General features: G+C 29.4%; 52 protein-coding genes and 7 tRNA genes (1 of these 59 running past the window's edge). 20 read left to right on the forward strand and 39 right to left on the reverse strand.

Annotation, left to right across the window (positions count from 1 at the left end):
• Window positions 1-135: 135 nt before the first annotated feature.
• Both AWN65_RS05865 and AWN65_RS05870 read right to left on the reverse strand, forming a co-directional pair.
• Entirely contained in the window at window positions 136-1,299 is a 1,164-nt protein-coding gene (locus AWN65_RS05865; RefSeq protein WP_060382317.1) for a hypothetical protein, read from the reverse strand.
• Window positions 1,292-1,528, reverse strand: a complete 237-nt coding sequence (locus tag AWN65_RS05870) for a DUF5320 domain-containing protein (RefSeq protein WP_060382318.1) — start codon at window positions 1,526-1,528, stop codon at window positions 1,292-1,294. The genes AWN65_RS05865 and AWN65_RS05870 overlap by 8 nt, the downstream gene beginning before the upstream one ends.
• 78 nt (window positions 1,529-1,606) lie before the next feature.
• Here AWN65_RS05870 and AWN65_RS05875 point away from each other — a divergent pair, with 78 nt between their 5' ends.
• The gene (locus tag AWN65_RS05875; protein WP_060382253.1) at window positions 1,607-2,704 is read left to right on the forward strand and encodes an IS481 family transposase; all 1,098 of its coding nucleotides are present in this window, start codon (window positions 1,607-1,609) and stop codon (window positions 2,702-2,704) included.
• Window positions 2,705-2,728: 24 nt separating this feature from the next.
• Here AWN65_RS05875 and AWN65_RS05880 read toward each other — a convergent pair whose 3' ends face one another.
• A complete protein-coding gene (locus AWN65_RS05880) occupies window positions 2,729-4,576 on the reverse strand; it encodes an AAA family ATPase (protein WP_060382319.1) in 1,848 nt (615 codons plus the stop codon).
• A gap of 287 nt (window positions 4,577-4,863) precedes the next feature.
• On the opposite strand from AWN65_RS05880, the gene AWN65_RS05885 reads away from it, so the two are divergent.
• Window positions 4,864-5,727, forward strand: coding sequence for a hypothetical protein (locus AWN65_RS05885; protein WP_145902546.1), 864 nt, complete (start codon window positions 4,864-4,866; stop codon window positions 5,725-5,727).
• A gap of 257 nt (window positions 5,728-5,984) precedes the next feature.
• Here the strand turns inward: AWN65_RS05885 and AWN65_RS05890 are convergent, their stop codons facing one another.
• Together AWN65_RS05890 and AWN65_RS05895 are read right to left on the reverse strand one after the other, a co-directional pair.
• Window positions 5,985-7,370: a radical SAM protein gene (locus AWN65_RS05890; protein WP_060382321.1), complete on the reverse strand. Its 1,386-nt coding sequence runs from the start codon at window positions 7,368-7,370 to the stop codon at window positions 5,985-5,987.
• The gene (locus AWN65_RS05895; protein ID WP_060382322.1) at window positions 7,360-8,088 is read right to left on the reverse strand and encodes a prolipoprotein diacylglyceryl transferase family protein; all 729 of its coding nucleotides are present in this window, start codon (window positions 8,086-8,088) and stop codon (window positions 7,360-7,362) included. The genes AWN65_RS05890 and AWN65_RS05895 overlap by 11 nt, the downstream gene beginning before the upstream one ends.
• 102 nt (window positions 8,089-8,190) lie before the next feature.
• On the opposite strand from AWN65_RS05895, the gene AWN65_RS05900 reads away from it, so the two are divergent.
• From AWN65_RS05900 to recG, 3 genes are all read left to right on the forward strand, one after another.
• Window positions 8,191-9,810 carry an ABC-F family ATP-binding cassette domain-containing protein gene (locus tag AWN65_RS05900; RefSeq protein WP_060382323.1) on the forward strand — a complete coding sequence of 540 codons (1,620 nt, stop codon included), beginning with the start codon at window positions 8,191-8,193 and terminating at the stop codon, window positions 9,808-9,810.
• 518 nt (window positions 9,811-10,328) lie between these two features.
• Window positions 10,329-11,069 carry a Dph6-related ATP pyrophosphatase gene (locus AWN65_RS05905; protein ID WP_060383841.1) on the forward strand — a complete coding sequence of 247 codons (741 nt, stop codon included), beginning with the start codon at window positions 10,329-10,331 and terminating at the stop codon, window positions 11,067-11,069.
• Window positions 11,070-11,097: 28 nt separating this feature from the next.
• Window positions 11,098-13,200, forward strand: coding sequence for an ATP-dependent DNA helicase RecG (gene recG, locus AWN65_RS05910; protein WP_060382324.1), 2,103 nt, complete (start codon window positions 11,098-11,100; stop codon window positions 13,198-13,200).
• Between the two features lie 7 nt (window positions 13,201-13,207).
• On the opposite strand, the gene AWN65_RS05915 is transcribed toward recG, so the two are convergent.
• Window positions 13,208-13,549: a helix-turn-helix domain-containing protein gene (locus AWN65_RS05915; protein WP_235588356.1), complete on the reverse strand. Its 342-nt coding sequence runs from the start codon at window positions 13,547-13,549 to the stop codon at window positions 13,208-13,210.
• A gap of 101 nt (window positions 13,550-13,650) precedes the next feature.
• Between AWN65_RS05915 and AWN65_RS05920 the strand changes: the two genes are divergently transcribed.
• Window positions 13,651-14,025, forward strand: a complete 375-nt coding sequence (locus tag AWN65_RS05920; RefSeq protein WP_060382326.1) for a hypothetical protein — start codon at window positions 13,651-13,653, stop codon at window positions 14,023-14,025.
• A 378-nt stretch (window positions 14,026-14,403) separates the two neighbouring features.
• Window positions 14,404-14,484 (forward strand) — tRNA-Tyr (locus AWN65_RS05925).
• Window positions 14,485-14,744: 260 nt separating this feature from the next.
• On the opposite strand, the gene AWN65_RS05930 is transcribed toward AWN65_RS05925, so the two are convergent.
• The 16 genes from AWN65_RS05930 to AWN65_RS06005 all read right to left on the reverse strand — a co-directional run bounded on the left by AWN65_RS05930 (window position 14,745) and on the right by AWN65_RS06005 (window position 31,075).
• Entirely contained in the window at window positions 14,745-16,502 is a 1,758-nt protein-coding gene (locus AWN65_RS05930) for a leucine-rich repeat protein (RefSeq protein WP_081078399.1), read from the reverse strand.
• A gap of 519 nt (window positions 16,503-17,021) precedes the next feature.
• Complete coding sequence (locus AWN65_RS05935; RefSeq protein WP_060382328.1) at window positions 17,022-17,282, reverse strand: DUF6755 family protein; 261 nt, start codon at window positions 17,280-17,282, stop codon at window positions 17,022-17,024.
• Window positions 17,283-17,293: 11 nt separating this feature from the next.
• Entirely contained in the window at window positions 17,294-17,803 is a 510-nt protein-coding gene (locus tag AWN65_RS05940) for a Rieske (2Fe-2S) protein (RefSeq protein ID WP_060382329.1), read from the reverse strand.
• 10 nt (window positions 17,804-17,813) lie between these two features.
• Entirely contained in the window at window positions 17,814-18,386 is a 573-nt protein-coding gene (locus tag AWN65_RS05945; protein ID WP_060382330.1) for a 4Fe-4S dicluster domain-containing protein, read from the reverse strand.
• A 13-nt stretch (window positions 18,387-18,399) separates the two neighbouring features.
• Window positions 18,400-20,616, reverse strand: coding sequence for a molybdopterin oxidoreductase family protein (locus tag AWN65_RS05950; RefSeq protein ID WP_060382331.1), 2,217 nt, complete (start codon window positions 20,614-20,616; stop codon window positions 18,400-18,402).
• Window positions 20,617-20,628: 12 nt separating this feature from the next.
• Window positions 20,629-21,681: a hypothetical protein gene (locus tag AWN65_RS05955; protein WP_060382332.1), complete on the reverse strand. Its 1,053-nt coding sequence runs from the start codon at window positions 21,679-21,681 to the stop codon at window positions 20,629-20,631.
• A gap of 18 nt (window positions 21,682-21,699) precedes the next feature.
• Entirely contained in the window at window positions 21,700-23,292 is a 1,593-nt protein-coding gene (locus tag AWN65_RS05960; RefSeq protein WP_060382333.1) for a magnesium transporter MgtE N-terminal domain-containing protein, read from the reverse strand.
• Between the two features lie 14 nt (window positions 23,293-23,306).
• On the reverse strand, window positions 23,307-24,779 hold the full coding sequence (locus tag AWN65_RS05965) for an MFS transporter (protein ID WP_060382334.1): 1,473 nt from the start codon (window positions 24,777-24,779) through the stop codon (window positions 23,307-23,309).
• An 85-nt stretch (window positions 24,780-24,864) separates the two neighbouring features.
• Window positions 24,865-25,854 (reverse strand): GTP 3',8-cyclase MoaA, encoded by a 990-nt coding sequence (gene moaA / locus AWN65_RS05970; RefSeq protein ID WP_060382335.1) that lies wholly within the window; start codon window positions 25,852-25,854, stop codon window positions 24,865-24,867.
• A gap of 3 nt (window positions 25,855-25,857) precedes the next feature.
• A complete protein-coding gene (gene moaCB / locus AWN65_RS05975) occupies window positions 25,858-26,769 on the reverse strand; it encodes a bifunctional molybdenum cofactor biosynthesis protein MoaC/MoaB (RefSeq protein WP_060382336.1) in 912 nt (303 codons plus the stop codon).
• 1 nt (window position 26,770) lies between these two features.
• The gene (locus AWN65_RS05980) at window positions 26,771-27,211 is read right to left on the reverse strand and encodes a molybdenum cofactor biosynthesis protein MoaE (protein WP_060382337.1); all 441 of its coding nucleotides are present in this window, start codon (window positions 27,209-27,211) and stop codon (window positions 26,771-26,773) included.
• Complete coding sequence (locus AWN65_RS05985) at window positions 27,192-28,277, reverse strand: ThiF family adenylyltransferase (protein WP_060382338.1); 1,086 nt, start codon at window positions 28,275-28,277, stop codon at window positions 27,192-27,194. Before AWN65_RS05985 ends, AWN65_RS05980 begins: the two co-directional genes overlap by 20 nt.
• 10 nt (window positions 28,278-28,287) lie before the next feature.
• Window positions 28,288-28,530 carry a MoaD/ThiS family protein gene (locus AWN65_RS05990; protein WP_060382339.1) on the reverse strand — a complete coding sequence of 81 codons (243 nt, stop codon included), beginning with the start codon at window positions 28,528-28,530 and terminating at the stop codon, window positions 28,288-28,290.
• The gene (locus tag AWN65_RS05995; RefSeq protein WP_060382340.1) at window positions 28,520-29,104 is read right to left on the reverse strand and encodes a molybdenum cofactor guanylyltransferase; all 585 of its coding nucleotides are present in this window, start codon (window positions 29,102-29,104) and stop codon (window positions 28,520-28,522) included. Before AWN65_RS05995 ends, AWN65_RS05990 begins: the two co-directional genes overlap by 11 nt.
• Window positions 29,105-29,842 carry a sulfite exporter TauE/SafE family protein gene (locus tag AWN65_RS06000; RefSeq protein WP_060382341.1) on the reverse strand — a complete coding sequence of 246 codons (738 nt, stop codon included), beginning with the start codon at window positions 29,840-29,842 and terminating at the stop codon, window positions 29,105-29,107.
• A gap of 69 nt (window positions 29,843-29,911) precedes the next feature.
• Complete coding sequence (locus tag AWN65_RS06005; protein WP_060382342.1) at window positions 29,912-31,075, reverse strand: molybdopterin molybdotransferase MoeA; 1,164 nt, start codon at window positions 31,073-31,075, stop codon at window positions 29,912-29,914.
• Window positions 31,076-31,314: 239 nt separating this feature from the next.
• On the opposite strand from AWN65_RS06005, the gene AWN65_RS06010 reads away from it, so the two are divergent.
• Window positions 31,315-34,302, forward strand: coding sequence for a M4 family metallopeptidase (locus AWN65_RS06010; RefSeq protein ID WP_060382343.1), 2,988 nt, complete (start codon window positions 31,315-31,317; stop codon window positions 34,300-34,302).
• A 345-nt stretch (window positions 34,303-34,647) separates the two neighbouring features.
• The gene (locus tag AWN65_RS06015; protein ID WP_060382344.1) at window positions 34,648-35,025 is read left to right on the forward strand and encodes a transposase; all 378 of its coding nucleotides are present in this window, start codon (window positions 34,648-34,650) and stop codon (window positions 35,023-35,025) included.
• Between the two features lie 200 nt (window positions 35,026-35,225).
• On the opposite strand, the gene AWN65_RS06020 is transcribed toward AWN65_RS06015, so the two are convergent.
• The 11 genes from AWN65_RS06020 to AWN65_RS06070 all read right to left on the reverse strand — a co-directional run bounded on the left by AWN65_RS06020 (window position 35,226) and on the right by AWN65_RS06070 (window position 39,763).
• Window positions 35,226-35,300, reverse strand: a tRNA-Val gene (locus tag AWN65_RS06020).
• A 40-nt stretch (window positions 35,301-35,340) separates the two neighbouring features.
• Window positions 35,341-35,415 (reverse strand) — tRNA-Val (locus tag AWN65_RS06025).
• 40 nt (window positions 35,416-35,455) lie between these two features.
• Window positions 35,456-35,530: transfer RNA gene (locus AWN65_RS06030), tRNA-Val, on the reverse strand.
• 39 nt (window positions 35,531-35,569) lie between these two features.
• Window positions 35,570-35,644: transfer RNA gene (locus tag AWN65_RS06035), tRNA-Val, on the reverse strand.
• A 39-nt stretch (window positions 35,645-35,683) separates the two neighbouring features.
• Window positions 35,684-35,758 (reverse strand) — tRNA-Val (locus AWN65_RS06040).
• Window positions 35,759-35,797: 39 nt separating this feature from the next.
• Window positions 35,798-35,872: transfer RNA gene (locus AWN65_RS06045), tRNA-Val, on the reverse strand.
• Window positions 35,873-35,958: 86 nt separating this feature from the next.
• Entirely contained in the window at window positions 35,959-37,176 is a 1,218-nt protein-coding gene (locus AWN65_RS06050) for a bifunctional folylpolyglutamate synthase/dihydrofolate synthase (protein ID WP_060382345.1), read from the reverse strand.
• A 14-nt stretch (window positions 37,177-37,190) separates the two neighbouring features.
• Entirely contained in the window at window positions 37,191-37,958 is a 768-nt protein-coding gene (locus tag AWN65_RS06055; protein ID WP_060382346.1) for an energy transducer TonB, read from the reverse strand.
• Window position 37,959: 1 nt separating this feature from the next.
• Window positions 37,960-38,349, reverse strand: coding sequence for an ExbD/TolR family protein (locus tag AWN65_RS06060; protein ID WP_060382347.1), 390 nt, complete (start codon window positions 38,347-38,349; stop codon window positions 37,960-37,962).
• A 2-nt stretch (window positions 38,350-38,351) separates the two neighbouring features.
• Window positions 38,352-39,056 carry a MotA/TolQ/ExbB proton channel family protein gene (locus AWN65_RS06065; RefSeq protein ID WP_060383842.1) on the reverse strand — a complete coding sequence of 235 codons (705 nt, stop codon included), beginning with the start codon at window positions 39,054-39,056 and terminating at the stop codon, window positions 38,352-38,354.
• Window positions 39,057-39,205: 149 nt separating this feature from the next.
• Complete coding sequence (locus tag AWN65_RS06070) at window positions 39,206-39,763, reverse strand: DUF6642 family protein (protein WP_060382348.1); 558 nt, start codon at window positions 39,761-39,763, stop codon at window positions 39,206-39,208.
• 369 nt (window positions 39,764-40,132) lie between these two features.
• Between AWN65_RS06070 and AWN65_RS06075 the strand changes: the two genes are divergently transcribed.
• The 4 genes from AWN65_RS06075 to yidD all read left to right on the forward strand — a co-directional run bounded on the left by AWN65_RS06075 (window position 40,133) and on the right by yidD (window position 44,022).
• Window positions 40,133-41,326, forward strand: a complete 1,194-nt coding sequence (locus AWN65_RS06075) for a pyridoxal phosphate-dependent aminotransferase (RefSeq protein WP_060382349.1) — start codon at window positions 40,133-40,135, stop codon at window positions 41,324-41,326.
• Window positions 41,327-41,401: 75 nt separating this feature from the next.
• The gene (folE, locus tag AWN65_RS06080; protein WP_060382350.1) at window positions 41,402-42,073 is read left to right on the forward strand and encodes a GTP cyclohydrolase I FolE; all 672 of its coding nucleotides are present in this window, start codon (window positions 41,402-41,404) and stop codon (window positions 42,071-42,073) included.
• A gap of 75 nt (window positions 42,074-42,148) precedes the next feature.
• Window positions 42,149-43,630, forward strand: a complete 1,482-nt coding sequence (cysS, locus tag AWN65_RS06085) for a cysteine--tRNA ligase (RefSeq protein WP_060382351.1) — start codon at window positions 42,149-42,151, stop codon at window positions 43,628-43,630.
• 164 nt (window positions 43,631-43,794) lie between these two features.
• Window positions 43,795-44,022, forward strand: coding sequence for a membrane protein insertion efficiency factor YidD (yidD, locus tag AWN65_RS06090; RefSeq protein ID WP_060382352.1), 228 nt, complete (start codon window positions 43,795-43,797; stop codon window positions 44,020-44,022).
• A gap of 105 nt (window positions 44,023-44,127) precedes the next feature.
• Here the strand turns inward: yidD and AWN65_RS06095 are convergent, their stop codons facing one another.
• Entirely contained in the window at window positions 44,128-44,844 is a 717-nt protein-coding gene (locus tag AWN65_RS06095; RefSeq protein ID WP_060382353.1) for a lysoplasmalogenase family protein, read from the reverse strand.
• 206 nt (window positions 44,845-45,050) lie between these two features.
• The gene (locus AWN65_RS06100) at window positions 45,051-45,401 is read right to left on the reverse strand and encodes a 4Fe-4S dicluster domain-containing protein (RefSeq protein WP_060383843.1); all 351 of its coding nucleotides are present in this window, start codon (window positions 45,399-45,401) and stop codon (window positions 45,051-45,053) included.
• Window positions 45,402-45,545: 144 nt separating this feature from the next.
• Here AWN65_RS06100 and AWN65_RS06105 point away from each other — a divergent pair, with 144 nt between their 5' ends.
• The 5 genes from AWN65_RS06105 to AWN65_RS06125 all read left to right on the forward strand — a co-directional run bounded on the left by AWN65_RS06105 (window position 45,546) and on the right by AWN65_RS06125 (window position 52,481).
• Window positions 45,546-46,604, forward strand: a complete 1,059-nt coding sequence (locus AWN65_RS06105; protein WP_060382354.1) for an acyl-CoA reductase — start codon at window positions 45,546-45,548, stop codon at window positions 46,602-46,604.
• 133 nt (window positions 46,605-46,737) lie between these two features.
• On the forward strand, window positions 46,738-47,808 hold the full coding sequence (gene serC / locus AWN65_RS06110) for a 3-phosphoserine/phosphohydroxythreonine transaminase (RefSeq protein WP_060383844.1): 1,071 nt from the start codon (window positions 46,738-46,740) through the stop codon (window positions 47,806-47,808).
• A gap of 15 nt (window positions 47,809-47,823) precedes the next feature.
• Window positions 47,824-48,774: an NAD(P)-dependent oxidoreductase gene (locus tag AWN65_RS06115; RefSeq protein ID WP_060382355.1), complete on the forward strand. Its 951-nt coding sequence runs from the start codon at window positions 47,824-47,826 to the stop codon at window positions 48,772-48,774.
• Between the two features lie 53 nt (window positions 48,775-48,827).
• Window positions 48,828-49,442 carry a DUF937 domain-containing protein gene (locus AWN65_RS06120; protein WP_060382356.1) on the forward strand — a complete coding sequence of 205 codons (615 nt, stop codon included), beginning with the start codon at window positions 48,828-48,830 and terminating at the stop codon, window positions 49,440-49,442.
• An 819-nt stretch (window positions 49,443-50,261) separates the two neighbouring features.
• Window positions 50,262-52,481: a RelA/SpoT family protein gene (locus AWN65_RS06125; protein ID WP_060382357.1), complete on the forward strand. Its 2,220-nt coding sequence runs from the start codon at window positions 50,262-50,264 to the stop codon at window positions 52,479-52,481.
• Window positions 52,482-53,120: 639 nt separating this feature from the next.
• On the opposite strand, the gene AWN65_RS06130 is transcribed toward AWN65_RS06125, so the two are convergent.
• On the reverse strand, window positions 53,121-53,315 hold the full coding sequence (locus tag AWN65_RS06130) for a hypothetical protein (protein ID WP_014164422.1): 195 nt from the start codon (window positions 53,313-53,315) through the stop codon (window positions 53,121-53,123).
• 110 nt (window positions 53,316-53,425) lie between these two features.
• Here AWN65_RS06130 and AWN65_RS06135 point away from each other — a divergent pair, with 110 nt between their 5' ends.
• Both AWN65_RS06135 and AWN65_RS06140 read left to right on the forward strand, forming a co-directional pair.
• Entirely contained in the window at window positions 53,426-53,782 is a 357-nt protein-coding gene (locus AWN65_RS06135) for a hypothetical protein (protein ID WP_060382358.1), read from the forward strand.
• Window positions 53,783-54,259: 477 nt separating this feature from the next.
• Window positions 54,260-54,727 (forward strand): hypothetical protein, encoded by a 468-nt coding sequence (locus AWN65_RS06140; protein WP_060382359.1) that lies wholly within the window; start codon window positions 54,260-54,262, stop codon window positions 54,725-54,727.
• Here AWN65_RS06140 and AWN65_RS06145 read toward each other — a convergent pair.
• The 3 genes from AWN65_RS06145 to AWN65_RS06160 form a co-directional block, all read right to left on the reverse strand.
• On the reverse strand, window positions 54,722-54,913 hold the full coding sequence (locus tag AWN65_RS06145; RefSeq protein WP_060382360.1) for a hypothetical protein: 192 nt from the start codon (window positions 54,911-54,913) through the stop codon (window positions 54,722-54,724). The genes AWN65_RS06140 and AWN65_RS06145 overlap by 6 nt on opposite strands.
• A gap of 3 nt (window positions 54,914-54,916) precedes the next feature.
• Window positions 54,917-55,357 (reverse strand): hypothetical protein, encoded by a 441-nt coding sequence (locus tag AWN65_RS06150; protein ID WP_060382361.1) that lies wholly within the window; start codon window positions 55,355-55,357, stop codon window positions 54,917-54,919.
• 772 nt (window positions 55,358-56,129) lie between these two features.
• A protein-coding gene (locus AWN65_RS06160; protein ID WP_060382363.1) for a peptidase domain-containing ABC transporter crosses the window boundary here: on the reverse strand, window positions 56,130-57,671 show its 3' portion. It continues 675 nt past the right edge of the window; only the last 1,542 of its 2,217 coding nucleotides appear in the window; the start codon falls outside the window, past its right edge; the stop codon is at window positions 56,130-56,132.

Here is a 57,671-nt window from a genome sequence, read left to right on the forward strand (position 1 = left end):
CGTACCGCTACGACGATCTAATATGAACTCAAAGAAGCCGTTATGCTATTTTTTTTAAATATAATTCACACAAGGAACTCCACACAGTTGGTCACTCCGAGGCACGAGAAGTCTCATAAAGTAAAGACAAAACAACTAATTCCCTTTACATTTTGAAGAATCATTTGACAGAAGAAACAATCCTATTTGCTTGGCAATATCTTGTTTATACTTCTCAAAAGGCTCATTGTTTGTTTCAAAACATTCTTTCCCGAAAATATCTTTCTTTATTTGATTGGCAGGAATACCTAACAAATTTGAGATTTTATTGATTTCGGTATCAGGATATTTTTTACTTTTTTGTATCATATCAAAAGAAATATCTTTATGAAAATTATATCTTCCTTGCAATTTTAAAATTTTTAAATATTCAGTATAAGTAGAATTAATTTTTATTTTAAAATTCTCTTTATTATCTACATTATCTAGGGAAAATCCTTTTCTGAAATTTAATAAAGTCTCAAAAATATTTGAATCGTAATTACTAGATGAAGGTGAAATAAATTCGAGTTCTTCTACTCTAGAGTAAATCTTTTTGTCTTTTTTGAATTTTGAATTGCAAGAATAACAAACCGGAATTAAATTATATAAACATAATGAAAGATGAATATAATCTTTTTGGGGCATTAAATGATCTAATGTAAAATGATTATGAGATTTGATCTTATCTAACTTTATCTTTCCATTTTCAAAAAGATTATCTAAAATTTTTCTCGTATTTTTGTCTAATCTGCTATTATATTCATTTTCAGAATTGATTTGACCTTTCAAATTAAAAATTTTATTAGCCGTTTTATAGCCAATATTATTAATAAGTTCTAATTCTATAGTATCTTCTACATTATTTATCAAGTCATACTTATCAAAGTACTCATTATTAAAAGCTACAAACGTATTTATATAATCAATGTTGCAATAATAACAACTTTTTAAATTTAAAGCAGATAATTTATTCATCAAAAAATTTGATAGATATTTTTGAAGTCTTGAATAATTAAAATATGATTTTATATGACTAATGTGTTTTTTAGTCATTTTTTCATCATAATTATACTTAGTTCTTATATCTGAAAAATTTACACTTTTAATGTTTTTTAATTCTTCAACTGGCAATAGAATCAAGTCTTCAAAACAAATATTAATATCAAAATCTACAAGAAATGTCTTTATTTCTTCACGTTTTATTTTTCCTGAATTACAAAAATCAAGAATTAATTTTTTGTAATCATTAGTTATATTTGAATAATCTATTTTATTCATTTAGCTCTTTATTTATATTATTTAATTGATTTTCCAATTCTATCTTTTTTCTCTGTAAAAAATCTTTGACATTAAATCGTGCTTCAACTTGTAGGATATGTGTTTTTAAAACTTCTCTAATATAAGTTTCTCCAATTAATTCAACTTTTTTATAAAGCCCGTGTTGCATAGAAAGATATTCTTCTTTACTTTTTTTCCCTTGTTCAAAATCAATCAAATCAGAAACCAATTCTTCAATTATTTGTAATAGTTAATATTTAATCTGACAGTTACCAATTAAAGTATTAATTTTAAACAAAGATTAAATATGACAACAAATCAAAAAATAATAGGTAATAAAATTGGACTATTAAACTTAGCAAACAAATTAAAAAATGTATCAGAAGCTTGTAGGATTATGGGCTACAGTCGTGATAGTTTTTATCGTTTTCAAGAATTATATGAAACAGGAGGCGAATTAGCACTTCAAGAAATAAGTCGAAGCAAACCCATTATTAAAAATCGTGTTGAACCCTACATTGAGCAAAAAGTAGTAAGCATTGCTACAGATAATCCAGCTCTAGGTCAGCAAAGAGTGAGTAATGAATTGCGTAAAGAAGGCATTGTACTTTCTCCTGGAGGAGTTCGTTCGATTTGGCTTCGTAATGATTTAGAGACCTTTAAAAAGCGATTAAAAGCCTTAGAGACAAAAGTAGCAAAAGAAGGTTTGATTCTTACTGAATCACAAGTCGTAGCCATTGAAAAAGCTAAAGAAGAAAAAGAAGCTCACGGAGAAATAGAAACCGCTCATCCAGGTTATTTGGGAGCACAAGACACCTATTATGTTGGCACAATTAAAGGAGTAGGAAGAATTTACCAACAAACTTTCATAGACACTTATTCTAAAGTTGCTTTTGCAAAACTATACGACCAAAAAAATTCACTCGTAGCAGCAGATATGCTCAATGATAAAGTGCTCCCATTTTATCAAGAACAAGATGTTTCTTTACTTAGAATACTTACCGATAGAGGAACAGAGTATTGTGGTTCACAAGATCACGATTTTCAACTTTATCTAGCTATTGAAGACATAGATCATACTAAAACCAAAGCTAGAAGTCCTCAGACTAATGGTATTTGCGAACGTTTTCATAGAACTATACAAAATGAATTTTATGCCATAGCTTTTAGAAAAAAAGTTTATAACTCAATTGAACAACTTCAAATAGACCTTGACCTTTGGCTTATAGAATACAATCAAAACAGACCCCATTCTGGTAAGTTTTGTTATGGACAAACTCCTTTAAAAACTTTTTTAGATACCAAATATTTGGCAGATGAAAAAAACTTGAATAAATTGCATCAGAATCATTTTTTTCTTTCATCTGAAAAAGCCCCGCAGGAATTGAAAAAACAAACAATCTGACAAACTTAATTTAACTTACAACTGTCAGGTAAAGTAGTGGCTATTACAAATTATTTTTTTAGCAAAAGCTCCTTTGGTTGATTCCATAAAAAAACCACCTGCGAACATTTCGTGAATGTTTTCACCAAAAGTATTGTCGCCTTTGTAATCACTAGGTTGTGATTTACCCTCTTTTACTTCTAAAAACAACACATTTTGTTTTGGAATATCAGATAAAATAAAAGAGGAATGGGTGATGAACAAAATATTTATCGCTTTCAAACCTGATAAATAAGTAGAATTAATTTTATATAATAAATCATTTAAAAAATCCTTTTGCATTTCTGGATGAAAATATAATTCAATTTCGTCGAAAATAATGTTTATGAATTCATACTTAATATCAACACTTTTACCTTCTGAATTAGTATATAAATTACTATTGTGTTTTGAATTTAGATTGATTAAATGGTACAAAATCGTATTTATTGAGAAGATTTTTTGAGTTTCTCCTGAGCTAAGCGATGAAAATTCACCACCTGTATCAAATTCAAAATCAATTTCATAAATAGATGGTGGAACAAATGCTATATTACTAACTAACCAAAAAGGATATGTAAAAAGATCAACATTTTTATTTCCCATTTCTGTGTTATAATCGAGTAACATTTTTCTTCTAACATCATCTATTCTGGTTGCTAACTCTTTAATTTCAATTCCTTCAAAAGTCAATTTTTCCTTTTTTTCATAAATATCATATTTCAAATAGTTTATAACTTTTCTAAGCTTAAAAGTTATATCTGAACCATGGTCTCTCAATTCTAAATTCTTCAAAAAAGAATCCACTGAAGAATTGTCTTCATAATTTATTTCTTTAAAAATAGTTTCTGATTTAGAATATATAGTAGATATTTTTCTTAATTTAAAAAGTATATAATCTGTACAATAATTGACTATTTTCTCTTTTGAAAAGATGATTTCATTTATTTTTTCATCCGTAATATCTTCTTCAATATGACTATTTTTTAAAGAATTAAAAATTAACTTCAAGTACTGTTTTAAATATTTTGTTTTATTATTCCTCTCCTCTTCGGTTAATTCAATTTCTTTTTGTTTTGGTTCTAAAATAATACTCTTAACTCGTTTATTTTTTAATATTTCTGTAGCATTTTTATTAACCGACTGACTTTCTAACACGTTAGAAATCAATCTATCCTTAGCCAATTCATATTCTCTATTTATATCAATTATACCTTCTTTTCTCATTGGATTTAACACAAGAGGAGTTTGATAACCGTCATTTTTATGAAATAAGTGGTCTATCCAAGATTTAAGTATTTTTGAATTTAATCCATATAAAGAATAATTAGAAACAATGTTATAAAACAAATATTCGTTAACGTTATTCATTTTCTGTGAAAAAAAATGAACTTCAATCTTATCTTTATTTATTTTTAAAGCATAATAATAATCTTTTTTAATAATTTTCTCATCTTCTTCAAAAGAATGATGTTCACAAAAAAAGATTTCGCAAGCTACATCTAGATATTTGTCAACCTTAGAAAATTCAGGAATATTCTTTTTCGAATAATTATAAATACTTGCAAATAACAACTCTGTCAAAGCACTCTTCCCACTTCCATTTTTCCCAACAATAGCAGAAACGTTAATTTTTAGTTGTCCTTGATTATATAAATCTGCTGGGACAGTTTCTTTATATTCAATTTTTTTAACCTCTTTATAATTGTCTTTTCCAAACTCTTTTATAACTCCGTTTTCATCATAAAATGTATAATCATTATAAAACTGGTAAATCCTATTTTCTTCTAAATTCTTTAAAAATTTTTCATTGCATCCGTCAAGGGGTCGTATGGCAAGTAATTTGAAACTCATTGGTTTGTTGTTTAATGGTTTGTTATAAAGTTAAACTTCTATATTTTCATAAACTTACGGTTTTCCGTAAAACAATATCCAAAGGCTAAAAAAGGAACACTAAACAATAGCGCAGGGTTTAGTAGAGGAAAATGTTTTGTTTATTTGCTATTCAAAAATAGCATTTTATACAAAAGAGCGTTCAAAAAAGTTATTCTGTTGGGTACTTTTTTTTTATCCCACAAAATTTTCCATAAATACCTGCGTTTTAGTATCTTTAAGAACTACTAACCCAAAATAGGCTACGCATGTTACTACGTCCACTTCTTTTTGCATTGTTAACTATACAAGGCATTGGTGCACAAATCAAAAAACAGGAACACAAAGATTTTAGAACCCCTCAGGAAATTGAGTTGGAGCGAGTGGTATTGAAAATGCGTGCGCAGTTCAAACAGCATTACCGCTCAAATACCACCGATTTTTACACGGTGGAAGCTGTAGCACAAATCAACCAAACGCCTTTTTATAGTTTTAAAGGCACGTGCCTCTTGAAGTCCGTTTCGCCTATTGGTTGCGAAAGTACTTATCAATTGGACAAAGCTAAATTTGATACGTATCAGCAAGCCGAAAATGCTATTTTTAAAAAAGAACGGAATCCAAGGGAACTAATTCCATTTTATTTGACTTCGGTTTTTGGGCAGTTGGAACACTTCTATGAAAGCTATGCTTTTTTGAATCGCAAAGATTTGCAATTCAAATTGGAAGAAACCAGTGATAAAGCTAACTATATCCTGCATTTTCGCTCGCAAAATCCTAAATTACCGCTACTGGGCTCCTTGACGCTTACCAAAAAAGAATGTCGCCCGACAACCGTGGAATATCATATCCTTTCGGACTATACTTTTGAGATGAGCAGTGATAATTTCAACTATAAACAAAGTACGGGATATACCGTAAGGGTATTGAATGAAGTAGTAAAAATGACCTTTCAGGAAACAAACGGTGTTTTCGTTGTGAGTCAATACGAATCGGATTATAGGTTTAAAAACGAAACCAAAGACACTTCGGTTACCATCCAAGGGGAGGTGGGACATTCGGTAATCAAAATGAGCAAAACGACTAACGAAGTTAAAATCTGCAAAAAAGATTTTGATATGGATATTTTGGAGTAAATTTTATAGTTAGACTAAGGTTGAAGTTACAAACGAGAGGTATTTTATACCATTTAAACTTAAAATATACTGGATTAAAAAGTAAAATTCTCGCTCTTTTTTTTCATTTTAAAACAACTCGAACGGACGGTTGAGTTATAATTGAAATCATGGTTCGTTCGAGCGCGAAGCGTATCAAGAATGAATGCTAATTTTTGTTGCTTTTGTAGATGTACTATTTTTAAAAAGAAAATTTAAAGTTTAAATGGTATTATATTTTAATTAAGTTGTTTTCTAATTTCTTTTATAGATTCATCTCTATAAAACAGATTCATGGTTTCAAAAGGAATTAATTTTCCTTTTTTGTCAACGATATGTACACATGATTTTTTTACGGCTCTTACATCAAAATCATGAGCATCCATAAAATTCATAATGATAATTCTAAATAAATTGTCATATTGTAAATGGTCTGATTTGACTCTAGGTAAACAACACATTAACTCTCCTAGTTCTTCTTCTGCGCAATCTACTGAAATACCTGTACTGAATAAGGTAAGTAAATGATTTTTGAGTTTTTCATCACTTTCAAAAACAATTGTATTTTTAGAGTTATTTAAAAGGTCTTCGGGATTAATAAGATTGGTCATAGGAAAAACTTCTCCATTCATTTTTAGGGCATAAGCCATACATAAAGCATCTGGATTACATGGTACGGGTATTAAGTCTTGTGGAGTAAAAACAGGATATTGCTCATAAATTTTTCTGCGAACTTCTGTTAATGTTATTCTTCCTTGGTTGTCATCATAATTTTCGTTTCTTCCTGCAACTTGGGTGGGTTGAAAAGTGACTCCTCTAACAGATTTTTGCTGTAAAGCATATTCTAAAATTTTACCAATTTCGTCATCATTTTCTCCTTTTTGTAAGGTAACGACTAAAGTAGTAGATAAATTGAATTGGTTTAAGTTTTCAATGGCCTTTTTTCTAATTTCGCTTAAATCTTCTCCTCTCATTTTTTCTAAAACTTCAGGTTTAAAGCTATCAAATTGAAGATAAATTTCAAAATCAGGCATATAAGATGCTAGTTTTTCCACAAATGAAATATCTTTGGCTATCCTTATTCCATTAGTATTAACCATTAAATGTTTAATGGGTTTTGACTTGGCTAAATCTAAGATTTCAAAAAATTGAGGATGTACAGTAGGTTCTCCTCCTGAAATTTGGACTACATCGGGTTCTCCTTCATTGGCAACAATGGCATCTAACATTTTTTCAATTTCGTCTAACTGTCTATGATTGCCATAATTAGGAGCTGAACTGGCATAGCAAGTAGGACAAGCTAGGTTACACCTGTCTGTAACCTCTACTATAGATAAACAAGAATGTTGTTCATGATCAGGACATAATCCGCAATCATAAGGACAACCATAATGTAGCTTTGTATTAAATTTTAATGGGACTTCGGATTGTTTGTTATAATTTCTTATCTGACGATAGTACTCTATATCATCCGCAATCATAACTCTTGAATCACCATGGGTTTTACAATGTTTTAACATCCATACTTTTTCATCTTTAAATACAATTTTGGCATTACAAAGATGTAAACATTCTGGGCAAATACTTTGCGTGGCATCGTAATATATATAATCTCTAGTGGGCATTTAATATTTTTTTTATAATTCTAATAATAAAGTGATAATAATAAATAAATATAAAAATAGATATCCAATGGATAATACTTAATTTTAAGATCAAAGATTCATAAGGTTTTAAAAACTCAATAAAGAAACGGTATAAAAAATAAAGCAGGAAAAAAAGCTTAAAACGATCTCCATTTATTAAATCAACATTTTTAAGTTTATTGAATAAAAAAATGAGGCATACTAAAAAAGTAATTTCGTATAAAACTACTGGATGTCTTTGTTTTTCATCACCCAAGTTGATTCCTGTAAAAAAGGAAGTTTCTATTCCATAAGTAGGTTCTTTAATTCCCATACCAAAACATCCTATCCTACCTATAATGAGTGCTACTATAATAGGGTAAACATATAGATCGCCAGAAGCTTTTTTTTCGCCAATAATTTTTTTTATTATTTCTACACCAAATAAGCCTCCAAAAAAACCACCTGCTACTGTTTTACTTTGAAAAACAGTTAAAAAGGACATTTTATGAATTAAACTGGGAGTTTCTAAAACTGCAATAAATCTTGAACCAATAAAAGCTCCTATCATAGCTCCTAATAATATCCAAAGTCTATTTTCATCTGATATAATACGATTCTTTTTTTTTAGATAGAAATAAAAGCGCATACCTATAAAAAATGCAAGTATTTCTAACACGTAATGATAAAAAGGCGCATTTTCAAAAGGTATTTTCATGCTTAATTTTTAGAATTTCACGCAATTTATAAAAAACTAACAACTAATCACTAATTAGTGATTAGTTATTAGTACTTTTGCAACGTTTTAAAAAAATAAAAAATGCTAACAGTTTCAAATTTATCAGTACAATTTGGTAAACGAATTTTGTTTGACGAAGTAAACGTAACTTTTACCCAAGGTAACTGTTATGGTATTATAGGCGCAAACGGTGCGGGAAAATCTACATTTTTAAAAATTTTATCAGGTGATATAGATCCTACTTCTGGACATGTAATATTAGAGCCTGGTAAGCGTATGTCTGTTTTAAACCAGAATCACAACATGTTTGATGATCATACTGTTTTAGAAACGGTATTAATGGGAAATAAAATTTTATATGCTGTTAAAAAAGAAATGGATGAGTTATATTTAGATTATAACGATGCTAATGCTGACAGAATAGGAGAATTACAGATTCAATTTGAAGAAATGAATGGTTGGAATGCGGATTCTGATGCAGCTACTTTATTATCTAATTTAGGTATCGGTCCTGATTATCATTATACATTAATGAGTGAAATGGAAGGAAAATTAAAAGTACGTGTATTATTAGCACAAGCTTTATTTGGTAATCCAGATGTGCTTATTATGGACGAGCCTACGAATGACTTAGACTTTGAAACAATTGGTTGGTTAGAAAACTTCTTAGCTAACTATGAAAATACGGTATTAGTAGTTTCTCACGACCGTCACTTTTTAGATGCTGTTTGTACCCACGTATCTGATATTGATTTTGGTAAAATAACTCATTATTCAGGAAACTATACTTTCTGGTATGAATCATCTCAGTTAGCAGCTAAACAACGTGCTCAACAAAATAAAAAAGCAGAAGAGAAAAAAGCAGAATTAGAGGAATTTATTCGTCGTTTTTCTGCAAATGTTGCTAAATCTAAACAAGCAACATCTCGTAAAAAGATGATTGAAAAATTAAACATTTCTGATATTAAACCTTCTAGCCGTCGTTATCCTGCTATTATTTTTGATCAAGAACGTGAAGCAGGTGATCAAATTTTAAATATTCAAAATCTATCAGCTTCTGTAGATGGGGAAGTTTTGTTTAAAAATGTAGATTTAAACATGGCTAAAGGAGATAAAATTGTTGTATTCTCTAAAGATTCTCGTGCTACTAGTGCTTTTTATGAAATTATAAACAGTAATATGACAGCTGATTCTGGTACATTTGATTGGGGAGTTACTACTAATCAATCCTATCTACCTGCTGATAACCATAGCTTTTTTCAAAACGATTATACATTAGTAGATTGGTTACGTCAGTGGGCTAAAACCGAAGAAGAGCGTGATGAAGTTTATGTACGTGGTTTTTTAGGAAAAATGATCTTCTCTGGTGAAGAAGCATTAAAAACAGGGCGTGTATTATCAGGTGGAGAAAAAGTACGTTGTATGATTTCTAGAATGATGATGTTACGCGCTAATGTACTAATGTTAGATGAACCTACTAATCACTTAGATCTAGAATCTATTACAGCATTTAATAATTCATTAAAAAACTTCAAAGGTTCAGTATTATTTACAACACATGATCATGAATTTGCTCAAACAGTTGGTAATCGTATTTTAGAATTAACACCAAATGGTGTTATTGATCGTTATATGACTTTTGATGAATACCTTGAAGATGATAAAATTCAAGAAATGAGAAAAAAAATGTATACTACATAATATTAGAAATAAGTATACCCTTTATAACTTACATTAATAGCTCAATTATCTTGGGCTATTTTTTTATTATAAATGTATCTATTTTTTAGTATTTATACCATTTAAACTTAAAATATACTGGATTAAAAAGTAAAATTCTCGATCTGTTTTTTTTCATTTTAAAAACAACTCAAACAAACGATTGAGTATATAATTGAAATCATCCTTAGCTCGAGCGCGAAGCGCATCGAGAACCGACACTCATTTTTATTGTTTTTGTAGGAAAGTGTCTAAATCAACATTATGGAATTTCTCCCTTTGGTGGAAATGAAAAGATTCTGAACTTTTTGGACAGTCTCAAGGTTAAAAAAATAGTATTATGAGGAGATTTCAAAGTTTAAATGGTATTATTTACATTTTTAACTTTTCATTTATTTATTTTTTATAAAAAACTAAGAGCTATCCTTTGTAAATCAGAATTCATAATTTACTTTTTAAAAATACAATGTTTTTGTAAGTTTACCATAAAATCTCAAAAATTGAAATCAAAAGCTATTTTTAATTGGAGCAGTGGAAAAGATTCAGCATTAGCTCTTTATAAAATTTTAAAAACCAATGATTATGATGTAATTACTCTTTTAACAAGTGTTAACAAACATTATGATCGTATTTCTATGCACGGTGTTCGTACTGAACTTTTAGAAGAACAAGCTAAAAGTTTAAAAATACCATTATACAAAATGGAAATTCCAGAGGCACCAACTATGGAAATTTATGAAACCATTATGCGAAGTACTTTATCTAATTTTAAAGATAAAGGAATCTCTATTTCTATTTTTGGGGATATTTTTTTAGAAGATTTACGTAATTATCGCGAAGATAAATTAAAAGAACTAGGATTTAAAGGTGTTTTTCCTTTATGGAAAATAGATACCAAAGAATTAATTTATGATTTTTTAAATTTAGGATTTAAAACGATTGTTACTTGTGTAAATGAACGATATTTAGATAAAAGTTTTGTAGGTCGTATTATAGATCATCAATTTATAAATGATTTGCCCAAAAATGTAGATCCTTGTGGTGAAAATGGAGAATTTCATACTTTTACTTTTGATGGCCCTATTTTTTCAAAACCTATTAATTTTGAAATTGGAGAAATTGTTCATCGAAAATATGAACGACCAAAATCAGACAACTCAAATAAAACTTGTAATACCAGTTCAGATGATGTAAACCTTAATTACGGTTTTTGGTATATAGACTTATTGAAAAAAAATTAAGTTATTAAATTAATTCCTGATTGTTGCAATGTCATTATTAGAAACCCCTATAGAATATTTAAAAGGTGTTGGACCACAGCGTGGAGAGTTATTACGCAAAGAACTCAATATACATAAATATGCTGACTTAGTAAATCTTTATCCCAATAGATATATAGATAGAACTCGTTATTACAAAATTAACGAGTTAATACCTAGTAATAGTGAAGTGCAAATTGTGGGTAAAATTATTCATTTAAAAACCGTTGAATTTGGCAAAGGAAAAAAACGTTTAGTAGCAACATTTATAGATGGTACAGGCGAAATAGAATTAGTTTGGTTTCAAGGTATTAAATGGATTCGTGAAAATATAAAAATTAATACCCCTTACGTCATATTTGGAAAAACGAACGCCTTTAATGGTCTATTTTCTATGCCACATCCTGAAATGGAATTAATAGAAGAACATAAGGCTAATTTGCGTACATCAATGCAGGCCGTTTATCCTTCTACTGAAAAACTACAAAACAGAGGGATCTCTAATAAAGTAATCAATAAAATGATGCAACAACTTTTTATTGAAACTCACACTTTATTTATGGAGAACTTACCTTCTTATCTTTTAGAAGAATTACAACTTATACCTAAAAATAGTGCTTTGTTTAATATTCATTTCCCTAAGAGTCAAGAACTTTTACAAAAAGCACAATTTAGATTAAAATTCGAAGAACTTTTTTTTATTCAATTACAGTTAATTTCTAAAAATCTAGTAAGAAAGCATAAAATAAAAGGGCATCCTTTTGAAAAAGTAGGTTATTACTTTAATGAAATGTATACAAAACACCTTCCTTTTGATTTAACAAATGCTCAAAAAAAAGTATTAAAAGAAATTCGAAACGATTTAGGCAATCCAGCTCAAATGAACCGATTGCTACAAGGAGATGTGGGTTCTGGTAAAACAATTGTTGCCTTAATGAGTATGCTTTTAGCTTTAGATAACGGATTTCAAGCCTGCATTATGGCACCTACGGAAATTTTAGCTACCCAACATTTTAATGGTATTACTGAATTAGCTAAAGCATTGAATATAAACATAAAATTACTTACAGGTTCAACAAAAACTTCAGATCGGAAAATCATTCATGAAGAACTCCAAAAAGGTAGTTTACATATACTGATTGGCACCCATGCTTTATTGGAAGATAAAGTACAATTTAAAAATTTAGGATTAGCCATTATAGACGAACAACATCGTTTTGGAGTTGAACAACGCAGTAAATTATGGAAAAAAGCAGCCCTTCCACCCCATGTATTAGTAATGACTGCTACTCCTATTCCTAGGACCTTAGCCATGAGTCTATATGGTGATTTAGATGTTTCAATCATTGATGAACTACCACCAGGAAGAAAACCTATACAAACAGTACATCGTTATGACAGTAATAGATTAAAAGTTTGGAAATTTATGCGCGATGAAATTGAAAAAGGAAGACAAGTCTATGTTGTATATCCCTTAATTCAAGAATCAGAATCTATGGATTATAAAGATTTAATGGATGGTTATGAAAGTATTTCAAGAGATTTTCCTTTGCCTAGATATGCCATTTCTATAGTACATGGTAAAATGAAAGCAGCAGAAAAAGAAGAAGAAATGAATCGTTTTGCAGCAGGAAAAACAAATATAATGGTTGCAACAACCGTAATTGAAGTAGGTGTAAATGTTCCTAACGCATCAGTCATGATTATTGAAAGTGCAGAACGTTTCGGATTGTCTCAATTACATCAATTAAGAGGACGTGTAGGAAGAGGAGCAGAACAAAGTTACTGCATCCTTATGACAGGCGTTAAACTTAGTAATGAAAGTAAAATACGCATGGAAACCATGTGTAAAACTAATGATGGTTTTGAAATATCAGAAGTTGACCTAAAACTTCGTGGTCCGGGAGATATTATGGGAACTCAACAAAGCGGCGTATTAAACTTACAAATTGCTGATCTTGTAAAAGATCGTGATATTTTGCAATTAGCCAGACATCATGCTATCCGATTACTCAAAGAAGATCCTAGCATGGAAAAACTTACACATCAAAAACTTAAGCAAGCACTCATAGAACTAAATAAGAAAAAAAATATATGGAATTATATTAGTTAAAAATATTTCATTCAGTACTTTTCGCTTTTAACATTTTTTTTAATTCCGCATTTTCTTTCTTAAGATCTATAATACGTTCTTTTTGTAATTCAATAATATAATCTAATCTATTAATATCAATCTCTGGATGTTCCATAGATTCTCCACGAAATAACCAATTAGCATCTAAATCTGTAAAAGTATTCAATATTTTGAACATTTTATCAGCTCCAAAAACCTTTCCATTTTTAATATTACTAATCTGACTACCTGATAATTCCAAAATCCTAGCTATTTGATTAACACCAAGTCCCTTCGATATTAAGTATCTATTAAATCGTACTCCTAAATCTTCAAATTCATTCATCATATTGTATAAATATTCAAAATTTTGTTTATATTTGCATAGTAAAAATAATCAATGCTTAAATCCCCAAAAATAAATTAAATTTTAACTTAATAATTAATCATATGTCAGATTTTTTAAAACAATTTGGTGAAGACCTGAAAAATAATGTACCAGGTTTTATTGCTGTTGCCGTTTCTGAAATAAAAAGCGGAATTTCTTATTTTACTTTATCTACTAATCCCAGTTTTGATCCAGAACTAGCATCAGCATTTAATCTTGAAGTCGTAAAGGCTAAATTAAATGCTATTAATGCTTTAGGATTAAAAGAAACTATTGAAGACATTTTAATTAATTTAAAATCTCAAATACATATTATAGATGTTTCTGAAAACAACGAATATTTTATCTATTTAGCTGTAGATTCTACAAAGGCAAATTTAGGCATGACAAAAGCATTATTAAATAAATATAAAAAAGAAATTAAGGGAAAAATTTAACTTTTTAGAATATTCAAATTATTCCAATAAAAATTTGAGAGGCTGTCCAAAAAGTAATAGATCAACATGTAGTTTGTCACTCCAGCGTAAGAAGGAGTCTCATAATAAACATTATGTTATTTCTCCCTTTGGTTGAAATGAAAGATTGCGGACTTTTTGAACAGTCTCTTTCAAATTACTTATAACCCATTTATAAAAAACAGGTCTAAATATACTTTAATAGAGATAAAAAAGGGCAATTTTTAAAACAAATAAAATCACAAAATACTTAATAATAAGCATTTATAAAAAAAATAAAAAAAAGACTTTAAAAAAGCTTGTTTATCCAAAAAACAGTTGTATTTTTGCACCGCAATCAAGCAATCACGGTCAAGTGATGGGGAGATACTCAAGCGGCCAACGAGGACGGACTGTAAATCCGTTGGGAAACCTTCGCAGGTTCGAATCCTGCTCTCCCCACTAAATGATAAAAAAACCGATAATATTATTATCGGTTTTTTTATTTTTAAAAATTTCAACTCAAAAACGGATCAAGTCCGGGATCAAGGGTCAAGTCCAAAATATGTAGATTTGATAAAAATAGAATCTAAAATAGTATGGGATACTGAATTTAATTTAATCTCATATTTAACAAAAGGCTCAGATTATAACAATCCAAGCCTTTACTTTTTAACTTACACACTTTCTGGATAGTGTCAGTTTCTATAAATTATTTACAACTACTCTTTTACTATTTTTTTAAAAACTTTATAACCTGTTTTGTTTTCCCCAGAAAGTAGATAGATTCCTTTCGGTAGATCAGAGAGGTTCATAGTATTCATATTTTGTTCATTTTTAAGAACTAATTTGCCTTCTCCATTGTAAATTGTAATATTTTCTAAATCTTCTGAAAAATACAATACCTCTTTTACTGGATTAGGGTATAATGCAAAATTATTTTTTATATTTTCTGATATAGAAAGAGTTTGTTCTACAATATTAAAATCTTCCCAAACTGCAGCTGCTTGGTATCCAGCTACTCCCCCTTCAGGAATTTTTAGTTCTATATTATTCAAAGTAAGATTATTAAAAACATCGTTAGATATTACGAGTGGATTTGCCCAATTTACGGTAACAGTGGTTAAACCTAGGCAATTTTCAAAAGCTTTATTTCTAATGGAAGTAACAGAATTAGGAATGGTAACGTTTTTTAATCCTCTACAATCCTGAAATGCACTATTTCCAATAGAAGTAACGGAATTAGGAATAGTAAGAGTTGTCAAAGATCTACAATCCTGAAATGCACCATTTCTAATGGAAATAACGGAATCAGGAATGGTAATAGTTTTTAAACCTCTGCAGTTTTTAAAAGAATACCTTCCTATAAAAGAAAGTGAATTAGGGATAATAAGGGTGGTTAAAGCTGCACAATTTTCAAAAGCACTTTCACCTATAGAAGTAATAGAATTAGAAAGGGTAAGAGTGGTTAATCCTTCACAATTTAAAAACGCTTTATCATCAATAGAAGTAACAGAATCGGGAATTGTAAGAGATTTTAAATTAGTGCAATAATAAAAAGCTTTATTTCCTATAGAAGTAACCGAATTGGGAATAGTAACGGTAGTTAAACCAGCACAACCCGAAAAAACAGATTCCCCAATAGAAGTAATAGAACTAGGAATTGTAATAGTTGTTAAACTACGACAATTATCAAAAGCATTATTTCCGATGGAAGTAACGGAATTAGATAGGGTAACACTAGCTAAATTACGGCAACGCTCAAAAGCATTACTCCCGATAGAAGTAACGGAATTAGGAATAGTAACAGAAGTTAAACCTGTTTTATAAAAAACATTGTTTCCTATGGAAGTAACCGAATCAGGAATAGTAATAGAGGTTAAGTTAGAACAAAAATAAAAAGCTCTATCTTCAATAGAAGTAACAGAATTAGGAATGATAACAGTAGCTAAATTGGAGCAACCCGAAAAGAGACTACTTTTAATAGAGGTAACAGTATTAGGAATGGTAATAGTGGTTAAACCTAGACATCTAGCAAAAGCTAAATCTCCAATAGAGGCAACGGAATTAGGAAGATTAATAGCGGTTAATAGTTCACAACTAGAAAAAGCAGAGAATCCAATAGAAGTAACCGAATTAGGAATAGTGATAGCGGTTAAACCTTTACAATTTTTAAAAGCTTGGTCTCCGATAGAGGTAACGGTATTAGGAATGGTAACAGTAGTTAAATCTTTACAGTCTTGAAAAGCACCGTATCGAATAGAGGTGACTGTGTAGATGGCACCTGCATTATTTACAGTAGGAGAAATTGTAATGGCTCCTCTAATAGATGTATTAGATGCTCTTACACTTACATTCATATCTGATGTTACAGCATATATTAAATCTCCTACTGTAAATTCTTGCGGAAAAATACTCACTGTAAATAATAGGGCTACTATTATACTCAGTCTTTTAATTCTTTTTTTTATTTTCATCATAATATTTTTTGGCAAATTTAAAAATAACTTTTCTCTTTTCACCAATACTGTTTTATTTTATAGTATTATATAACTGATTTTTAATATCTTACCCTTTATCAAATATTTAATTTTAGGGTGTTTTTTTAAGTTTTTTTTATTTGTTATAATTATCTTTTTAAAAGAGATTTTGTATTATAAATTTATTACATATTAAATGGTATGGAATCTAAAAAGGGTTCCTTTTTTTATTTTAATATGAAAAAATTTATATTTATGCCAAACATTTATACATTTTTATGTATCTTTTATTTTTTTCATTTTATCATATACATAATTTATAATTTAGGTTAAATTAAAGTTTGTATATAATCTTTATATATTTATGTAAAAATTGTTAGAGAATGACAATAGTATTTTCTCTTTTTTTTAATAAAATTTTTAGAATTAAAGTATTAATTTATTTAAATATCTGTTCTAAAATTTTTTTTGTATATTTTCATCTTCTTTGTTCTTTTCTTATTCATCATAAAGTCTGACTCATAATTTGGGTTTAACTGTTTTTTTATTTCCTGATGGTAAAAAATATAATATGCTTAATCCTATACCAAATAAGATAGTCGAGGCAATAAAGGCAGGGATCAAAATTTCTTTATGATTATCTAGAGCGTTATTTAGTGCTGCGTATAGTAACCATATTTGAATTGTTATATTCAAAATCAAGATTAATATGATGGTAGAAAGTATGGCGTTTAACTTTCGGGTGTTGGCTATGTTTTGTCCTGTTCTAAAGGTACTCATAAACAAAAATATTAAGTTGTTTCAGATATTATGGCTTTTACATATAAACCTTCTTCTTTTTCTATTACTGTTAGTTGTGGTAAAGGTCTAGGTGGTGGCCCTGCTAGCACTTCTCCTGTTCTAGCATCAAAATATCCTTCATGACAAGGACAAATAATTTGTCCTGAACCTGGTTTATAATAAACGGCACAAGATAAATGGGTGCATTTTTGTTCATAAGCTCTAAAGGTTCCGTCTTCAAGGTGTATCAGGATATAAGGTATGTTACTTCCTTTTACTTGAAAAGCTTTTGTTCCGCCCATGGGAATATCTGTTTTTTTACATACAAATTGTTCTCCTTCTATTTCTTTTTTGGGAAATAAATAGGCTTTTGCTGTTACCAATCCGCTACCTATCATGAGTCCTCCTGAAACAAGGGTTAGAAATTTGGCAAAATCACGTCGACTAACTTGTGTAGCTTCTTGCTTATGAATAGGAAAATCTTTTTTCCAATTTTTACTAATATTCTTTTCTTTTGACATTGTTTAAGGTTTAATAGATAATTAATTCCGTACTTTCTTTTGGCATCATGATATTTACTTTCGTTAGTACTACTTCGTTTCCAAAGATAAATTTGTTTACGGGTGAGCTGTTAGGTCTTATTTTTTTAATTTCTTCTTTGGTTCCATAAAATAAGGCACCGCTAGGACATACGGTAGCACACATGGGTTTTTCTCCTATACTAGTTCGGTCATAGCACATAGTACATTTCATCATTAGATCATAAGATTCTATTTTTTTTGGAACACCAAAGGGACAGGCAATAACACAATTAGAACAGCCTATACATCGTTCTGTATTAGCAGTGTGTACGATACCAAATTCGTCTTTGGAAATTGCATCGGCTGGACATACATTTGCACAAACAGGGTCTTCGCAGTGCATACAAACTTGTACGGTGGTTTGTATGGTGGTTGCTCTTTCTACATAATTTACATGTATCATAGAGTCATGACCATTTGTTTCACATTCAGCACACGCCATTTCACAAGCTTTACAACCTATGCAGCGTTGCATATCTAAAAAGAATTCTTCATTTTTATTAAACGAGGTGTAGTTACTCATAATTTTTTATCTTTTATTTACTCGCATAAGCTTTTGTAACGGAAGGACTTGGTGCCATTTTTTTTAAAGGTTCTAGTTTGCACGCTGAAACTTTAAATTCAGGTATTTTTGATATAGGATCTAAAGCTCCTATTGTTAATAAATTAGCTGATTTTTCTCCTGGCCAATGATACGGTATAAATACGGTGTCTTTTCGTATTGTTTCTACAATATTAGCAGGAAATGTACCTTGACCACGACGGGTAGAAACTTTTACTAATTCTCCTTGTTGGATGTTATATTTTTGTGCTAATTCTGGGTGAATTTCCACTAGTGGTTCTGGGTATTGATCTACTAATTTACCAATTCTTCTGGTTTGTGTACCACTTAAATATTGTGATACTACCCTACCTGTTGTTAAGGTAACTGGGTATTCGTCATTTGTTACTTCACTTGGTAATTTGTATGGTGCTGGATTAAAATGTGCTTTACCATCGGGGGTTTTAAATTTTTTATCTTCCCAAAGTCTTGGTGTACCAGGGTGATCATTTGAAGGACAGGGCCAAAATATGCCCATATTGTCTTCAATTTTTTTATAACTAATACCATAATAATCAGCTGTTCCCCCTTTTGAGGCTATTCTTAGCTCATTAAATATAGCTTCGCTGTTTTGAAAAGAAAATTTTTCTTCAACACCTAGTCTTTTAGCTAATTCTAATAGTATTTCAGAATCTTTACGTGCATTACCTGGAGGTGTTACGGCTTGTCTAATTCTGATGACTCTTCCTTCTGCTGAAGTGGTTGTTCCGTCTTCTTCTTCTTGTAATGAACCTGCTAAAATAACATCCGCATGACGAGCTGTTTCGTTTAAAAAAAAATCTATACAGACATAAAATTCTAGTTTTTCTAGAGCTTGACGAACATAATTACTATTGGGTAAAGAAACTAATGGATTAAAACAAATAGAAAGTAATCCTTTTATTTCGCCACGATGAATAGCTTCAATAATTTCATAGGCTGATAATCCTTTACTTGGTAAATCGGCTTCATTTATTCCCCAAACTTCAGAAATATATTTTCTATGTTCAGGGTTTTCAATATCTCTATTTCCTGGTAGTTGATCGCATTTATGACCATGCTCACGTCCTCCTTGTCCATTTCCTTGTCCTGTAATGGTAGCATATCCACAATAAGGTTTACCTATTCTACCTGTAGCTAGAACGAGGTTTATACAGCCTAAAACGTTATCTACTCCTTTAGAATGGTGTTCAATCCCTCTAGCATGTAATAAGAAAGAAGTTTTAGCTTTTCCCCAAAGTTTAGCGGCTTCTTTTATTTTTTCTTTACTAATACCTGTTACCTCCTCCGCCCATTCTAACGTATAACTTTCTACTGCATCTATTGTATCTTGAAAACCAGAAGTATGATTATTAATAAAATCGTGATCGAGCATATCATGATCAACTAAATATTTTAGCATAGCACCATATAAAGCTGAATCAGTTCCTGGTAATATGTCTAGATGAATGTCGGCGGTACGAGCTAAAGGGATGATTCTAGGGTCAATTACTATTAATTTAGCTCCATTGTCTCGTGCTTTCCATATCCAATGGGTTAAGGTTGGAAAGGTTTCACTAACATTGGCTCCTGCTATGATTATGACTTCAGCCTGTTCTAAATCGGAATAATTATTAGAGGCTCTATCTAAACCAAAAGCTTTTTTGTTTCCTGCTCCTGCACTTACCATACATAAGCGACCATTATAGTCTAAGTTTTTTGTTTTAAGGGCTACACGGGCAAATTTACCGACTAAATAACTTTTTTCGTTTGTTAACGAAACACCTGATAACATAGCAAAAGCATCATTACCGTGTTTTTTTTGAATTCTTTGTATTTCAGATACGGTTTTGTTCATTGCTTCTTCCCAAGTAGTATTTGTAAAACCTTTTCCTTCTGCCCTAAGCATTGGATTGAGTAAGCGATCTGGATGGTTATTTTGTAGGTATCGTTGTACCCCTTTAGGGCAAAGTCTTCCTTCATTAAAAGGGAATTCCTTCCAAGGATCAAAGCCTACTATTTTATTATTTTTTACTAGAAGTTTTATCCCGCATTGCATACCGCAAAAGCAGCAATGTGTTTCTACTACGTCATCTGGTTCGTCTCTTCCTACATATCCTTCTTTAGGAGCATAGTTTAGATGGGGACCAAAATCTTCTATAATTTTTTCTATTGGTACGGGTAATTTTGCCATGTTTTTTGTTTTTTATCCAAATAAATTGCCTCCTTGTTGTCTTGCTTTAAGATGTGCTTGTGCTATTTTAGAGCGTTTTCCTTCAGGACTTAAATCTAAATGCGAGGTTCCATCTGGTTTAGAGAAGTCAAAACCTAACTTACGTGTTACTATTTTTAAATCGTTTATATGCAATTGGGTTGTAAATTCTTTTCCTGTGTGTGGACAAACGGCCATTCCTTGTTGTTTTTTTCCTTCAATTTTATAGATATGAGCTCCAATTTGAGCAGGTCTTTGAATGATATGGAAAAATTTTCCAAAGGGAATCCATATTAAAAATAAGATAACGGTTACTGCATGTAAAACAGCTAAAAAGTCAAAAGCAAAGCCTTTCATAAACTGGTATGAATAGGTTAATCCTAATCCTGTAGCCGAAATAGCTATTAAAAGAATAAGAGGTAATAAATCGCCTTCAAATGTTTGGGTAGCAATTAATCCAGGGTTTATTAAACGTCTTCTTAAATAGTATAGAGAACCTAATATAACGAACCAAGAGGACCAATTTAGTGCATGAAAGGTTAAAAAGGCAATAACAGAACCTAATTTGAAAGAAAATATTTTAAACCCGAAAAAATGAGCTTGGTATAAATCTATTGTGTCTGGTGCTAATGTAAAATGTATCCAACCAAAAGTTAACGGAATGGTAATCATAAATGCTGAAATACATCCTATAGCAATCATAAAATGAGCTAACCAACGATATTGTCCTCTGGGGTAAATAATTTTTTGTAGTATAATATTATTTGTAAATTCTTTAACAATAAATAATAAATGTTTGAATAGTTTTCCTGTGAATAGAAAGTACATTCCTCTTTTAAAATACATCCAAGTAGGAGGTCTTTGTAACCAAACTGAGGTGCGATACACAATTCCAAAAAAAGCAAATAGGGTTCCGAATAAATAAGTTATTAAGGCTGCATCAAAATTTTGTAAATTCCGCGAACCTAAATAAACTAATACAACCATGATTATACAAGATAGTATGGCTATAAGGAGTGCATTAAAATTTATTTTTTTTAATCTCATCTCTTTTATTTTATAGAATTAACTTGGTCTTTCGCAACCTTTTTTGTTATAGTAGTACCAGTTGATGAAGGTTGCTAATGAGGTAAATAGAATTACGCCTATGAAAAATTCATTAGCTGTTCCGTTGCTTGTAATATTATTTCCTATCAATTTTGAGAAGATAAAAGGACCAAATGCTGCAATAGCGGCTGTCCAACCGATAACACCTGCGGCTTGACGTTGATTATCTGAAAAAATAATGGGATACTGTCTAAAAGTCCCTGCATTTCCCATACCAGTAAAAAAGAACATCATTAGGATAACTCCAACAAACGTAGGAAATTGTTCTACGCTAGTGGGTGCTAAAAGACCTTGGGTTACTAACATCATACATCCTAATAAAATTCCTAGACCTGTTAGTGTTGTAAGGATTGCTCCTCCTACTTTATCTGCTACAAAACCAAATAACACACGTGTTGCTGAACCAATTAAGGGACCATAAAAGGCATAAACTAACGGATCTGGAGCATTAGGAAAATCACCATATAAAAATTTAATCATTAGCGGAAATGCAGCTGATAACCCTGCAAAGGTTCCAAAAGTCATTACATAGGTAATAGTACAAAACCAAGTATGTTTATTATTAAAAATATCCATTTGCTCCTTGATAGAGGCTTTCATAGGGATACTTTTTAAATAGAACCAACTTATAATTGATAGTAAAATCAATAATGGAATATACCAAAAGGCTGCTGACTGAATGTAAATTTCTGTATGTGTAACGGCCTTATTATTAGGTTGTAATTGATTAAGTATTTTTTCTGCCAATTTAGGATTTGCATTTGCAATAGCTTTTGCTCTTGCTTTTAATGGTAATGATTTAAATATTGTAACATTATCAGTTGATTTGACTGCTTTTTTAAGGGAATCTAATACTTTAGGTTTTACATTACTTAATAAGATTTCTTGTTTTTTAGATTCCATTTTTGCAAATATGGTTGTCTGTTGTTCAAGGGGTGTGTTTTTTACTATTTCTTTAGCTTCCTTAGTATTTATATTTGTAAATAAAGAGGGAGTACCATACAATCCTACGCTCAAAACTAAGGGGGTTACGAATTGGGCTAAGGATACACCAAAATTTCCTATACCTGCTTGAATGCCTAATGCTGTTCCTTTTAACCGTTTTGGAAAAAACATATTGGTACTTGGCATATAAGAAGAAAAATCACCTCCTCCAAAACCTGTTGTAAAAGCTAATACCATGAATACCCAAAAAGGGGTATTTGTATTCATAACGGCTAAACCAATACCTAATACAGGAATTAATTTGATAAATGTAGCGAAGGCCACTACATGTCTTGTTCCAAAAATAGGGAGTATAAAAGTATGTATAATACGTAAAATTCCTGCGGCTATACCTGGTATGGCTGCAAGCCAAAACAATTGATCTTTGTTAAAAGAAAATCCTAACCCTGGTAGCTTGACTACTATAACGCTCATCATAAACCATGAGGCAAAAGATAATATTAGTGATATTGTTGTTATGGTTAGCGTTTTCCAAGCTATTTTATTTCCTGTTTGTTCCCAAAATTTTATATCTTCGGGTTCCCATTGATTTAACCAAGTACTCATATTTTTTTATTTTATTAATGATCGTGTTCTATATCTCTTGAAAATTCGGGGGTTTTTATTCTTAATATTCTAATAATGGTATTGTGCATCCATATCAAGCAAATACTTGAAATGATAAAAATGAATATCCAAGAACTGGTCCATAATCCTGTGGTATTGAGTAGGTATCCAAAGATAATAGGTCCTAAGAATCCTCCTAATCCTCCTATGAGTCCTACCATACCTCCTACTAAGCCTACTTGATTAGGGAAGTATTCTGGAATATGTTTGTATACTGCGGCTTTTCCTATTCCCCAAGCAATACCTATTAGAATTACTAACACAAGATACATCCACATATTAGCACTGAACTTAATTTGTGTAATTCCTTTTGCTAATAATTCTTTTTTCTTTACTTGTTGGTTTTGTTGTACTATAATTTCTTGCCAAGAAGATTTTACAGGTAATAATATACTTTCTTTTAAATGGCTTTCATTTTTTAGATTTACTTTATGTTCTTTGTTGTTAACTTGTATAATATTATTATTAATTTTAACGATACCATTTGTAGTGGCTAAAACTCCTGGTCCATCGGTTAGAATTTCCATTTTAGGAAAGATGAGTAAAAAACTAATGACTACTGATGATCCTAAAACCCAATACATGATTTTCCTAGCACCAAATTTATCTGATAAATACCCTCCAAAAGCTCTGATTATGCCAGATGGTAAACTAAACATTGTAGTAAATAATCCTCCTGTTACTAGACTGGTATGATATACATTCATAAAATTGGGTAATAACCATTGTGAGTAGGCCACAAAACAACCAAAAACTAAAAAATAATAGATACCGAACCGCCAAACTCTTATATTTTTTAATGGTTGTAATTGTTCTAATAAAGTTTTAGAGTTTGTTTCAATTTTTTTGTTTTTAGCAAATATCAAAAAAGCAAAGCCTATAATTATTAATGTAATAGCATATAGAATAGGTAGCATTTTCCATCCGTTTTCTGTATCAATTTCAGAAAATTTGTTCAACAATGTTGGGGCTATAAAAGTAGTTATAGCGGCACCTGCATTACCCATTCCAAAAATGCCTAGTGCTCTTCCTTGCCATTCTTTTGGATACCAAACTGAGGTGTATCCTATTCCTACTGAAAAACTGGTACCTACTAAACCAAATAAAAAGCTTAGTAGTGCAAATGCCCAAAATGTAGTAGCAGTAGTTAAGGCAAATAATGGAAAGGCGCATACAAATAAAAGGGTTGAAAAAACAATTTTTCCTCCATATTTGTCTGTTAAAATACCAATAGGTAGTCTAAAAATTGATCCTGATAAAATAGGAATACCTAATAACCAACCTACTTGAACTATACTCCAATCAAAAATATTTTTGTCAACAAGGTAAGTAACTAATACACCATTTAGTGTCCAACAAGCAAAGCATATCATGAAGGCTAGTGTATTTAAAAACAAAATTTTGTGCGATTCTCTTAAATGGCTCATAATATCTCTAATTTAATATAAAGATAAAAATGTCCTATTTGAGTTTGTATGACTTTTATCAGTTCTATTAAAATTTGATTTTTGGTTATCCTCCAATAGTAATCATACTTCGATTTAAATTAAAATTTAATGAATCTGTAAAAGATTCGTTTGTATCAAAGCCAGCTCTTGTTTTTTCTTTTAATAATATATTGTTTTTTAATAAGGGGATTATAGAGTGTCCTGCTCTTAAGGTATCTAACAAGGAGGTTTCTAATTTTGAAAATAAACAGTTTTTTAATTTCCCATCAGCTGTTAATCGTATTCTATTACAATGATCACAAAAAGGATTAGTAACTGTACTTATTATTGCAAAACTTCCTTTAAAATTGGCTATTTTGTAATTTTTGGCGGTGTCATTGGGTTTGTCCTCTTTCTTTATAACATTAGTTGGTGTATAATAGGTATTAATTTCTTCTAAAATTTCATTATAACTTACTAATTTATCTTTATTCCATTTATTTCCGTCAAAAGGCATAAATTCAATAAAGCGAATTTCTATTTTAGTATTTTTTGTGAGATGAATAAAATCTAAAATTTCATTATCATTGAATCCTTTTATCAGGACAACATTTAGTTTAACATGAAAATCATTTTCTATTAACAAATGAATGTTTTTGAGAACTTTTTCAAACTGATCTCTACGTGTTATAAATGAAAATTTATCTTGTTTAAGACTGTCTAAACTTATATTAACAGATTGTATGCTTGCTTTTTTAAAAGTTTCAATATATTGATCTACTAAAATACCATTAGTTGTAATTGCTAATTCAATATTTAATTTTGAAAGTTGTTCTATAATTTTTTTAGCATCTTTTCTTAGTAGAGGTTCTCCTCCTGTTAATCTTATTTTTTTTATTCCTAAATCAACAAAAGTCTGAGCTATTTGAACAATTTCATCTGCTGTCATTATATGATTTTTAGGTGTGAGTTTAATTCCTTCAGCTGGCATACAATAAGTGCATCGTAGGTTACAATGTTCAGTAATTGAGATACGTAAATAATTATGAAATCGACCAAAATTGTCCGTAAGCATGTTTTATTGATTATGATTAAAACCTTTAATAATTTTAAAAAGATGTAATACTGAAGGAAACACAGCTTCTATAGACTCTGCTGCTCCGTTAGTAGATCCGGGTAGTGCCATAATAAGCATATTGCCTTTAAAACCTACGACACTTCTTGATAACATTGCATAAGGCGTACGCTGTTGTCCATAATTTCTAATGGTTTCTTCAATACCTGGAATTCGTTTGTCTAGTAATGGTATTAGGGCTTCTGGGGTAATATCACGAGGTGATAATCCTGTACCTCCTGTTATAATAACTAAATCAAATTGATTGGTAAATAAGTTCATTACTTCTGATTGAATATCTAAAATTTCGTCTGGAATTATTTTATAAAAAGAAGATTCTAAACCTAATTTTTCAATTTTTTTAATGATCGTTTTTCCTGCCGAGTCTATTTTTTTTCCAGCTGAAATACTATCAGAACAAACAATAATTCCAATTTTTAGTTGATTTTCAATGGTTTTAACATCTGATTTACCTCCTTTTTTCTCTATTAGTTTTATACTATGTATTTCTACTGATTTATCAATGGGTTTTAGCATGTCGTACATGGTTAGTGCAACGATGGAAGCTCCGTGCATGGCTTCTACTTCTACTCCTGTTTTATAAATTGTTTTGACTGTAACTGTTATTTCTATATTTAAATCTTGAATATGATGTGATACTGAGGTAAATTCTATAGGTAATGGATGACAATCAGGTATAGCATTTGATGTGTTTTTTACGGCAAATAAGCCTGCTATTTTAGAAGCTTCAAAAACATCACCTTTAGGAACATTTTTTTTTATAATAGCTTCTAGGGTATTGGGGTTGCCTACTTTTACAATAGCTTGTGCTACTGCTGTACGCAATGAATTACTTTTTTGTGTGATGTCTACCATATTATTTATTTTTTTTCCATATATAGGTGTGATCTTCTAAAATTTCTTTTCCAAAAATGGGTACTTCGTGTTTTATTGCTTCAACTATGTATTCTAAGGCTTCATAAGTTGCTTTTCTTCTAGGTGCTGAAACAAATACAAACAAACATATTTCACCTGCTTTTACTCTTCCTAGACTATGGTAGATGTGCATACATGTAATATTAAATTGCTGAAAAGTGCTTTCTCTAATTTCATTTATTTTTTGAATTGCCATTTCTTCATAAGCAGAATAATCTATTGCTATTACATGTTTATCATGCATTATATCTGCTCGTACTTGTCCTAAAAATATTTGATGAGCTCCTATATTGGTTTTAGCTTGATGTTTTGTTATGGAAGTGGTTATAAAATCGGACTGAATAGCTCCTTGAATAAAAAGTTTATTTTTTGTTATATCCATTTTCTAATAAATTAAGAATTGAATTGATCCCGTTTTTTAATTGCTCTATATTTTTAAACCCTTTTTCTTTGAGTTTATCTTTTGCCAGAGAACTTCTTATTCCACTTTGACAAATAAATATTATTTTTTCATTTTTATCCCATTTATGACATTTTTCGTATAACTGATTGAGAGAAATTGATTCTATATTTTGAAAAGGTAGTTTTGGTTGTTCTAGTAGGTCTCTTAAATCAATAATTTTGTATTGGTTTGTTTGACATTTTTCAAGAAACTCAACACCATTAATATCTGAGAATAATTCTTTATTAGCTTCTTTTAATTTTAATCCTTTTTCATAACCCAATCTTATTTGATTTTCATTTCTTGAAAATTGAATTTCAGTAGTACTTTGTAATAATAAATCATATAAAAGTATTTTTCCTGAAAGTATTTTTCCTATTTGAAGGATTATTTTAACTACTTCTGCTGCTTGTAAAGTACCTAAAATATTAGGCAAAACGCCCAAAACGCCAGCTGATGTGCAGTTCGGTATAAAATTATTTTCTTGTTCGGGAAATAAACATCTATAACTAGGACCATCATCATAATTAAATACAGTTAATTGTCCTTGAAATTTATAAATAGATGCGTATACGAAAGGCTTTTTTGTAATCAAACTTATATCATTAATTAAATAACGAGCTTTTATTTCATCTGTACAATCAACAATTACATCATATTGTTGAATTAGTTCATACGCATTTGTTTCATTTAAAAACACGGGATAGGTATGAATCTTTGTTAAAGGATTGTGCTTTTTTAGTGTTTTTTTAGCAACCTCTGATTTACTTTGTCCACAATCTTTTGAAGTATATAAAATTTGTCTATGTAAATTAGTTTCTTCAACGATATCACCATCTATGATCCCTAATGTTCCTATTCCCATTGCCGCCAAATTTTGTAATACGGAACATCCTAATCCGCCTGCTCCTACAACAAGAACTTTTGCTGATTGTAACTTTTCTTGACCTGTTATGCCTACTTGGTCTAAGATTATTTGACGATTGTAACGTTTTAAAATATTCATTTTTTAAATTTTATCCTCCTGCAAAAGGAGGAAGTAATGCAATTTCATCTTCCTTATTTATTTTATAATTTGAATCCTGAATTTTCTTATTAATTGCTATTTTAAAGGGAGTTTTTTCTAATTTTTCATATTTGAATGACAAAAGTTCAATGATTTCAGCACAAATAATTTCATTTTTATCTATTTCAATAATCTCTTCTTCTAGACCTATAAGGTCTATCAATTGACCAAAATATTTAATTTTAATTTGCATTCTTATTAAATTGGTTTACAATCATTTCGTATTCTTCTTTTGTATTAATATTTTGTACTTGATATTTAAATTTTTTAGAAATAGGAATTTTGTATGTTTTAACTTCTTTTAACACTTCCCTTAATTTTAATTTATTATTAATCGTAGCCTCTCTAAATAGTTCTTTTAAACTAGTATTATAAACACCTATAAGAGGAATTTCAGTTTGTTCATTTATAAAAACAGTAATATCTGTATTTTGAATAATATGATTTCTAATAAGTATTTTTATTAAATCTGTAGTAATTAGAGGAGCATCTACACTTATAATAATTGTATAAGATGTTTGAGAATAATGTAAGGCAGTATAAATTCCTCCTACTGGTCCTTTTTCTTTTATAATATCTTTAACTATATTACAACCTATTTTTTTATATTTTAAATTATTTGTGATAACCTTAATATTTTTGCAAATAGGATTTAAAGCATTTTTTATACATATTACAAAAGGAAGATTATTTAATAATAAAAATCCTTTATCAGTACCCATTCGACTACTTCTACCACCTGCTAATATATATCCATCTATTTCCATTTAGACTATCATTAATTTAGCGGAAGCTATAACTAATACAAAAGACAAAATGTATTTTAATGTCATACTATTAAATTTAGCACTCCCATAAAAAGCCCCTAATGTACCTCCTATAAATACAACTAAAATTACAGACGTTAGATGTGAAGGGAACGAACCTTTATTAGCTAAAAAACCTAAAAAACCTGATATAGAATTAACAAATATAAACAAAGCTGAAACCGCTGCTGTTTCTTTTATATTTCCCCAACCTAATAATAAAATCAAAGGGGTTAAAATAATACCTCCTCCTATTCCTAAAATACCAGATATAAAACCTATTACTGCACCTATAAAAAGAGCCTTTTTAAATGGAACAACTTTTATATTTTCATCCTTATTTTTCTCAAATTTTACCAATATTCTTATCGCAACAAACAGTAAAATAATACCTAAGATTACTTTATATAAATGGGTCTCTATCTTAAAAAAACCTCCCATAAAAGAAAACGGAATTGAGGTAATAGCAAAAGGGTAAAATAAATTCCAGCGAAATTGATTTAATTTATAAAAAAATAAAAAAGCAATTGAAGATACTAATATGTTTAGCACTAACGCTGAGGGTTTCATTATTTCGGGTGAAAACGAAAACAAACTCATCAATGCTAAATAACCACTTGCTCCTCCGTGTCCTACACTTGCATATAAAAATCCAATAAGTCCTATAAGGAATAAAAATAAATTTGATTCAATATCCATCTTAACTAAATTACGAGCATAGAGTATTACTCGTTACCCTAATTAAGACAAATTTATCTTTTTCATATTTTAATTTATATGATAAATATCAACTATAGAGTTTGATTTAATCTTATATTCTCCAGCTTCTATTTTTACAAGTATATTAGCTAATGCAAAAGTATTAAGCATATTAGAATTTTGATGACTAAGTATGGTTACCTTTTCACCATCATAATAAGCCTTTAAAAACTGAGTTCTTGAATTTTTAACTACATAATCATGCGCAAGAGTTGCTTTCATAAATGTATTAGGGACTTGTCCTTGCATTTTTTTTATAATAGGCAATACATATATATAATAACAACTAAGCGAAGCCGCTGGATTTCCAGGTAAAGCATATACGATCTTGGAATCCTTTAAACCTACATATAACGGTTTTCCTGGTTTTTGATTTACTTTATAAAAAAGGGTTTCTACGTTTAATTCTTGTAACGCATCGTACACAAAATCATAATCTCCTACAGATATTCCTCCTGATATAAGTATAATATCATGGTACAACATAGCTTTTTGGATACTATTTGTAGTAAATTCTTGATCATCTTGTACTTTGTAAACATTAATTTCCTCTGTATAATTAGTTAGGGCTGATTGTAACATAATACCATTACTCTCATAGATTTTTCCGAAAGTTAACTCTATACCTGGATCAATTAATTCGTTTCCTGTTATAACAATTCCTATCGAAGGTTTTTTATATACGGATACATGGGTAATTCCTAAACAAGATAAAAAACCAATAGCTGGCGGAGTAATTTGAATTCCTCTTTTTAGAGCTAAATTTCCCGATTGTATTTGTTCACCAATAGGTCTTATATTTTCATTATATTTAGGTAATTCTAATAAAATTAATTTTTGATTTTTAATCTTACATTTTTCAATAGGAATGACAGCTACTGTACCTCTTGGGATAGCTGCTCCTGTAAAAATTTTTATTGCTTGAAATTCTCTAATTTCAGACTGAATACTATCTCCTGCTTTAATTTTTCCAATTATTTGAAACTCTAAAGAATCAAGATTTGCTATAGCAAAACCATCCATTGCAGATTGTTCAAAAGGAGGCATATTTATAGGAGAAATAACATCTGAAGCAAGTACATAACCATTAGAATCCTTTAATAAAATTTCTTTTGTAAAAAGTTCTACTTCTATTTCTTGTATTTTTTTTAAAGCTTCTTCAACAGATAGCATATTTTTCAGTTTATATAAAGGTTTGTATTTAAATGACTAAAGAATAAGATTTAATCATATATGTAAAAATAATAAATGTCTTTATTTAAATGAAATTGATTAAGAGTTATTTTAATAAGTATTTCTTATCCTAAAAAAATATCAACCAAAAAAAACAATATGTTAAAAATCAAAAAAATAAACTATATTTATTTAAGAAAATAACTTAATATTGTAGCTTCATCATAAAACAAATAGATATGAAAAAAAATTATGTTTTATTGTTTTCTATATTATCTATGACTTCAAATATGAAAGCACAAGAAAATGCAAAATTTGAATCAAAAAAAGAATATCAGAAAACGTTACGTATGGACAAAGGTTCCTCTCATGAAAAAGCATTAAATGCCATAGAGAAATCATACGGACTGGATAAAAATAACCAATATAAAGTTAGCTCAGTAACTTCTGATATTAAAGGTTTTACACATCAAAAACATCAACAATATTATAAAGGATTAAAAGTAGAATTCGGTACTGTCATTACCCATGAAAAAAATGGTTTGGTTGAATTAGTAAATGCAGAACTATATAATGCAAAATCAGTAGATTTAACTCCTAAACTTTCAGCTCAAAGATGTTTTCAATATGCTTTAGATTACGCAAATGCAGAAAAATATTTATGGGAAAATTTAGAACAATCCAAAATTTTTGAATATGAAAAACCTAAAGGAGAATTAGTCCTTTTTCCTGATACCAATTCTGGAAAAGTATATCTAGCATACAAATATGACATATATTCTATAAAACCTATTTCTAGAAAAGAATATTATATTAATGCTAACACAGGAGCTCTTTTATATACAAATCCTTTGATAAAACACTTCCATAAAAATTTAGTTTCAAAAGATCAAATAAAAAAAACAGGTAAACAAATAGAAAATATTATTTTTCCTACTGCATTAGCTTCTGGAAATGCAGCTACCCGTTATAGTGGTAATAGAACTATAGAAACCACTTTTGATACGAATCTAAACAAATATATTTTATCCGATGCAACAAGAGGAAAAGGTATTGTTACCTATAATTGCGCTAATGGTAATTATACTAATTCTCATTTTATGGATAATGACAATAACTGGACAGCTGCTGAATTTCACAATGCAGCTAAAGATGATGCAGGATTAGATGCACATTGGGGAGCTCTAAAAACGTATGATTTTTGGAAAAATATTTTTAATAGAGATAGTTTTGATAATAGAGGAAGTCTCATAAAAAGTTATGTTAATCTTGATCTAACCCTGGTTGATCCTACAAATAGCTCTAGTGATAATGCCTTTTGGGATGGTCAATTTATGAGCTATGGCAAAGGAACTACTCTTGATGCTTTAACAGCTGTTGATATTTGCGGTCATGAAATAGGGCATGCTATATGTACTTATACAGCCGATTTAGCATATAAAAATCAATCAGGGGCAATGAATGAAGGATTTTCAGATATTTGGGGAGCATGTATTGAACAATATGCTAAAAATGGTAATCTGAATGCAGCCGCTGATACTGCCAGTCCTGGTACATTAAATGTTTGGAAAATAGGAGAAGATATAGGAAACTCTTTACGATCTATGAGTTACCCTAATACAAAAAGAGATCCTGATACTTTTTTAGGATTATATTATGTAGATACGCAAGATGATACTGGAGTTACTCCTGAATGTACTGCTCCAAATGATACAAATGATCAATGTGGTGTACACACTAATAGCGGTGTCTTAAATCATTGGTTTTACATACTAACGGCTGGTAAATCAGGCACTAACAATGCTAGTTTAGCAAACGGAGGACAAGACGTATATAATGTTCAAGGAATAGGTATGGCAAAAGCAGCACAAATAGCCTATTATGCTGAAAGAGATTATTTAACCCCTAACTCAACTTTTATGGATTGTAGAAATGCAACCATAGCAGTAGCAAATTCTTTATATTGCTCATCCAGTCCTGAAGTACAATCCGTTACTAATGCTTGGTATGCTGTAAATGTTGGAAACGCATATAATGCTGTTGCTAATGATATTGTCTTAAAATCTCTACAAGGAGGTAATTTAAATGTAAATTGTGGTGCACCCTATAGCCCTACAATTACTTTTGAAAATGGTGGATCTAATGTTATTAATGCTGCTACTATTACCTACAATATAGACGGTGGAGCCAATTCTACTCTAAATTGGAATGGAAACTTAGCTCAATGCGAACAAGTAACTCAAGCCTTAAATGTAAATAATTTAAGCAGAGGTTATCATATACTAAATGCTACCGTTAGTATAGTAAATGATGACTTAATGACTAATAATAACAAATCCATGGTAATATTAGTAAATGATTCTAGTAACATAGGCACATTAAATACATTCAATACACCTAATGATGTTCTAGTTTCAGTAGACCAGGGAAATAAAAATAATACTGTTTGGGAAAGAGGTTTTGTAAATAAAACAAATTTATCAGCTGCAGCTACTGGTAATTCACCAGGGTATGCTACAAAATTAGTAGGAAACTATCCTGACAAAACAACCTCTTATTTAGTTTCTCAATGTTATAATTTATCTAATTTAACTAATGCCAGAGTAAGTTTTGATATGGCATTTGATCTTGAAAGCAACTGGGATATCATTTATTTTGAATATTCAACTAATAATGGTGCAACTTGGACTCCTCTTGGTAATGTAACCAACACTTGGTATAATAGCTCTAGAATACCTAATGGTATTGATTGCTTCAATTGTATTGGAAAACAATGGACTGGTAATTATAATATTGCTCCTTCAGGAGGTAATGGTAATAATGGTAATAAGAGAAATTATACCCATAGTTTAGCAGAAGTAGGACCTGCATCAAATGCTATTTTCAGATTTACTTTTATATCAGACGATTCTTCTAATCAAGAAGGAGTATTCATTGATAATTTTGTTATACAAGGAACTTTAGGAAATGAAATAAATAATTTTGAAAAATTTGAAATTTTCCCTAATCCTTCTAACGGAAAATTTAATATTACCTTATCTACAGATCAAGAAGTAACTATTCAACTTTTTGATTTAGGAGGTAGAAATATGTTTGAAAGAAAATATGAAGCAAAAGGATCAGAATTTAATAGTGAAATAGATCTATCTAATATCTCTTCTGGTGTTTACATTTTAAATATAGAAAGTAAAAATAAAAAAGAATCAAGAAGAATTATTATAAATTAATTTTAAAAAATCTATAAAGAAGGTATCCAAAAAATAGACAATCTTATCATTTAGCTTTGTTTGATCAATTCTTTCTAATTTACCAAGAAAGTTAAAAATAAACAGATAAAATAAATCAAATAATACAATATATTATTAGGTTTCCCTATTATCTAAACAAAAACTAAGTGCTGGTTATCTACTTATGGAAACCTTCTTTTTTTATTCTATCTCAAGTATAAAATATTTTCTTACAACAATATAAAACCTTAATGAGGCTGTCCAAAAAGTAATAAACCCATAGATGACGGTATTGAGATTTGTGAGCAAAATTATAAGGCTAAGTTCTGGGAAAAATAAAGAAGAATGGTAGTTGTACGTCAAAAATTAAAAGAAAGACCCAATGCGCCAGGTAAAATATTAAGTCTTTTTCCTGAGGATCAAATTCACAAAAACTACAGATACACAGCCTATTTTACAAATCTAGAATTTGCTCCATCAGAAATCTGGAAATTCTATCATCGTAAAGACGATGCTGAAAATAGAATAAAAGAATTGAAATATGACTTTAGCTTTGACAGATTTAATTTGAAAGATTTTTTCCTAACCGAAGCAGCTCTTATTTTTACTATGATAGCTTATAATTTAATGTTTCTTTTCAGAACATTTGTTTTACAAGAAAAAACTCAGAAAACACTAACAACATTGCGATATAAAACCTTTGCCATAGCGACATATTTTTAAAAACAAATTTATCATTTTGTTTTTAAAATTGCACTTAACAAAAAAAGAAGAGCTTGGTTCAGTGGTCTTTGGAATTATAACATCACCTATCCTTTTGAAATCTCTAATGCGTAATTTGGGTTTATATACTTAATTTAATTTGATCACATTGATTTGATCCAAAAAGGCAAAAAAAAAGCACCCTATAAAGGATGCTAATGTGGGCGATAAGGGATTCGAACCCCTGACCCCCTCGGTGTAAACGAGGTGCTCTGAACCAGCTGAGCTAATCGCCCGATAAATCTTTTAAACGTATGAAACTTTAAGTTTCTTTTGTGGGCGATAAGGGATTCGAACCCCTGACCCCCTCGGTGTAAACGAGGTGCTCTGAACCAGCTGAGCTAATCGCCCGATAAATTTTTTGAACGTATGAAACTTTAAGTTTCTTCTGTGGGCGATAAGGGATTCGAACCCCTGACCCCCTCGGTGTAAACGAGGTGCTCTGAACCAGCTGAGCTAATCGCCCGATAAATTTTTGAACGTATGAAACTTTAAGTTTCTTCTGTGGGCGATAAGGGATTCGAACCCCTGACCCCCTCGGTGTAAACGAGGTGCTCTGAACCAGCTGAGCTAATCGCCCGATAAATTTTTGAACGTATGAAACTTTAAGTTTCTTCTGTGGGCGATAAGGGATTCGAACCCCTGACCCCCTCGGTGTAAACGAGGTGCTCTGAACCAGCTGAGCTAATCGCCCGATAAATTTTTGAACGTATGAAACTTTAAGTTTCTTCTGTGGGCGATAAGGGATTCGAACCCCTGACCCCCTCGGTGTAAACGAGGTGCTCTGAACCAGCTGAGCTAATCGCCCGATAACATCTAGAAGAATATTCTTCCGTTATTGTGGGTGCAAATATAAGATAGTTTTTTTGTAAAACAATAAAAAAATAAAGAAAATTATACAATTTCTGCTACCACAAATGTACTTCCTCCTATATAAATAAAATCTTGAGCACTAGCCAAGTCCTTTACTCTTTTATAAGAATCTGAAACAGAAGAAACTATCTCATTAAAAATCAAACCATGTGATTCAGCAATAATTTTTAATTTTTCCGGAGCTAAACCACGAGGCACATTAGGTTTTGTAAAAATATAATAAGCATCTTTAGGGAAAAGCGGTAAAATATCATCTAAATCTTTATCATTAACAACTCCTAAAATAAAAAATAAACGATTATAGGTTTCTTTTTTAATTTGATTTAACACAATTTTTAATCCGTGACTATTATGAGCAGTATCACAAATAACTTTGGGCATAGCATCTAATTGTTGCCAACGTCCTAGCAAACCTGTATTCCTGACCACACTTAGTAAACCTTTTTTTAATTGTTCTTCTGTAATAACAAAATAATCTTGAAGAACTTCTATTGTCTGCAAAACTGTCTTTTTATTCTGTTTTTGATAATCTCCTAGTAATTCACATTCGTATTCTTCAAATATTCGATCGGAAGCAAAATAAATAGTTGAATTCATTTTTTTTGCTTTCTCTAAAAATACGCTCTGTGTTTCGGGTAGATATTCTCCTATTACCACAGGAACATTGGATTTTATAATACCTGCCTTTTCAGAAGCTATAGCACACAGCGTGGTTCCTAAAAATTGTACATGATCCCAACCTATATTAGTTATAACGGATATTAAAGGTGTAATTATATTGGTGGAATCTAATCGTCCTCCTAAACCAACTTCTATGATTCCTATATCTACATTTTTATCTGCAAAATATTGAAAAGCCAATCCGACTGTCATCTCAAAAAAGCTTAAATGATTTTCTTCAAAGAAAGTTTTATTTTTTCGAATAAATTCTACTACATAATCTTCTGTTATAACCACCCCATTTATTCGAATACGTTCTCTATAATCTTTTAAATGAGGAGAGGTATATAGCCCTACTTTATATCCTGCTTCTTGTAAAATAGATGCTAACATAGAAGAGGTTGATCCTTTACCATTAGTCCCAGCTATATGAATTGTTTTAATTCTTTTTTCAGGATTTCCTAAATGATTAGCCAATAAAACAGTATTTGTTAAATCTTTTTTATAAGCGGTAGCTCCTTGTTGCTGATACATAGGCAGCTGTGCAAACATCCATTGAATTGTTTCTTGATATGTCATAAAAAAACAGGCAACTATTGCCCTACTTCAAAATTAAAAACGATAAAACCTATTTGCTTTTCAGGGGCATGCTCATCGGAATGCCATCTAAATGCTCTTGCAGCATCTATTGCAGGATTTACTAAACAAGGATTTGTATTTGTTGTTCCTTTTACATAGTTAGCCATTATTACCTGACCATTTCTATTTACTATAACTTGTACAACTACTCTTCCTGTTTCATTACAATCTTGTACTTTACGAGATCTAGATGCTAAACTTCTTCCTTTTAATCCCCATCCAGACCCTCCTACTCCTGAACCTGATCCGTAAAATGAATTAGCATACCGACTTCCTTTTAGTTCTCCTTTATCCCCTGATACTTCATCATTACCATGTCCTTCATTAGCTCCTGCTATTTTAGGTCCATTAATAAAACTAGATAAAGCATCATCCGTTGACTTACTAGGCTTTTGCTCCTCTTTTTTATCTTTTATCTGTTCTTTTAGTACAGTCTTTTTAATAACGGGAGCATCAGTAGATTCATTATTTAGTATATTTTCTTCTTCATTTAGATGATCGGGCTGGGCGATCTTAGGTTTTGGCGAAGAAATAACCATTTCTTCTGGCTGTACCTTACCCTGCCCTAAATCAGTTGTTCCAAAATTGATCATTATTCCATTTTCTGGCGGAGGATCAACATACGTTAATCCAAAAAACAGAAACAGGAAGAATAGGATTACAAAAATTACCGAAGTAATAACAAATGCTTTTTTTTCCTCTGGTGTTTCTAAAAATAACATATCATTTAGGTCTTACTGCTAAAACAATTTTTATTTGATTACGATTGGCTATATCCATAACGTAAACGGCTTTTTCTATCGGCACTCCCTCGGCTACACGAAGTATAACGGATTTATTTCCGTTACCAAGTACTGATAATAATTTAGCTTCTATTTCATTTTCGGTAATCGCTTGCTTATCTATATAATATTTTTTATCTTTATCTATACTTATTGATATACTTTTATTATTATCTGTTTTTCCCTTTGCTTTTGGCAAAACTAAGTCCAAAGCATTAGTTGTAACCATAGTTGATGTTAACATAAAAAATATTAACAATAAAAAAACTATATCTGTCATTGACGACATATTAAATTCAGCCGAAACTTTATTTCTTCCTCTTAGATTCATATCTATCGTTCATTTAATAAATCCAAAAACTCAACTGCATTTAACTCCATTTGATGCACTACTTTATCTGTTTTTACAACTAAATGATTATAGCCTACATAAGCTATTAAACCAACTATTAAACCAACTACTGTGGTCATCATAGCAGTATAAATACCTTCTGCTAACATACCTACTTCTATTTGCCCTCCTCCACTTGCCATTTTATGAAAAGCCATAACCATTCCTACAACTGTGCCCAAAAAACCAGTCATAGGACCAGCCCCTGAAAGTGTAGCTAACATGCTTACATTTTTTTCTAGTTTATAAACTTCTAATTTTCCTGCATTTTCTATAGCTGTATTAATATCTTCTAAACGATTTCCTATTCTTGAAATACCTTTTTCAATTAATTTAGCAACTGGTGAATCAGTTGCTACACATAATAGTTTGGCTGAATCCAACCTACCATTAGCAATATGATCTTTTATTAATAACATGAATTTATCATCTATTTTAGATGCTTTATTAATTGCCATAAGTCGTTCAAAATACAAATACAATGCAAAAAACAGCATAACAAATAAAGATAACATAATTATCTGACCTACTAATCCTCCTGAAGTCAATAATTCCCATACAGATAAGGTCTTTTCTACTGGTACATCTTTTAGATTAGCCTGATTAATAGTTGTAGTAAGTGAATCTACTTGAAGAAATAAGCTCATATTTTTTCTTATTTTAAACGATTTTATTTTGAAATAATTGTTTGGTAAATATAACGGTTTTTGATTTAAAGTTAAAAATAACACCAAATACTGTACCATTTATAACAGCATTAGAAGAATAACATATTAACTAGTTGATAACAAAAATTTTAATAATATATTCTAAACCCTAATGATTGACAAAGGCTATATTGTTTTTCAAATAAAGTCTCTGTTAAATCTATTATGTCATCAATTTCTTCCATTAATGAAAAATACAAATTATCTAAAATCGTACTCAAAATAGGGACATTATTAACGTATCCTGAAAGTGCTTTAGCTCCTGTAACATCTAAAAAGTACTGAAAAGTTTCTTCATTTAAATCCAAAGGAAGAGTATTTGCAAAATGGATTATTTTTCCTTTTAACTTTCCTTCAAAAAACTCTGCTATTTCTTCAAAAGTATAATAATAATTATCTATTTTAAGCTCATTAGCTCTTCCTTGCATTACTAAATAAATAACTGCATAATCCTTAAAATAACGATCTTGAAACAACAAAGCACTAATACTTTCTTCAAAACCTTCTATACTATCAAAAGTTTTGTATATATTGGTTATTTTATATTGATATGCTAAATTTTCTAATGAGGCTAAAACAACGCTTCTTTTTTCTTCTGTTACATCCGCAACAGATTCTAAACAATAAATATGGTGGTTTTGTGACATTATTCCTTAATTTGCTTACATTCAAATCATCTTATAAATCAAATATGTTTTTCTTTTTGAGTCTTTCATTAACAAAACAACACAAAGTTATCTAATTCATAAAATAGTTTGGTAATATACCTTTTTTTATTTTACGAAATTATCATCAAATTATATTTTGGGTTTTACAAAATTAAACCCATGCAATATCTTTAATAAACAGTTAATTCTTTTTAACAAAAGAATATTTTATTCCATAATTCATATTATTTCTTTTTTAGCAGTAAGATAATAAGATTATATTATTCAAGTATCAATTAAATCAATATCTAAAAAAAATGTTTATTTAAATATTTTATTGCAAATTTGCATTACCAAATTAATTAAATCATGCCAAAAGTTTCAAATAAAGGGCTTCAAATGCCAGAATCTCCTATCAGAAAGTTAGTACCTTATGCAGAAACTGCAAAAAGAAAAGGGCACAAAGTATATCATTTAAATATTGGTCAACCAGACATTCAGACCCCAGAAGTAGCTTTAAAAGCAATTCAAAATACCGACATTAAGGTTTTAGAATACAGCCACTCTGCTGGTTTTGAAAGCTATAGAACAAAATTATCTGAGAGTTATAATAAAATAGGATTACCTATTAAAAAAGAAGATATAATTATAACAACAGGAGGATCAGAAGCACTATTATTTGCTTTGGGTAGTACAATGGATTCAGGTGATGAAATTATTATCCCAGAACCTTTTTATGCAAACTATAATGGTTTTGCTACCGCATCTGGAGTAAAAGTAGTTCCTGTAATGTCAGGAATAGAAACAGGTTTTGCTCTACCTCCTATTGCTGATTTTGAAAAATTAATTACACCTAATACCAAAGCAATCTTAATCTGTAATCCTGGAAACCCTACTGGTTATTTATACTCACAAGATGAAATAAACCAATTGGCAGAATTAGTAAAAAAATATGATTTATTCTTGATTGCTGACGAAGTCTATCGTGAATTTGTTTATGATGAAGAAGCAAAACATTATTCTGTCATGAATATTTCTGGAATAGAAGATCATGCTATTATGATTGATTCCGTTTCTAAAAGATATAGTATGTGTGGAGCGCGCATTGGATGTATTGTTTCAAAAAACAAATTAGTCATGGAAACGGCTATGAAATTTGCTCAAGCTAGACTTTCTCCTCCAACTTATGAACAAATAGCTAGTGAAGCAGCTTTAGATACACCACAAAGTTATTTTGATGAAGTAATTAAAGAATATAAAGACAGAAGAGATACTTTAATTACTGAAATGAATAAAATCCCTGGAGTAAAAATTGCCACTCCTAAAGGTGCTTTTTATTGTATTGCACAATTACCAGTACAAAATGCTGATGATTTTGCACAATGGTTATTAGAATCCTTTGATTTTAATGGAGAAACTGTAATGGTAGCACCCGCAGCTGGATTTTACTCAACACCGGGTATAGGACTCAACGAAGTACGTATTGCTTACGTATTAAAAAAAGAAGATATTATCAAATCTGCTCAAATTTTAGCCGAAGCACTAAAAACGTATAACAAATAATACAATTATTTTAGTTTTTAGTAATTCACTATATTTGCAATTCAAAAAATTTTGAAATAAACTATATTTATATTAATGGCTCATAACGAAGAATTTCACGACGAATTAGGACACAGTCATATAGCAACTAGTGCCACTACCCCTTTGCGTAGTGACGCTTTTGATTTATCAGACGAAGAAAAAATTGCTTCAATCCGCAAAGATGTTGAAAGTATTTTAAATACTTTAGGAATGGATTTAACAGATGATAGCTTAAGCGGCACGCCTAATCGTGTGGCAAAAATGTTTGTTAAAGATATTTTTGGAGGCTTAAACCCAGGTAAAAAACCAGGATCTTCTACTTTCCAAAATCATTATAAATACAATGAAATGTTAGTAGAAAAAAACATTGTAGTTTATTCTACTTGTGAGCACCATCTTTTACCTATTATTGGTCGTGCACATGTTGCTTATATTTCTAATGGTACTGTAATAGGTCTTTCTAAAATGAATCGCATAGTAGATTACTACGCAAAACGCCCACAAGTACAAGAACGTTTAACCATGCAAATCGTACAAGAATTACAAAATGTACTAGGTACTGATGATGTAGCTTGTGTAATAGATGCTAAACACTTGTGTGTAAATTCGCGAGGCATTAAAGATATAGAAAGTAGCACTGTTACTGCTGAATTTGGTGGTAAATTCAAAAACGAAGCAACTCGTAAAGAATTTTTAGACTATATAAAATTAGAAACTAAGTTTTAAGTATTCAATTATAAGTGATTGAAAAAACAACCATTAAACACATAAATTCAATCACTTATTTTCAAATTTCAACAAATGCGTTTATATACATCCAACTCTATAAAAGTTTATAACACCTTAAGTGGCGAAAAAGAATCTTTCATCCCTTTACACGATGGTAATGTGGGTATGTACGTATGTGGTCCTACCGTATATAACTATGTACATTTAGGTAATGTTCGAACTTTCATGAGTTTTGATGTAATTTATCGTTATTTATTACATTTAGGTTACAATGTACGCTATGTACGCAATATAACTGACGCAGGACATCTAACCGATGATGGAAATGTAGAAAACGATCGTTTTGTTAAACAATCACGTTTAGAAAAATTAGAACCTATGGAAGTAGTACAAAAATATACCGTATACTTTCATAAAGTTTTAGATCTATTTAACTTTTTGCCTCCCAGTATAGAACCCACAGCAACAGGGCATATTCTTGAACAAATAGAATTAATTCAAAAATTAATTAATAAAGGGTTAGCCTATGAAAGTCAAGGTTCAGTTTATTTTGATGTAGAAGAATACAACAAACAAGGTCTTAATTATGGGGAGCTAAGTAATCGAAATATTGATGAATTATTTGCTAATACACGTGATTTAGATGGGCAAAACGAAAAAAAGAACCCTCAAGATTTTGCACTATGGAAATTTGCTTCTCCTGCACATATCATGAGATGGAATTCTCCTTGGGGAGAAGGATTTCCCGGCTGGCATCTAGAATGTACCGCCATGAGTACCAAATATTTAGGAAACAAATTTGATATTCACGGTGGTGGTATGGATTTAAAATTTCCTCATCATGAATGTGAAATTGCACAAGGAAAAGGATGCAATGGTTCTTCACCTGTAAAATACTGGATGCACGCTAACATGTTAACAATGAATGGATTACGCATGAGTAAAAGCACAGGTAACTTTATACTACCTATGGAATTAATTTCAGGTAATAACACTTTTTTCGAAAAAGCATTCAATCCTAGTATCATTCGTTTTTGTTTTTTACAAGCTCACTATCGAAGCGAGTTAGACATTTCTAATGATGCTATGATAGCAAGCGAAAAAGGGTATAATCGTTTAATGGAAGCTATTAAAAATATTGACTTGATTACGCCTAAAAATCAATCCTCTGTTGATATTCCTCAATGGGTAGAAAACTGCTATCAAGCCATGAACGATGATTTTAACACTCCTATTCTAATTGCTAATTTATTTGAGGGTGCTCGTATTATTAATATCGTAAAAGATGGCAAAGAAACAATCTCAAAAGAGGATTTAGATTTAATACGAAAAACAATGAATAATTTTGTATTTGACATTTTAGGTATTGAAAATCAATCATCAATTAATGATAATTCTAGCAAATTAAATGGTGTAATAGAAATGCTTATTACAATGCGTAAAGATGCACGTATTAATAAAAATTGGGCATTATCTGATCAAATTCGAGATCAATTACTAGAACTAGGCATCCAATTAAAAGATGGTAAAGAAGGAACTACTTATACGTATTAAAGCACATAAATATAAAAATCATAATCTCTTTTAAATTAGTATCGTTATTTTATTCTGATCAACGAACCGAAGAGTTTATAAAAACTTATACTATCTCGAAATAGCTGATTAAATATTAAATAATGCTCTTTTGAGATAGTTTTTCTTTATCTAATAAAAATAACATGAATCTAAAAAAAATACTAATTCTTTCTCTTGTCTTCCTAGTACGAATATATCAATATATTATTTCTCCTTTAATGCCTGCTGCTTGCAGGTATCAACCTACTTGCTCTCAGTATATGGTAGACGCTTTAAAAAAACATGGTCCTCTAAAAGGATTATGGTTAGGTAGTAAACGTATATTACGATGCCATCCTTGGGGAGGTAGTGGTTACGATCCTGTACCTTAAATATAAATAAATTTCTTATTGTAAATATAAAATTTGACAACAAAAAGCTGCCCTATCTCTTACTTATAATTCTTTTTCAGAAAAAAAAGATAGGGTTCCAAATATCTATTCTATTTCATCTATTAAAAAGGAACAGTCTTCTGAATTAATAATTTCTTTTTCTCGTTCTAGCATATATTTATATAATGCAAACTGAGCAAAAAGATATAGAAACATACATACAGAAGGAAAAATAGCTATTGATAGATAAAAAAGCTTTAACACTAAAAGAAATTGAATAATTGCAAAAAAAACAGCGTTAATTAAGAGCCAAAAATTCTTTTTACATTCTTTAATCATATAATTTGAAAGGGCAACTCCTCCTAAAAAAGAAAGAAATAATACTTGAACTAGGTAAATATAAATCCCTTGTCCTAATTCATTTTTAGTTAAGAAAGTTAAATAGCCAAATGCTGTAAAAAAAGGAAGAGTACCTATAATTACAGGTAGTTTTTTTTTGATAGGTTGATCTTTTACTACCAAATATATTACAATTCCTCTATATATAAAAAAGAAAATAGATGCTACTACGGCACTATTAAAAGTTCGTGATACAAACAAAATATTAGCTATTAAAACAAAAAATAGAGCTAATAAAAAATATATATTACGTTCTTTAGAAACCACCCAATACATCAGCATCATAATAGGCATCAATAAAGGCTTTAAAATATACATTATTAAAAAATTATTAAAATATTCAGCTACAACTTCAAGTAATCCTATTGTAAAAAACAAAATTAAAAATCCTTTTTCTTGAGATTTTTTTTCGCTATAAAGCATATATTTGACAGTAAATTAAACTCCTTATTTCTGACTCTAAAATTACAATTATTTTTTTTTCGAAGTATTATCTTTAATTAATTTCTACAGTTTTATACGAAAAGAGAAATCAGCAAATTATAAGATAAAATTTTCAGATATTTTCACAAAAACATAAAAAAAGCTGCTTATAAATAGGCAGCTGATTATTTTTATGAAAGAAAAAATTATTCGTTATGCAAAAATGATTGTCTATTTAATAATATTTCTTCTGTTTCTACGTGATTATCATCAGGTACACAACAATCCACTGGACATACTGCGGCACATTGTGGTTCTTCATGAAATCCTTTACATTCAGTACATTTACCAGGAACAATATAATAAACATCATCCGAAATAGGCGTTTGTGCAGTTTCTGAATCTACTTCTGTACCATCTGGAAGTATTATTTTTCCTGTTAATTTTGTACCATCTTTCCATCTCCAATCATCAGCTCCTTCATAAATTGCCGTATTAGGACACTCTGGCTCGCATGCCCCACAGTTTATACACTCATCTGTAATTATAATTGCCATATTTTCATGCTTTATGCCGCAAGCCCTAAGCTGTAAGCGTTCAACAATTTTAAAAGCTTTAGGAAGTAACATACAGTCTACTAAAGCTAAATATCTTATTTTTGTGCAAAAATACAATCTAAACCATATATAAGCAAGTAACCTATGTCACAAAAAGAAATTATTATTGCATTTTCTAAATTAGGAAATTTCTTAAAACAGTTTACACCGCAGGGCAATCTAGCAAATAATCAAACGGCATATAATGACCTTTTTTTTGACCCATTTATCGATCTTATCCAGATCTCGAAAGCACATAATGGCTGGTTTACACCTGAACAAGTTTATTTTTCAATTCAATCTTGGGCAGATGCTTTAACAGAAGAAAACTTAATTCAATGGTTAGCACCTTACAGCTATAACGAAAAAAATCCCAAAACAATTGCACTTATTTTAGCTGGTAATATTCCCTTGGTGGGATTTCATGACTTTATATCTGTTTTACTTAGTGGAAATAAAGTGCTAGCCAAATTATCGTCTAATGATCAAAAATTACTTCCTTTTTTGGCTAATTATCTAAAAGCGGTAGAACCTAAACTTAAAAATAGAATTCTTTTTACAGAAGAAAAATTAGAAAATTTTGATGCTGTAATTGCTACTGGTAGCAATAATACAGCGCGTTATTTTGAGTATTATTTTAGGAATAAGCCTTCTATTATCCGTAAAAACAGAAATTCTGTTGCTATATTAGACGGTAACGAAAATAAAGAAAATTTATTTTTATTAGGAGAAGATATCTTTAGATATTTTGGTTTAGGCTGTCGTAATGTTTCTAAGATTTTTATACCTAAAGATTATGATTTCAAATTATTTTTTGAAGCCATTTATCCTTATGGTGAAATTATTCATTATGAAAAATATGCTAACAATTATGATTACAATAAAGCTGTTTTTTTAATGAGTCTTTTTAAAATATTAGATAATGAATTTTTAACATTAAAAGAAGATACAAGTTATGCTTCACCCATTTCTTCCTTATTTTATGAATATTACGAGGATCTAGAAGAAATTAAAAACCGTCTCATAAATGACCAAGATCTTATTCAATGTATTGTTTCAAATCAATTAGTAGAAAATAGCATTCCTTTTGGTCAAACACAAAAACCAAAACTCTGGGATTATGCAGACAATATTGATACTATTGCTTTTTTAAATTCACTATAAAATGGGGATTAAATTTTCAGACATAATAAAAAAAGAAAAAGAAAAAAAAACTCACATACACAAACCTCATTTTAACCTTGAGGCACGTATTAATTCCAATCGTTTACATACAACATACAATAAAAAGCAAACCATGAAAAAACACAATTATAGTGCAGGTCCTTGCATTTTGCCACAAGAAGTATTTGATCTATCTGCAAAAGCTATTTTAGATTTTAATGACATGGGATTATCGCTTTTAGAAATCTCACATCGCAGCGATGAATTTGTTGCTGTCATAGAAGAAGCTCGTGCTTTAGTTCTTGAACTTTTAGGATTAGAAAATAAAGGATATCAAGCACTTTTCTTACATGGTGGAGCTAGTTTAGAATTTTTAATGGTTCCTTATAATCTAATGAAAGTAAACGGAAAGGCAGGTTATCTTGAAACAGGTACATGGGCAAGTGGAGCTATTAAAGAAGCTACTCTTTTTGGTGAAACCATTATCTTAGCTTCTTCAAAAAATGAAAATTTTAACACTATACCTAAAAATTATATAGTACCTGATAATTTAGATTATTTTCATTGTACCAGTAATAATACTATTTACGGTACTCAAATGAAATCATTCCCACAATCTAATACGGTTATGGTTTGCGATATGAGTTCAGATATTTTCTCAAGAAATTTAGATTTTAGCAAATTTGATTTAATTTATGCTGGAGCTCAAAAAAACATGGGTCCTGCAGGTACAACTTTAGTAATTGTAAAAGAAGAAATATTAGGAAAAACAGGACGCATTATTCCATCTATGTTAGATTATCAACTACATATTGCCAAAGAAAGCATGTATAATACCCCACCCGTGTTTTCTATCTATGCCTCTTTATTAACATTGCAATGGCTAAAAAAAATGGGAGGAGTTCATGCCATTGAAAAAATAAATAATGAAAAAGCCAAACTTTTATATACCGAAATAGATCGAAATCCTTTATTTGAAGGTACAGCCGTCACAGAAGACAGAAGTCTAATGAATGCCACGTTTGTTTTAAAAAATACAAAACACGAATCCATCTTTGATCAACTTTGGGAAAAGGCAGGTATTTCAGGACTAAAAGGACATCGTTCTGTTGGCGGTTATAGAGCCTCTCTTTATAACGCCTTACCATTAAATAGTGTTCAAGTTTTGGTAGATGTAATGAGAGAATTTGAAAATTTAGTTTAACACAACACTTTATAAATGAAAATATTAGCCAATGATGGTTTATCTGATCAGGCCATTTTATTATTAGAAAACAATGGGTTTAAAGTATTAACTACTAAAGTAGCACAGGAACAGCTAAGTAACTATTTAAATAAAAACCAAATAGACATTCTTCTTATACGCAATGCTACCAAAATCAATCAATCTATAATAAATGCTTGCCCTAATTTAAAAGTAATAGGCAAACTAGGGATTGACACAGATAATATTATAACAGACCCTAATCATTCAAACACTATAAAAATCTTAAACACCCCAAACGCTTCAGTAAATGCTGTTGCTGAATTAGCTATAGGACATCTTATTTCAGGAGCTCGTTATTTACATGATTCTAATAGGAATATGCCTTTAGAAGGCGATACTCATTTTAATCAACTAAAAAAAGTATACAGTACTGGTTTAGAATTAAAAGGAAAGACCTTAGGAATTATAGGATTTGGAAAAATTGGTAAAGCCGTTGCTCAGAAAGCATTAGGGCTAGGAATGAAAGTTATTGGAACAGCAAAAGAAACAAAACAAGTTCCTGTTGACATTGAATTTTACTCCAATCAAAAAATTACAATTCATATTGATCTAATGCCTTTAGAAGACCTACTCCCCTTAGTTGATTTTATTTCTTTACATATACCCGCACAAAAAAATTATCTCTTAACCGCTAGTGAATTTAAAAAAATGAGACAAGGTGTAGGAATAATCAATTGTTCAAAAGGTGAACTCATCAATGAAGTAGATTTGATTGAGTATCTAGAAAATAAAAAAATTAGTTTTGCTGGTTTAGATGTTTTTCAAGGAGAACCTAATCCTGCTGTTCAGTTATTAATGCACCCAGACATTTCATTAAGTCCTCATATAGGAGGAACTAGTGCTGAAACTTTAGAAAATATGAGTATCGAAATAGCTCACAAAATTATTGATTTATATACATAAGAAATATCATTTTTAATCATTATTTTTATAAACATAACCAAAACATAATCAAAATGTCAGAAATTTTAGATTTAATCAATAGTGATTTAGGAAAACAAATGGTTACTAATATCAGTAATAAAGTAGGTACTTCAGAAGGAGAAACTTCAAATGTTTTAAGCTCTGCTCTCCCTCAATTAATCCAAACCATGCAAAGTAATTCAGCTACCGAAGCTGGAGCTGGAGGATTACTAAAAGCATTATCAAACGGTAAACATAATACTAATTTATTAGATACTATTACTCATTTATTTAATAATGGAATAGACTCTCAAGATGGAGTTAAAATATTAAGCCATATATTAGGTAGTAATCAACCTAATCTAGAAAATAAATTAAGTTTATCAACAGGCCTTTCAAATGATAAAATTGGTTCTATTTTACAAATGGCTGCCCCTTTATTAATGTCCTTTTTAGCTGGTAAAGCAAAATTAGCCAATGTACAAAATGGAACTGATTTAGGAGGTTTATTAGGAAGCCTATTAGATGGAAAAAGTATAGGTAATTCAAGTATTACATCATTGTTAGATCAAGATGGCGATGGTCAATTAGGTATTGGAGATGCTATTACTCTTGCTAATAAAAAAGGAGGATTAAATGGATTATTAGGAAACCTTTTTAATAAATAACGAAAGGATCTAAAAAGTCAAAACTCAGCACCTAACCTATCAACTCTGCAACAGAAGAAATCAGATCATCAGTGTCATCTCATTTACTTCGCTTGTTAGTTCGTTCAAATCTTATCTTGTTAGAAATGATACGATTACGACCTTTTAGATAGCCTTAACATTTTATCAAACCTTTTAGTTTATACAATTATCTTTTCAAAAAGACCACTAATTTACCTTTTATAGTGGTCTTTTATTCTAAATCCTACATACATATATGTTTCTACATTTAAAATAATAATATTAAAAACACTTTTATATCATTTAAAATTTCCTCATAATACTATTTTTTTAACCTTGAGATTATCCAAAAAGTTTGCAATTTTGTTCATTTCGACCAAAGGGAGAAATCACATAATGCTGATTATGAAACTTCTCCTTCCTTTGTCGGAGTGACAAACTTCATGTTGATTTAGACACTATCCTATAAAAGCAATAAAAATTAGCGTTGGTTCTCGATGCGCTTCGCGCTCTAACTAACGATAATTTCAATTATATACTCAACTGTTTGTTCGAGTTGTTTTAAAATAAAAAAAACATATCGAGAATTTTACTTTTTAATCCAGTATATTTTAAGTTTAAATAGCATTAACCACTTTTTACATATTTTTAAAATAAAAAACATAACTATCTATAAAATAACATTATAATAAAAATACAAACTATTTATTACATACATCAAACTTTATGTTTAAAAAAAATAAATAACAATCATTCTTACATATTTGTTTTTTATTAAAATTTTATTAAATTTAGGCGACACATATACCCCAAAAAACAATGGTTGAAATCGATATCGAAAAGGAAAATAAAGCAATAGCTCAGGAGTATAAAGAATTACTTCGCATAAGTTATCAGACATTGAGCGATGATGATAAAAAACTGATTCGCAAAGCTTTTGATTTTGCAGTAGATGCTCATCAAGATCAAAGAAGAAAATCAGGAGAAGCTTATATATTTCATCCTATAGCAGTTGCAAAAATTGTGGCTGGAGAAATAGGATTAGGTGCTACAGGTATAGCTGCCGCACTTTTACATGATGTAGTTGAAGATACAGACATAACAGTAGAAGAAATAGAAAAAGCATTTAATCCTAAAGTAGCTCAATTAGTAGCTGGTTTAACTAAAATCTCACAAGTCAAAAAAGACATGAATGTCTCTATGCAGGCTGAAAATTTTAGAAAAATGTTATTAACACTAAATGATGATGTTAGGGTTATTATCATTAAGTTGGCCGATCGCTTGCATAATATGCAAACTATGGAATCAATGGCAGAGCACAAACAATTAAAAATTGCCTCTGAAACACTCTATATATATGCTCCCTTAGCTCATCGTCTTGGACTCTATAACATAAAAACAAAACTAGAAGATTTGGGGCTAAAATATACAGAACCCATCATATACAATGACATTGTTAGTAAAATTAAAGAATCAAAAGAGGAACAAGATGCATATATAAAAAACATCTCAGACATTTTACAAAAATCATTAGATGAAGAAGGAATAGATTATATTATAAAAGGTAGACCAAAATCTATTTACTCTATTCGAAGAAAAATGGCAGCACAGAAAGTAAGTTTTGATGAAGTATATGACAAATTTGCTTTGCGTATTGTATACAAATCCAATCCACATGACGAAAAATTTCTTGCTTGGAAAATTTATTCCATTGTTACTGATCATTATCGTCCATCACCTAGTCGTTTAAGAGATTGGATATCCTCCCCTAAATCTACTGGTTATGAAGCACTACATATAACTGTTATGGGCCCACTAGGTCGTTGGGTAGAAATACAAGTTAGAAGTGAAAGAATGGACGAAATCGCAGAAAAAGGTTACGCTGCACATTATAAGTATAAACAAGGAGCTACAGAAGAAAGCAGCCTTGATACTTGGCTAAACCTTTTACGAGAAGCACTCGAAAATGCAGACAGTAACGCCGTCGATTTTGTTGAAGATTTTAAAATGAACCTTTACGCAAAAGAAATTTATGTATTTACTCCAAAAGGAGAAATTAAATCATTACCAAAAGGAGCTACCGCATTAGATTTTGCTTTTTCAGTTCATTCAGAAATAGGAATAAAAACACGTGGTACAAGAGTTAATGGAAAATTAGTACCGTTAAACCAAGAATTGAAAAGCGGCGATCAAGTAGAAATCATAACTTCTCCACATCAAAAACCCACAGTTACTTGGCTAGATTACGTTACCACTTCCAGAGCTAAAAATAAAATCAGAAATGTTTTAAATGAAAATACTAAAAAAATAGCTGAAGATGGAAAAGAAATATTAGAAAGAAAACTTCGCCATTTAAAAATTAATTTTAGTGAAAATACAATTAATGAACTCGTTGCTTTTTTAAGATTAAAAACCAGTTTGGATTTATTTTATAGAGTTGGAATAGGCTCTATTGACAATCAACAACTAAAAGATTATGCTTCCCAAAAAAGCAATACTTTAATTAATTTCTTTAGAGGGAAAATAAAAAAAGGACAAATAGCCAATCCTGAAATAATTCAAAAGGAAGAAATTACCCAAAAATATGATCTACTTGTGTTTGGAATTGAGCAAGATCGATTAGATTATAAATTATCAAGTTGTTGTAACCCCATACCTGGAGATCCTGTTTTTGGTTTTATAACAATCAACGAAGGGATTAAGGTACATAAAAAAGACTGCCCTAACGCTATTAGTTTACAATCTAATTATGCCTATCGAATCATTCCTGCAAAATGGATTGATTCTACTCAACAGGATTTTAAAGCTACATTAAAAATCACAGGAATGGACACTCTTGGACTTACCAATGAATTAACAAGAGTAATTTCCAATAATTTAAATGTCAATATTCAAAGTATATCTTTAAGTGGAGAAGCAGGGCTTTTTACAGGACAAATAACAGTTGTTGTTCCTAATATTTCTATCCTAAAAAAAATGATAGAAGGAATTAGAAAAATTGATGGAGTTGAAAAAGTAACAAGAGAGTACACTAATTAATTTCAATAAAATTACGCTCTTATTTTATTAATAAAAATTATTATCTTTTAAAAACCCATTATCTTTTTTAAGAAATGGGTTTAAAATAAATATCATTAAATCTAAATTATATGATAATAAATTCAAACAAAAAACGAATAAAACAAATCTTTTATTTTCATTCTAATTTGGATACCTATAAAATAAAATTTTGTGAATTTTTTATTTTGTAACATATATTAATTAAACAAAAACCAAACATTCTATGTATCCCTAAATTAAAAAAAAGAAATATTATAAAAACATTTGGGCTGGCATTAACTATTGTAAAACCAGCCCTTTTCACCTTAAGCTCTTGCTTGAGATTAAAATACCCACAGTTAAACACTCATACCTATTCTCGATATGTACTTCTATTGATTTAACATCTTAATAACCAACAAATAACAAAAAGTCCCCATCTTCCTTGTATTTTTGTTAAGATTAAAAACCCAGAATAAAATGATTTAGATCTGTGCGATAAAACTAAATAATTTCTCTATAGCATAAAGAAATAAAATAAATAGTAAACTTTTTAGTTGAACATATTTGAAGGTATATATAAACAAATAATTTATGACTTTACTCTTTTATTCAATATTTAAAACTAATTCAAGTATACTATTTATTATTAAAATCCTTATATTCTTTTATTTCTTCTTCTAATAATTCAATTGCTCGGTTACGTATTTTTTGTGCTGTTTCCGAATTATTGAAATATCTAAGAGCGCTATAAATTGTTTGTCTTGAAACCTCTTGAAACTCTTTTCTAAGAACTTGATGATGTTTAGTACCTAAATTAATTGACGACCCCATAAACTTACTTTATTATATTTACATTTGTAAATGTACTCACAAAGAGCACAAGCAAATATATATACTTTTTTTCAAACAAATTATGATTTATTAACTTTTTTTCAAACACCATGTCCATCCAAGAAAGAATCCTACAATATATTAATTACAAAACAATTACACCTTATAAATTTTGTAAAGAATTAGGCTTTGCAATGGGTTACCTTGATAAAAGGGGAGCTATAAGAACAGATAATTATTTGAAAATTATAGAACACTATAAAGATTTAAATCCAGAATGGTTATTAAAAGGGGAAGGTAATATGCTAAAAGATTGTGCTATTCAAAAAAACATTCTTGATAATGAAAAAATAAATTATAAAGAATTAGCAGAAGCAAGAGAAGAAATAATAAAACTGTTAAAAGAAAAAATAAATATACTTACAGAAGAAAATTTTATTTTAAAAACTCGCCTAACAAAACAATGAAAATAAGAGTATTAAGACACTAAAATGTGACACTAATTATTTTTTAAATAAACCCCAAAACATAATTTATTTAATTTTAAACAATTTTCTATTACCATTTAACTAACTTGTTATGTATATTCTACATTTTATTATATTATTTTTTTATTATCCTATCTCCCATTTTACCCAAACCAATTTAAAGGTATTTTAAAATTGATTTATTTTAAAGATATAAGATAGTAATTTTATTTAAAAAAACAAATATGAAACGTCAATTCAAAAAGATTACAATCTTTTCTTTCTATCCTTTTTTAGAAAATTTAAAACTTTTTAATTCTTTTACATTTAATATCGTTTTTTTACTCTCAGCTCAAACAAATAGTTTTTTTTGTTAGATTTGTAAAGACAAACATACATAATAGTTATGTAAATACAAAACTAAATATATTTTTTTTAACATAACTATTATGCTTTTAAAAACTAAAATGAATAAAAATGGATGCTAATTCTATAATTCTAGAAATTAAAAAAAGAGGGTTAACTGGTTATAAAATAGCTGAAGAAACAAAACTCACAGAAGTTGGTATTAATAAAATATTAAATGGCACTTCAAAAAAACCAAGAGAATCTACTCTTAAAATTTTACATAATTATTTAGCTAACAAAAATTATTTAGATGAAAATTCTAAAGTAAGTTATGAACACAAGGAATCAATTGAGATAAATTTTTTAAAAACGGAATTAAAAACCGCAAATGACACAATTGTTTTTCTTAAAGAACAAAATGATTTTTTAAGAGAACAAGTTTCTTTTTATAAAGATAAACACGCTAGTAAAGAATATAACAACTTAGTTAAAACAATTGATAATAAAGTAGATTATTTGTATGAAACTTTTAAAGAAAAGGAATTAATAAGTCAACTAAGTAAAATGAAAAAGAAAACAAAAAAGTCTCTATTATAGAGGCTTTTTAAAAAACATACCAATACAATCTTTTTTTATTTTTGAATTTTCTTCTGCTTGTATTCTTCTATATTCTTTCAAACATTGAGAAAATATCTTTTTAACGGTTTCTTCGTCAATTTCATTATTATCATACGACTCATTGGCTAACTTTGAAAGACGTATTAACTCATCATATTTACTCATAGGCTAATATTTATTTATTACTATATAAGACAAGTCTAACATTTTTTCAAGAAATATAATTTTTTTCTTAATTTTTTCTTTTTCTACTCTCTCTTTTTCCTTTATTTTAGAAATTCCTATCATAAAAACAATAAATAAAAGAGTTATAAAAATGGCATAAATTTTAGACCATCCATAGTCTGTTTTATCTTCTTTAAACACCCAAAATAAATACGTTGCATAGGTATAAACAGGAAAAATATAACTTATTTTATACGGTTTCATGTTAGCTCCTACAATTAGTAAAAGTGGAGCTATTATAATGGATGTTGCCCAAACCAAATCGGCTGAGTTATTATAACCACAATTATCATTAAAATTAATATTATAAACCATCACATATTTATCTAAATAAGATATTAATGCGGATACTATAATAAATATTGACCCTAAAGTTCTATACATTTTTAATTAATTCTCGGAGGTTTAATTGTTCCTCTTTTATCTATTTTCATTTTAGAAAAAAATGGATCATTGAAACATATTTTTTCTTTTTTTAACTTCATAAATTCGTTATTATCAGAAAAACGAAATATAAAACCTCTACATAGGTAAGGAGATATTAATATTAAAATAATTTTTTTTTTCATATAAGTATATGAATATCTTAAGTCATAAAACATTTTCATAAGAAAGATCATCAAAACAGATATTTTTTACTCTATTTTATATAGATTATTTATATTCTTAAAGATCTAATTATTAAAATTTTATAGATAAAATTTACACTAGACTATGTTTATTTTCAAATATTCTAATTTTTCAGTTTTAAAAACTCTAAAAGATACAAAGATTAAAAATAAGCTCTTTTTTATCACTTTTTAAACACCAAAGGCATTATGCTTATTCTATCTTTATATTCTTTTTAGAGTTTTCATTCAAGGATGTCCAATCCCTTTTATAATTCTTACTGTAAATTGCTGTTTTTTTGTTTATAAAGTTTAACAAAGGAACAACTCTTCTCTATTAGCATGATAATTTTCCCTTTAATAACCGATAATCAAGAAGTTTTACGGGGCGCAATTTAGTTTGTTTAAAATTAATTTAATTATGGTTTTTCCGTATATTATGTTAAAACTATTTTAAGTTTTATTTATTTTTTACATCAATATAGAGCTTCTTTTTAAATATTATTTAAACTATCATTTTTTTTAGTATATTATTTTCCTTTAGTTTATCAATTTCCTAACTCCAATTGATTTTTAATTAAATTAAAATAATCGCCTTTTTTATCAACAAGTTCTTGATGATTTCCTTTTTCTACTATTTTTCCTTGTTTTAATACTATAATTTGATTTGCATTTTTAACAGTTGACAAACGATGCGCAATAATAACAACTGTTCTTCCTCTAAAAAATTCTTGTAAATTATTATGAATTATTTTTTCATTTTCTGCATCTAATGCTGAAGTTGCTTCGTCAAAAAAAATAAATTCGGGATTTTTATAAATAGCTCGAGCAATTAAAATTCGTTGCTTTTGCCCTCCACTTAATTCGATTCCAGAATTTCCTACTTTTGTATTAAATCCCATAGGTAATACTTTTATCAACTCTAATATATTGGCTATTTTAGCTGCTTCTATTAATTTTTCTTCATCTATTTTTTCATCTGCTATTGCAATATTTTCTGCTATTGTTCCACTAAATATTTTTCCATCTTGTAAAACAATACCGCATTTTTTTCTCCATAAATTAGAAGAAACTTCCTGTAAATTAAATGAGTCTAACTGAATTTTACCTTTTGTTGAAGAGTAATAAGAAAGTAATAATTTTAAAAGAGATGTTTTTCCACTACCACTTGCTCCTACGATTGCAGTAATACTATTTTTAGGAATTGAAAAAGATATATTTTCTAAAACAAATGGATTAAAATTTCCTGGATATTTAAAAGAAACTTCTTTTATATCTATAACATTAAAAGTTTTTTTTTCTATATCTATTTTTGTATGATTATCTTCTTCTTCAGTATCATAAATTTCATTTATTCGTTTATTAGCTATTGTGGCATCTTGGGTGTCTCTAATAAATGTGACTAAATTTTGAATAGGGTTTGTTAACTGACCTATGACGTATGAAATGCTCAATAATGTTCCTAATGTCATTTCTCCTTTTATAATAAAATAAGCACAAATGGCTATGGCTGTAATTTCTTTAAACTTACTTAAGAACTCGACTCCTATATTTTGATACATATTTAAAAATAAATTGCGGAGTTCTAGTTTATTTATTTTTTTCTGAATATTTAATATTTTATTTACTGTTTTATATTGAGCATGGTTTATTTTTATTTCTGGCATATTCATTATAAATTCATAAACTCCATTACTGTTTTCAGATTGACTTAAAAACATAGCATACTCTAACATTGCTCTTTTTCGTAAAAAAAAGGATACCCAAATTATTGAAAATATTGATAAGGTTATATAAACACTGAAAACAACAAGATTAAAATAACATAGTAAAGCACTAAAAATAAGTATATTAAATACACTCAAACTAAAATCAATTCCTTTCCAAGTAATAAAATTTTGTATTTTTTTTTGATCTTGAATTCGTTGTAAAGTTTCTGTATTAAGTCGAGTATCAAAAAAACGAATGGGTAGACGCATTAATTTGAGTAGTAAATTTTCTTTTAACAAGATACTCAAATGGTAATTAATTTTTGTTAGTAACAGAGTGCTTAAAAAATCAGATATAAAACTAGATATAAAAAGTACTAT

The sequence above is a fragment of the Flavobacterium covae genome, assembly GCF_001534645.1.
Lineage (GTDB): Bacteria > Bacteroidota > Bacteroidia > Flavobacteriales > Flavobacteriaceae > Flavobacterium > Flavobacterium covae.

Excerpts from the sequence above, each read along its gene's own strand:
- AWN65_RS05865 (WP_060382317.1), bottom strand. The coding sequence starts at position 1,299 with ATGAATAAAATAGATTATTCAAATATAACTAATGATTACAAAAAATTA.
- AWN65_RS05875 (WP_060382253.1), top strand. The coding sequence starts at position 1,607 with ATGACAACAAATCAAAAAATAATAGGTAATAAAATTGGACTATTAAAC.
- AWN65_RS05880 (WP_060382319.1), bottom strand. The coding sequence starts at position 4,576 with ATGAGTTTCAAATTACTTGCCATACGACCCCTTGACGGATGCAATGAA.
- AWN65_RS05885 (WP_145902546.1), top strand. The coding sequence starts at position 4,864 with ATGTTACTACGTCCACTTCTTTTTGCATTGTTAACTATACAAGGCATT.
- AWN65_RS05890 (WP_060382321.1), bottom strand. The coding sequence starts at position 7,370 with ATGCCCACTAGAGATTATATATATTACGATGCCACGCAAAGTATTTGC.
- AWN65_RS05895 (WP_060382322.1), bottom strand. The coding sequence starts at position 8,088 with ATGAAAATACCTTTTGAAAATGCGCCTTTTTATCATTACGTGTTAGAA.
- AWN65_RS05900 (WP_060382323.1), top strand. The coding sequence starts at position 8,191 with ATGCTAACAGTTTCAAATTTATCAGTACAATTTGGTAAACGAATTTTG.
- recG (WP_060382324.1), top strand. The coding sequence starts at position 11,098 with ATGTCATTATTAGAAACCCCTATAGAATATTTAAAAGGTGTTGGACCA.
- AWN65_RS05915 (WP_235588356.1), bottom strand. The coding sequence starts at position 13,549 with ATGATGAATGAATTTGAAGATTTAGGAGTACGATTTAATAGATACTTA.
- AWN65_RS05920 (WP_060382326.1), top strand. The coding sequence starts at position 13,651 with ATGTCAGATTTTTTAAAACAATTTGGTGAAGACCTGAAAAATAATGTA.
- AWN65_RS05930 (WP_081078399.1), bottom strand. The coding sequence starts at position 16,502 with ATGATGAAAATAAAAAAAAGAATTAAAAGACTGAGTATAATAGTAGCC.
- AWN65_RS05935 (WP_060382328.1), bottom strand. The coding sequence starts at position 17,282 with ATGAGTACCTTTAGAACAGGACAAAACATAGCCAACACCCGAAAGTTA.
- AWN65_RS05940 (WP_060382329.1), bottom strand. The coding sequence starts at position 17,803 with ATGTCAAAAGAAAAGAATATTAGTAAAAATTGGAAAAAAGATTTTCCT.
- AWN65_RS05945 (WP_060382330.1), bottom strand. The coding sequence starts at position 18,386 with ATGAGTAACTACACCTCGTTTAATAAAAATGAAGAATTCTTTTTAGAT.
- AWN65_RS05950 (WP_060382331.1), bottom strand. The coding sequence starts at position 20,616 with ATGGCAAAATTACCCGTACCAATAGAAAAAATTATAGAAGATTTTGGT.
- AWN65_RS05955 (WP_060382332.1), bottom strand. The coding sequence starts at position 21,681 with ATGAGATTAAAAAAAATAAATTTTAATGCACTCCTTATAGCCATACTA.
- AWN65_RS05960 (WP_060382333.1), bottom strand. The coding sequence starts at position 23,292 with ATGAGTACTTGGTTAAATCAATGGGAACCCGAAGATATAAAATTTTGG.
- AWN65_RS05965 (WP_060382334.1), bottom strand. The coding sequence starts at position 24,779 with ATGAGCCATTTAAGAGAATCGCACAAAATTTTGTTTTTAAATACACTA.
- moaA (WP_060382335.1), bottom strand. The coding sequence starts at position 25,854 with ATGCTTACGGACAATTTTGGTCGATTTCATAATTATTTACGTATCTCA.
- moaCB (WP_060382336.1), bottom strand. The coding sequence starts at position 26,769 with ATGGTAGACATCACACAAAAAAGTAATTCATTGCGTACAGCAGTAGCA.
- AWN65_RS05980 (WP_060382337.1), bottom strand. The coding sequence starts at position 27,211 with ATGGATATAACAAAAAATAAACTTTTTATTCAAGGAGCTATTCAGTCC.
- AWN65_RS05985 (WP_060382338.1), bottom strand. The coding sequence starts at position 28,277 with ATGAATATTTTAAAACGTTACAATCGTCAAATAATCTTAGACCAAGTA.
- AWN65_RS05990 (WP_060382339.1), bottom strand. The coding sequence starts at position 28,530 with ATGCAAATTAAAATTAAATATTTTGGTCAATTGATAGACCTTATAGGT.
- AWN65_RS05995 (WP_060382340.1), bottom strand. The coding sequence starts at position 29,104 with ATGGAAATAGATGGATATATATTAGCAGGTGGTAGAAGTAGTCGAATG.
- AWN65_RS06000 (WP_060382341.1), bottom strand. The coding sequence starts at position 29,842 with ATGGATATTGAATCAAATTTATTTTTATTCCTTATAGGACTTATTGGA.
- AWN65_RS06005 (WP_060382342.1), bottom strand. The coding sequence starts at position 31,075 with ATGCTATCTGTTGAAGAAGCTTTAAAAAAAATACAAGAAATAGAAGTA.
- AWN65_RS06010 (WP_060382343.1), top strand. The coding sequence starts at position 31,315 with ATGAAAAAAAATTATGTTTTATTGTTTTCTATATTATCTATGACTTCA.
- AWN65_RS06015 (WP_060382344.1), top strand. The coding sequence starts at position 34,648 with ATGGTAGTTGTACGTCAAAAATTAAAAGAAAGACCCAATGCGCCAGGT.
- AWN65_RS06050 (WP_060382345.1), bottom strand. The coding sequence starts at position 37,176 with ATGACATATCAAGAAACAATTCAATGGATGTTTGCACAGCTGCCTATG.
- AWN65_RS06055 (WP_060382346.1), bottom strand. The coding sequence starts at position 37,958 with ATGTTATTTTTAGAAACACCAGAGGAAAAAAAAGCATTTGTTATTACT.
- AWN65_RS06060 (WP_060382347.1), bottom strand. The coding sequence starts at position 38,349 with ATGAATCTAAGAGGAAGAAATAAAGTTTCGGCTGAATTTAATATGTCG.
- AWN65_RS06065 (WP_060383842.1), bottom strand. The coding sequence starts at position 39,056 with ATGAGCTTATTTCTTCAAGTAGATTCACTTACTACAACTATTAATCAG.
- AWN65_RS06070 (WP_060382348.1), bottom strand. The coding sequence starts at position 39,763 with ATGTCACAAAACCACCATATTTATTGTTTAGAATCTGTTGCGGATGTA.
- AWN65_RS06075 (WP_060382349.1), top strand. The coding sequence starts at position 40,133 with ATGCCAAAAGTTTCAAATAAAGGGCTTCAAATGCCAGAATCTCCTATC.
- folE (WP_060382350.1), top strand. The coding sequence starts at position 41,402 with ATGGCTCATAACGAAGAATTTCACGACGAATTAGGACACAGTCATATA.
- cysS (WP_060382351.1), top strand. The coding sequence starts at position 42,149 with ATGCGTTTATATACATCCAACTCTATAAAAGTTTATAACACCTTAAGT.
- yidD (WP_060382352.1), top strand. The coding sequence starts at position 43,795 with ATGAATCTAAAAAAAATACTAATTCTTTCTCTTGTCTTCCTAGTACGA.
- AWN65_RS06095 (WP_060382353.1), bottom strand. The coding sequence starts at position 44,844 with ATGCTTTATAGCGAAAAAAAATCTCAAGAAAAAGGATTTTTAATTTTG.
- AWN65_RS06100 (WP_060383843.1), bottom strand. The coding sequence starts at position 45,401 with ATGGCAATTATAATTACAGATGAGTGTATAAACTGTGGGGCATGCGAG.
- AWN65_RS06105 (WP_060382354.1), top strand. The coding sequence starts at position 45,546 with ATGTCACAAAAAGAAATTATTATTGCATTTTCTAAATTAGGAAATTTC.
- serC (WP_060383844.1), top strand. The coding sequence starts at position 46,738 with ATGAAAAAACACAATTATAGTGCAGGTCCTTGCATTTTGCCACAAGAA.
- AWN65_RS06115 (WP_060382355.1), top strand. The coding sequence starts at position 47,824 with ATGAAAATATTAGCCAATGATGGTTTATCTGATCAGGCCATTTTATTA.
- AWN65_RS06120 (WP_060382356.1), top strand. The coding sequence starts at position 48,828 with ATGTCAGAAATTTTAGATTTAATCAATAGTGATTTAGGAAAACAAATG.
- AWN65_RS06125 (WP_060382357.1), top strand. The coding sequence starts at position 50,262 with ATGGTTGAAATCGATATCGAAAAGGAAAATAAAGCAATAGCTCAGGAG.
- AWN65_RS06130 (WP_014164422.1), bottom strand. The coding sequence starts at position 53,315 with ATGGGGTCGTCAATTAATTTAGGTACTAAACATCATCAAGTTCTTAGA.
- AWN65_RS06135 (WP_060382358.1), top strand. The coding sequence starts at position 53,426 with ATGTCCATCCAAGAAAGAATCCTACAATATATTAATTACAAAACAATT.
- AWN65_RS06140 (WP_060382359.1), top strand. The coding sequence starts at position 54,260 with ATGGATGCTAATTCTATAATTCTAGAAATTAAAAAAAGAGGGTTAACT.
- AWN65_RS06145 (WP_060382360.1), bottom strand. The coding sequence starts at position 54,913 with ATGAGTAAATATGATGAGTTAATACGTCTTTCAAAGTTAGCCAATGAG.
- AWN65_RS06150 (WP_060382361.1), bottom strand. The coding sequence starts at position 55,357 with ATGTATAGAACTTTAGGGTCAATATTTATTATAGTATCCGCATTAATA.